At 73.9% G+C, this 56,642-nt stretch carries 54 protein-coding genes and 1 pseudogene (2 of these 55 cut by a window edge); 21 read left to right on the forward strand and 34 right to left on the reverse strand.

Annotated elements, in window-relative coordinates:
• Positions 1-835 carry the 3' portion of an FAD-dependent oxidoreductase gene (locus tag VFZ92_RS04255; RefSeq protein WP_330874348.1) on the forward strand. Its footprint begins 692 nt before the window's first position, so 835 of the gene's 1,527 nt are visible here — the last part of the coding sequence; its start codon lies off the left edge, out of view; it ends in the stop codon at positions 833-835.
• A 12-nt stretch (positions 836-847) separates the two neighbouring features.
• Here the strand turns inward: VFZ92_RS04255 and VFZ92_RS04260 are convergent, their stop codons facing one another.
• The 3 genes and pseudogenes from VFZ92_RS04260 to VFZ92_RS04265 all read right to left on the reverse strand — a co-directional run bounded on the left by VFZ92_RS04260 (position 848) and on the right by VFZ92_RS04265 (position 2,260).
• Positions 848-1,222: a hypothetical protein gene (locus VFZ92_RS04260; RefSeq protein WP_330874349.1), complete on the reverse strand. Its 375-nt coding sequence runs from the start codon at positions 1,220-1,222 to the stop codon at positions 848-850.
• Between the two features lie 44 nt (positions 1,223-1,266).
• Positions 1,267-1,569: pseudogene (locus tag VFZ92_RS42390) on the reverse strand (hypothetical protein); the annotation flags it as partial.
• Between the two features lie 79 nt (positions 1,570-1,648).
• Entirely contained in the window at positions 1,649-2,260 is a 612-nt protein-coding gene (locus VFZ92_RS04265) for a MarR family winged helix-turn-helix transcriptional regulator (RefSeq protein WP_330874350.1), read from the reverse strand.
• Between the two features lie 245 nt (positions 2,261-2,505).
• Between VFZ92_RS04265 and VFZ92_RS04270 the strand changes: the two genes are divergently transcribed.
• Entirely contained in the window at positions 2,506-3,048 is a 543-nt protein-coding gene (locus VFZ92_RS04270; RefSeq protein WP_330874351.1) for a carboxymuconolactone decarboxylase family protein, read from the forward strand.
• Between the two features lie 73 nt (positions 3,049-3,121).
• Complete coding sequence (locus VFZ92_RS04275; protein WP_330874352.1) at positions 3,122-3,928, forward strand: hypothetical protein; 807 nt, start codon at positions 3,122-3,124, stop codon at positions 3,926-3,928.
• Between the two features lie 6 nt (positions 3,929-3,934).
• Here VFZ92_RS04275 and VFZ92_RS04280 read toward each other — a convergent pair whose 3' ends face one another.
• On the reverse strand, positions 3,935-4,540 hold the full coding sequence (locus VFZ92_RS04280) for a MarR family winged helix-turn-helix transcriptional regulator (RefSeq protein WP_330874353.1): 606 nt from the start codon (positions 4,538-4,540) through the stop codon (positions 3,935-3,937).
• Between the two features lie 465 nt (positions 4,541-5,005).
• On the opposite strand from VFZ92_RS04280, the gene VFZ92_RS04285 reads away from it, so the two are divergent.
• Both VFZ92_RS04285 and VFZ92_RS04290 read left to right on the forward strand, forming a co-directional pair.
• Positions 5,006-6,721, forward strand: coding sequence for a glycosyltransferase (locus VFZ92_RS04285; protein WP_330874354.1), 1,716 nt, complete (start codon positions 5,006-5,008; stop codon positions 6,719-6,721).
• A gap of 254 nt (positions 6,722-6,975) precedes the next feature.
• On the forward strand, positions 6,976-7,731 hold the full coding sequence (locus tag VFZ92_RS04290; RefSeq protein WP_330874355.1) for a ZIP family zinc transporter: 756 nt from the start codon (positions 6,976-6,978) through the stop codon (positions 7,729-7,731).
• Positions 7,732-7,741: 10 nt separating this feature from the next.
• On the opposite strand, the gene VFZ92_RS04295 is transcribed toward VFZ92_RS04290, so the two are convergent.
• Both VFZ92_RS04295 and VFZ92_RS04300 read right to left on the reverse strand, forming a co-directional pair.
• The gene (locus tag VFZ92_RS04295; RefSeq protein ID WP_330874356.1) at positions 7,742-9,154 is read right to left on the reverse strand and encodes a SpoIIE family protein phosphatase; all 1,413 of its coding nucleotides are present in this window, start codon (positions 9,152-9,154) and stop codon (positions 7,742-7,744) included.
• Positions 9,141-9,890, reverse strand: coding sequence for a GAF and ANTAR domain-containing protein (locus VFZ92_RS04300; RefSeq protein ID WP_330874357.1), 750 nt, complete (start codon positions 9,888-9,890; stop codon positions 9,141-9,143). The genes VFZ92_RS04295 and VFZ92_RS04300 overlap by 14 nt, the downstream gene beginning before the upstream one ends.
• Positions 9,891-10,283: 393 nt before the next feature.
• Between VFZ92_RS04300 and VFZ92_RS04305 the strand changes: the two genes are divergently transcribed.
• Both VFZ92_RS04305 and VFZ92_RS04310 read left to right on the forward strand, forming a co-directional pair.
• The gene (locus VFZ92_RS04305; RefSeq protein WP_330874358.1) at positions 10,284-11,096 is read left to right on the forward strand and encodes a glycosyltransferase family 2 protein; all 813 of its coding nucleotides are present in this window, start codon (positions 10,284-10,286) and stop codon (positions 11,094-11,096) included.
• Between the two features lie 16 nt (positions 11,097-11,112).
• Entirely contained in the window at positions 11,113-12,237 is a 1,125-nt protein-coding gene (locus VFZ92_RS04310) for a glycosyltransferase family 4 protein (RefSeq protein WP_330874359.1), read from the forward strand.
• Between the two features lie 12 nt (positions 12,238-12,249).
• On the opposite strand, the gene VFZ92_RS04315 is transcribed toward VFZ92_RS04310, so the two are convergent.
• A complete protein-coding gene (locus tag VFZ92_RS04315; RefSeq protein ID WP_414719806.1) occupies positions 12,250-12,837 on the reverse strand; it encodes a helix-turn-helix domain-containing protein in 588 nt (195 codons plus the stop codon).
• Between the two features lie 71 nt (positions 12,838-12,908).
• Between VFZ92_RS04315 and VFZ92_RS04320 the strand changes: the two genes are divergently transcribed.
• Both VFZ92_RS04320 and VFZ92_RS04325 read left to right on the forward strand, forming a co-directional pair.
• On the forward strand, positions 12,909-13,931 hold the full coding sequence (locus tag VFZ92_RS04320) for an alpha/beta hydrolase (protein WP_330874361.1): 1,023 nt from the start codon (positions 12,909-12,911) through the stop codon (positions 13,929-13,931).
• Positions 13,932-13,978: 47 nt separating this feature from the next.
• Entirely contained in the window at positions 13,979-14,881 is a 903-nt protein-coding gene (locus VFZ92_RS04325) for a hypothetical protein (RefSeq protein ID WP_330874362.1), read from the forward strand.
• Here VFZ92_RS04325 and VFZ92_RS04330 read toward each other — a convergent pair.
• Entirely contained in the window at positions 14,835-16,091 is a 1,257-nt protein-coding gene (locus VFZ92_RS04330; RefSeq protein WP_330874363.1) for an MFS transporter, read from the reverse strand. The genes VFZ92_RS04325 and VFZ92_RS04330 overlap by 47 nt on opposite strands.
• 62 nt (positions 16,092-16,153) lie before the next feature.
• Between VFZ92_RS04330 and VFZ92_RS04335 the strand changes: the two genes are divergently transcribed.
• Entirely contained in the window at positions 16,154-16,921 is a 768-nt protein-coding gene (locus tag VFZ92_RS04335; RefSeq protein WP_330874364.1) for a DeoR/GlpR family DNA-binding transcription regulator, read from the forward strand.
• A gap of 9 nt (positions 16,922-16,930) precedes the next feature.
• On the opposite strand, the gene VFZ92_RS04340 is transcribed toward VFZ92_RS04335, so the two are convergent.
• Entirely contained in the window at positions 16,931-17,917 is a 987-nt protein-coding gene (locus VFZ92_RS04340; protein ID WP_330874365.1) for a bacteriocin fulvocin C-related protein, read from the reverse strand.
• A gap of 328 nt (positions 17,918-18,245) precedes the next feature.
• On the opposite strand from VFZ92_RS04340, the gene VFZ92_RS04345 reads away from it, so the two are divergent.
• Positions 18,246-19,352 (forward strand): aldose epimerase family protein, encoded by a 1,107-nt coding sequence (locus VFZ92_RS04345; protein ID WP_330874366.1) that lies wholly within the window; start codon positions 18,246-18,248, stop codon positions 19,350-19,352.
• 42 nt (positions 19,353-19,394) lie between these two features.
• On the opposite strand, the gene VFZ92_RS04350 is transcribed toward VFZ92_RS04345, so the two are convergent.
• Positions 19,395-20,342 (reverse strand): EamA family transporter, encoded by a 948-nt coding sequence (locus VFZ92_RS04350; protein ID WP_330874367.1) that lies wholly within the window; start codon positions 20,340-20,342, stop codon positions 19,395-19,397.
• Between the two features lie 82 nt (positions 20,343-20,424).
• Here VFZ92_RS04350 and VFZ92_RS04355 point away from each other — a divergent pair, with 82 nt between their 5' ends.
• Positions 20,425-20,979: a CGNR zinc finger domain-containing protein gene (locus tag VFZ92_RS04355; protein ID WP_330874368.1), complete on the forward strand. Its 555-nt coding sequence runs from the start codon at positions 20,425-20,427 to the stop codon at positions 20,977-20,979.
• Positions 20,980-21,039: 60 nt separating this feature from the next.
• On the opposite strand, the gene VFZ92_RS04360 is transcribed toward VFZ92_RS04355, so the two are convergent.
• Entirely contained in the window at positions 21,040-23,049 is a 2,010-nt protein-coding gene (locus VFZ92_RS04360) for an alpha/beta hydrolase (RefSeq protein WP_330874369.1), read from the reverse strand.
• Between the two features lie 478 nt (positions 23,050-23,527).
• Here VFZ92_RS04360 and VFZ92_RS04365 point away from each other — a divergent pair, with 478 nt between their 5' ends.
• The 3 genes from VFZ92_RS04365 to VFZ92_RS04375 are packed head-to-tail and all read left to right on the forward strand — an operon-like array spanning position 23,528 to position 30,958.
• Positions 23,528-29,557 carry an RHS repeat-associated core domain-containing protein gene (locus VFZ92_RS04365; protein WP_330874370.1) on the forward strand — a complete coding sequence of 2,010 codons (6,030 nt, stop codon included), beginning with the start codon at positions 23,528-23,530 and terminating at the stop codon, positions 29,555-29,557.
• Entirely contained in the window at positions 29,554-29,862 is a 309-nt protein-coding gene (locus tag VFZ92_RS04370; protein ID WP_330874371.1) for a hypothetical protein, read from the forward strand. The genes VFZ92_RS04365 and VFZ92_RS04370 overlap by 4 nt, the downstream gene beginning before the upstream one ends.
• Before the next feature lie 52 nt (positions 29,863-29,914).
• Entirely contained in the window at positions 29,915-30,958 is a 1,044-nt protein-coding gene (locus tag VFZ92_RS04375) for a hypothetical protein (RefSeq protein ID WP_330874372.1), read from the forward strand.
• Positions 30,959-31,236: 278 nt separating this feature from the next.
• Here the strand turns inward: VFZ92_RS04375 and VFZ92_RS04380 are convergent, their stop codons facing one another.
• Complete coding sequence (locus VFZ92_RS04380; protein ID WP_330874373.1) at positions 31,237-32,217, reverse strand: NAD(P)/FAD-dependent oxidoreductase; 981 nt, start codon at positions 32,215-32,217, stop codon at positions 31,237-31,239.
• An 88-nt stretch (positions 32,218-32,305) separates the two neighbouring features.
• Here VFZ92_RS04380 and VFZ92_RS04385 point away from each other — a divergent pair, with 88 nt between their 5' ends.
• Complete coding sequence (locus tag VFZ92_RS04385; protein ID WP_330874374.1) at positions 32,306-32,875, forward strand: helix-turn-helix transcriptional regulator; 570 nt, start codon at positions 32,306-32,308, stop codon at positions 32,873-32,875.
• Positions 32,876-32,973: 98 nt separating this feature from the next.
• Entirely contained in the window at positions 32,974-33,822 is an 849-nt protein-coding gene (locus tag VFZ92_RS04390; protein WP_330874375.1) for a class I SAM-dependent methyltransferase, read from the forward strand.
• A gap of 15 nt (positions 33,823-33,837) precedes the next feature.
• Here the strand turns inward: VFZ92_RS04390 and VFZ92_RS04395 are convergent, their stop codons facing one another.
• A complete protein-coding gene (locus VFZ92_RS04395) occupies positions 33,838-34,410 on the reverse strand; it encodes a TetR-like C-terminal domain-containing protein (RefSeq protein ID WP_330874376.1) in 573 nt (190 codons plus the stop codon).
• A 76-nt stretch (positions 34,411-34,486) separates the two neighbouring features.
• Here VFZ92_RS04395 and VFZ92_RS04400 point away from each other — a divergent pair, with 76 nt between their 5' ends.
• The gene (locus VFZ92_RS04400; protein WP_330874377.1) at positions 34,487-35,875 is read left to right on the forward strand and encodes an amidohydrolase family protein; all 1,389 of its coding nucleotides are present in this window, start codon (positions 34,487-34,489) and stop codon (positions 35,873-35,875) included.
• Between the two features lie 17 nt (positions 35,876-35,892).
• Here VFZ92_RS04400 and VFZ92_RS04405 read toward each other — a convergent pair whose 3' ends face one another.
• Together VFZ92_RS04405 and VFZ92_RS04410 are read right to left on the reverse strand one after the other, a co-directional pair.
• The gene (locus tag VFZ92_RS04405; RefSeq protein WP_330874412.1) at positions 35,893-37,086 is read right to left on the reverse strand and encodes an RNA polymerase sigma factor; all 1,194 of its coding nucleotides are present in this window, start codon (positions 37,084-37,086) and stop codon (positions 35,893-35,895) included.
• A gap of 5 nt (positions 37,087-37,091) precedes the next feature.
• On the reverse strand, positions 37,092-37,499 hold the full coding sequence (locus tag VFZ92_RS04410) for a YciI family protein (protein WP_330874378.1): 408 nt from the start codon (positions 37,497-37,499) through the stop codon (positions 37,092-37,094).
• Between the two features lie 169 nt (positions 37,500-37,668).
• Between VFZ92_RS04410 and VFZ92_RS04415 the strand changes: the two genes are divergently transcribed.
• The 3 genes from VFZ92_RS04415 to VFZ92_RS04425 all read left to right on the forward strand — a co-directional run bounded on the left by VFZ92_RS04415 (position 37,669) and on the right by VFZ92_RS04425 (position 39,376).
• Positions 37,669-38,112: a MarR family winged helix-turn-helix transcriptional regulator gene (locus VFZ92_RS04415; protein ID WP_330874379.1), complete on the forward strand. Its 444-nt coding sequence runs from the start codon at positions 37,669-37,671 to the stop codon at positions 38,110-38,112.
• 509 nt (positions 38,113-38,621) lie between these two features.
• Complete coding sequence (locus VFZ92_RS04420; protein WP_330874380.1) at positions 38,622-39,095, forward strand: DUF2269 family protein; 474 nt, start codon at positions 38,622-38,624, stop codon at positions 39,093-39,095.
• Positions 39,096-39,097: 2 nt separating this feature from the next.
• Positions 39,098-39,376 (forward strand): DUF3817 domain-containing protein, encoded by a 279-nt coding sequence (locus VFZ92_RS04425; RefSeq protein WP_330874381.1) that lies wholly within the window; start codon positions 39,098-39,100, stop codon positions 39,374-39,376.
• 30 nt (positions 39,377-39,406) lie between these two features.
• Here VFZ92_RS04425 and VFZ92_RS04430 read toward each other — a convergent pair whose 3' ends face one another.
• The 19 genes from VFZ92_RS04430 to VFZ92_RS04520 all read right to left on the reverse strand — a co-directional run.
• Positions 39,407-40,999 (reverse strand): FAD-dependent monooxygenase, encoded by a 1,593-nt coding sequence (locus VFZ92_RS04430; RefSeq protein ID WP_330874382.1) that lies wholly within the window; start codon positions 40,997-40,999, stop codon positions 39,407-39,409.
• A complete protein-coding gene (locus tag VFZ92_RS04435) occupies positions 40,992-41,321 on the reverse strand; it encodes a TcmI family type II polyketide cyclase (protein WP_330874383.1) in 330 nt (109 codons plus the stop codon). Before VFZ92_RS04435 ends, VFZ92_RS04430 begins: the two co-directional genes overlap by 8 nt.
• Complete coding sequence (locus VFZ92_RS04440; RefSeq protein ID WP_330874384.1) at positions 41,306-41,764, reverse strand: SRPBCC family protein; 459 nt, start codon at positions 41,762-41,764, stop codon at positions 41,306-41,308. The genes VFZ92_RS04435 and VFZ92_RS04440 overlap by 16 nt, the downstream gene beginning before the upstream one ends.
• Position 41,765: 1 nt before the next feature.
• Positions 41,766-42,008 carry an acyl carrier protein gene (locus tag VFZ92_RS04445; RefSeq protein WP_330874385.1) on the reverse strand — a complete coding sequence of 81 codons (243 nt, stop codon included), beginning with the start codon at positions 42,006-42,008 and terminating at the stop codon, positions 41,766-41,768.
• Positions 42,009-42,010: 2 nt separating this feature from the next.
• Entirely contained in the window at positions 42,011-43,249 is a 1,239-nt protein-coding gene (locus tag VFZ92_RS04450) for a beta-ketoacyl synthase N-terminal-like domain-containing protein (protein ID WP_330874386.1), read from the reverse strand.
• Complete coding sequence (locus VFZ92_RS04455; protein ID WP_330874387.1) at positions 43,246-44,502, reverse strand: beta-ketoacyl-[acyl-carrier-protein] synthase family protein; 1,257 nt, start codon at positions 44,500-44,502, stop codon at positions 43,246-43,248. The genes VFZ92_RS04450 and VFZ92_RS04455 overlap by 4 nt, the downstream gene beginning before the upstream one ends.
• Entirely contained in the window at positions 44,499-44,888 is a 390-nt protein-coding gene (locus VFZ92_RS04460) for a cupin domain-containing protein (protein WP_330874388.1), read from the reverse strand. Before VFZ92_RS04460 ends, VFZ92_RS04455 begins: the two co-directional genes overlap by 4 nt.
• A complete protein-coding gene (locus VFZ92_RS04465) occupies positions 44,885-45,478 on the reverse strand; it encodes a SchA/CurD-like domain-containing protein (protein ID WP_330874389.1) in 594 nt (197 codons plus the stop codon). The genes VFZ92_RS04460 and VFZ92_RS04465 overlap by 4 nt, the downstream gene beginning before the upstream one ends.
• On the reverse strand, positions 45,475-45,867 hold the full coding sequence (locus VFZ92_RS04470) for an antibiotic biosynthesis monooxygenase family protein (protein ID WP_330874390.1): 393 nt from the start codon (positions 45,865-45,867) through the stop codon (positions 45,475-45,477). Before VFZ92_RS04470 ends, VFZ92_RS04465 begins: the two co-directional genes overlap by 4 nt.
• A 149-nt stretch (positions 45,868-46,016) precedes the next feature.
• Positions 46,017-46,313, reverse strand: coding sequence for a hypothetical protein (locus VFZ92_RS04475; RefSeq protein ID WP_330874391.1), 297 nt, complete (start codon positions 46,311-46,313; stop codon positions 46,017-46,019).
• Positions 46,314-46,593: 280 nt separating this feature from the next.
• Entirely contained in the window at positions 46,594-47,445 is an 852-nt protein-coding gene (locus tag VFZ92_RS04480) for a sugar phosphate isomerase/epimerase (protein WP_330874392.1), read from the reverse strand.
• Positions 47,446-47,459: 14 nt separating this feature from the next.
• A complete protein-coding gene (locus VFZ92_RS04485; protein WP_330874393.1) occupies positions 47,460-48,470 on the reverse strand; it encodes a sugar phosphate isomerase/epimerase family protein in 1,011 nt (336 codons plus the stop codon).
• Positions 48,470-49,864, reverse strand: coding sequence for a nucleotide pyrophosphatase/phosphodiesterase family protein (locus VFZ92_RS04490; protein ID WP_330874394.1), 1,395 nt, complete (start codon positions 49,862-49,864; stop codon positions 48,470-48,472). The genes VFZ92_RS04485 and VFZ92_RS04490 overlap by 1 nt, the downstream gene beginning before the upstream one ends.
• Positions 49,861-51,033 carry a metabolite traffic protein EboE gene (eboE, locus tag VFZ92_RS04495; protein ID WP_330874395.1) on the reverse strand — a complete coding sequence of 391 codons (1,173 nt, stop codon included), beginning with the start codon at positions 51,031-51,033 and terminating at the stop codon, positions 49,861-49,863. Before eboE ends, VFZ92_RS04490 begins: the two co-directional genes overlap by 4 nt.
• A complete protein-coding gene (locus VFZ92_RS04500) occupies positions 51,033-51,899 on the reverse strand; it encodes a TatD family hydrolase (protein WP_330874396.1) in 867 nt (288 codons plus the stop codon). The genes eboE and VFZ92_RS04500 overlap by 1 nt, the downstream gene beginning before the upstream one ends.
• 2 nt (positions 51,900-51,901) lie before the next feature.
• Entirely contained in the window at positions 51,902-53,335 is a 1,434-nt protein-coding gene (locus VFZ92_RS04505; protein ID WP_330874397.1) for an EboA domain-containing protein, read from the reverse strand.
• The gene (locus tag VFZ92_RS04510; protein ID WP_330874398.1) at positions 53,332-54,186 is read right to left on the reverse strand and encodes an SCO3242 family prenyltransferase; all 855 of its coding nucleotides are present in this window, start codon (positions 54,184-54,186) and stop codon (positions 53,332-53,334) included. Before VFZ92_RS04510 ends, VFZ92_RS04505 begins: the two co-directional genes overlap by 4 nt.
• Entirely contained in the window at positions 54,183-55,352 is a 1,170-nt protein-coding gene (locus VFZ92_RS04515; protein ID WP_330874399.1) for an inositol-3-phosphate synthase, read from the reverse strand. Before VFZ92_RS04515 ends, VFZ92_RS04510 begins: the two co-directional genes overlap by 4 nt.
• Before the next feature lie 86 nt (positions 55,353-55,438).
• Positions 55,439-56,642: the final stretch of a ThuA domain-containing protein gene (locus tag VFZ92_RS04520; RefSeq protein WP_414719807.1), read on the reverse strand. The gene runs 3,548 nt beyond the window's last position; 1,204 of the gene's 4,752 nt are visible here — the last part of the coding sequence; the start codon falls outside the window, past its right edge — the gene reads right to left on this strand; its stop codon occupies positions 55,439-55,441.

Genomic DNA, 56,642 nt, shown 5'->3' on the forward strand with positions numbered 1-56,642 from the left:
CACCGACCTGTTCCAGTACCAGAGCCCGATCCCCTTCGACGCCGAGGTCGACCTGTCCGCGGAGGGGCTCACCGCGCTGCTGCGCGCACGCACCGGGCGGGACGACCTCGTGGTCAGGGCCGTGGACTGGGCGTCCGCGTTCGCGATGAACGCGCGGCTGGCGGACAGCTACCGGGTCGGGCGGGTGGTGCTGGCAGGGGACGCCGCCCACTGCCACCCGCCGACCGGCGGGCAGGGCCTCAACACGGGTGTCCAGGACGCCTACAACCTCGGCTGGAAGCTCGCCGCCGTGCTCGACGGCGCCCCGGACCCGCTGCTGGACACCTACGAGGAGGAGCGCAGGCCCGTCGCCGAAGCGGTGCTCGGCCTGTCCGTGCGGCTGCTCGACGCGGCCAGGGACGGCGAGGTGCGCCGGGGCCGCGAGGTGGCCCAGCTCGACCTGGGCTACCCGACCACCTCCCTGGCCGTGCCCGGCCCGGAGCGCGACCGGGGCGTCCGACCGGGCGACCGCGCCCCCGACGCGCCCCTGACCGGGGCGGGAGGGCTCGCCACCCGGCTGTTCACCCTGTTCCGCGGACCGCACTGGACCCTCGTCGGCCACGACGTGGACGCCGCGTCGGCACCGGCTCCGCGCGCGGGCCTGCACGTCCACACGACGGGCCACCGCGGTGACGTCGTGGACACCGGAGGGCACCTGCGCACGGCGTACGGCCTCGTGGCCGGGCAGTGGGTCCTGGTCCGCCCGGACGGCTACGTGGCCGCGGTGGTCGACACCGCCGGGCTGGGTGCCGTCGAGACCTTCCTGGACGGCGTGGGGGTCCGCGCGCCGCGGTGACCGCGTCCGGGCTCAGCCGCGGGACACGGCCGCGACGTGCGCCGCCCAGCGCGCGAGCACCCGCGCCCCCTCGGCCGCCACCGAGTCGATCTCGTCGGGGGTGATGGTGGTGCCCGGTGGCAGGTGGGGCGCGGCCCCGCTGAGCACGTCGGCGTCGAACTCGACGTGGAACTGGAGGCCGTAGGAGTCGCCGAACCGGAACGCCTGGTGCTGGTACCGCTCGGACGCCGCCAGCCGCACACCGCGCTCCGGCAGGTCGAAGGTGTCGTGGTGCCAGTGCACGACGGGCAGCCGCGGCCCGGAGGGACCGAGGACCGGGTCAGCGAGCCCGGCGGGCGTGAGCGTGACGCCGCCAGCCCCGACCTCGAACTCCGGGCCGCGCCGCACCCGTGCCCCAGCGCCGCGGCGAGGAGCTGCGAGCCGAGGCAGACGCCGAGGACCGGTCGGCCGAGGCGGACGCACTCCGCGATGAGGTCCCGTTCGGCCGCCAGGTGCGGGTGGGCCTCGTCGTCCAGCGCCCCCATCGCCCCGCCCAGGACGACGAGCACGTCCACCGGTTCCGCGTCCGGCAGCGCCTCCTCCCGGTCGACGCGCACCACCCGCACGTCCGCCCCGACGGCGGACAGCGCGGGGGCGATCAGCCCTGGTCCTTCGAACGGGACGTGCTGCACCACCACCGCGCGCACACGGCCTCCTCTGCGGGCTCGGTCCGGGTTCCTCGTGCCCGGTCTCACCAGCGTGCCACAATTCAGGTAGGAGTCCTACCTACTTTTCGACGAGGAGGTTCACCGGGTGCGCACCGGGGCGCGAGGGCTAGCCCGCGGCCGGTTCGTGCTCGGGGCAGTCGGTCCGCAGGTCCGTGAGCGGCAGCGGCATCGCGAGCAGGTCGCAGTGGTGCGGCGCCACCGGGTCGACGTGGGCGTCCGGGTTGAAGAAGCGGCACGTGGTGCACATCCGCGCCACGCTCACCACGCCCCGGCGGTGCAGGTCCGCGATGACGTGGAGCAGCGAGTCCAACGTGGTCGCCCGGTCCACCACGGACAGCCGCGCGAACGCCGCCAGCAGCGGTTCGTCCCACGTGGACAGTTCCGCGGCGACCTCCTCGCCGCGGCCGGTCAGGGCGAGCAGGCGCCGACGGCCGTCGGCGCCCGGCGACCGCGTCAGCAACCCCTTGCGCTCCAACGCCCCGATCGCGTCGGACATGGTCGGCGTCGTCACGTCGAACTCGGCGGCCAGGGCGTTGACCTCCCGACGGCCCACCGGCCGGTGCACCAGCGCGAGCACGGCCCGCTGCTGCAACGGCGACAGGCCCTGCGCGCGGGCGGTCCGCTGGGCCAGCGAGCGCAGGCCTTGGCCGAGCCGTTCGACAGCGCTCGCCAGCCGCGCGTCCAGGTCGCCCGCGCCGCCGGCCCCGTTCCCCGTCATCCGAACCGCCTCGAAGGTAGGACTCCTCACCAGTAGCTGATGGTACGCACCGCCGACGCGGTCGCGGATCGTTCCCGCACACCGCGGCGCACGGCACGGGACACCCCGTTCGTGGTCGCGGGATTCGTTGTGCGCCAGGGAAGAACGCCCGGCGGGTGAACTCTGTGACCTACCGCACGAGGCCTTGCTTCCTCCCCGTCGCGCAATACAGTTGGCACTGCCAAACAAACGAGAGGACAGGTTCCATGCCCCGTTTCAGCACCGTCGACCCCGCCACCGCCGACCCCAGGGCCCGCGCGCTGCTCGGCAAGGTCGAACGCGCCCTCGGCGTGACGCCGAACATGATGCGCGCGATGGCCAACTCCCCCGCGGTCCTCGACGCGTACCTCTCGTTCAGCGGCGCGCTGTCGAAGGGACGGCTCCCCGCCGCCGTGCAGGAGCAGATCGCCCTCGTCGCCGCCACCGAGAACGAGTGCGGCTACTGCCTGGCGGCCCACACCGTCCTGGGCGCCAGGGCCGGGCTCAGCGAGACCGACCTCGTGTCGGGGCGGCACGCCCGCGCCTCCGACCCGAAGGTCGAGGCCGCGCTGCGGTTCGCCCGCGCCGTCATCACCACCAAGGGCTTCGTCAGCGACGACGACCTCGCCGAGGTCCGCGGCGCGGGCTACGACGACGGCGAGATCGGCGAGATCGTCGCCGCGGTCGCCCTCAACACCTTCACCAACTACTTCAACTCCGTCGGCGAGACCCAGCTCGACTTCCCGGCCGTCGACCTCGCGGTCGGCTGACCCCGAACCCCGATCCGCCGTCCTCCGCGCGGGCGGCTCGTCCGCGCGGAGGACGGCACGAGAGAGGAAGACCATGGCGCGATCCAGCACATCCGGTTCGACCCGCCGCCGAGCCGCGCTCACCGCGGTGGCCGTCTGCCTGGCCGCGGCGGTCGTGCCCGCCGTCGGCTCGGCGGCGGGCGGCGACCACGACCACGGGGCGGACCACCACGGCGGTGGGATCCCCTCGGCGGGCGGCGACGTCCACCCCGCCGCCTTCGACCTGGTGAGGACTACCGTGCGCCGCCAGGGCGACCGGCTGGTCTTCACCGAACAGGTCCGGGGCGCGGCGGGCTCGGTGAAGCCGAGGCCCACCGGGGCGTTCGCGGGCAGCTCGGTGCTCAGCTACGTGTGGCCCGTGTCGCTCAACCCGTCCACGATCGGCTTCACCAGGGACAGCGGCGTCCTCGCGCTGGCGGCGACCAGCCACCCGGACTTCGACGACACCCCGCTCTACGACGAGAACCACAACGGGGTGAAGAACGACGACGGGCACCTGTGGCACTCCCACTGGGTGGTGCTCGTGCCCGACACCACGCGTCCCGACGGGGCGCTCAAGGTGCGGGACGTCCTGCCCGGCGAGAAGCCGGACCTCCCGAGGACCTGGCCGGGGGTCCCGCTCTACCTCGACAGCCCGCCCTACCCCACGCGGTTCGCCGGGCGCACCGTCCGGATCGAGGTGCCCGCGCGCGACCTCGGGTTCCCGTCGACCTTCTCCTACGACGGGGTGACCGCGGCCCTCAGGGTCAACGGCGACCTGCACGACCCGCTGCTGCGGGTCGAGAACGTCTTCGACGTGGCCTCGGGGACCCTGTCCCTGCCCGGCACCGCGGGGCGCTGACCGGGATCAGGGTTCGAGCGGCTGGTGGTCGGGGCAGGTCACGCGCAGCTCCGCGTCGCCGAAGGGCGCGTCCACGAAGTGGCAGTGGTGGGGGCGGGCGGTGTCCTCCGGGTGGGCGTCCGGTCCGAAGAACCGGCACGTCAGGCACATGCGGGACACCGGGATCGCCTGGCGGTCCTGCAACGCCTTCATGACGGCGGCGGTGCCGCGGAGCATCGCGGCGAGGTCGGACTCCGACAGCACGGAGATCGCCTCGCTCATCGTCCGCGACACGGCGGCCAGCCTGCGGGCCTCCGCCTCCCCCTCGGCCGTCAGCCGCACGACGACCGCCCTCGCGTCCGCCGGGTCGCGGGCGCCGTCCAGGAGCTTCTTGGCCCTCAGCACCTTCACCGCGTCGGACACGGTGGGCGGGGTGGACGCGAGGGCCCCGACGATGTCGCCCTGGCGACGCGGACGGGCTTCCCCGTCCAGGAAGGTGATGATGTCGGCCTGCAACGGGGAGAGGTTGTGCGGACCGCTGTTGCGCCAGGCGTCGATCCGCACGGCCTGGCCGAGGCGCGCGAGCCCGGTCAGGAGTTGGTGCGTCGGCGGCAGACCCGGCACCTCCGGCATGGAGCCCCTCCCCGCGCGAATCCGTACCGCCCCATCCTACAAGCACCCCCCGACGACTCCGTTGTGGACGCGGAGGCGCGGTCGCGCGCCCACCGGACCGCTGACGTCCGTGCGCGTGCGCGCGGGGACCGTCCACAAGGGAGGGATGGTGGGGGCGAAGGCCGTCGCGAGCGCCGACCGGGACGTCGCGCACGCCCGTCGTCGGGCCGCGATCCGCGCCGGGATTCCGGGTGGACCGGTGGACCCGCGCCCGAGCCGGCTCCGACCGGGCGGACCGCCTCGGTCGGGGTGGCCCGCCCGCGGAGAAGAGGCCACGCGCATCCGAACGGGTGAAACATGCCCTCGCACGGAGTAGAACCGGTACCTACCGGGGTACCACGAGGAGAAGGAAGGGCGGTTGAGCAGACAGCCGTCGGAAGACCGCACGTGGTACCGAACCACGGGTCGTGACGACAGGATGTCCTGATGGAGCACTGGCTCGACGTCCGCGAATCGACCACCTCCGGTGCCGTGGTGGTCACCGTGACCGGCGAGGTCGACACGGCCACCGCCCCCCTCCTCGCCGACCGCGTCGCCCGCGTCCGCGACGCCCGCGCCGTGATCGTCGACCTCAGCGGGGTGAGGCTGCTGGCCGCCGCGGGGGTGACCGTCCTGGTGACCGCCCACCGGGCGTGCGGCGGGCGCGGCACCCCGATGTGGGTGGTGGCTCCGAACCGGAGCGCGCGGCGGGCCCTGGAGGCCTGCGACCTCGTCTCCGTGCTGCACGTCGTCGCCGAATCGCCCGCGACGACGGCCGCGAAGCTGACCGACGCGCTGGAGACCCGCGCGAGCGTGGACGCCGCGGTCGGGGTGCTGATCGCGCGGGACGGCCTCGACGAGTCCGGTGCCCGCGCGGCGCTGGTCGACCAGGCGCGCCGCGCCAAGGTCAGCGTGCGCCGCCACGCCGCGGCGATCGTGTCCAGGGTGTCCGGCCGGACGCCGGGCGGGGCGCGGGACCCCGCGCGCCGGGAGGCGTCGAGCCTCTACGTCGACCTGGTGTCGGCGGCGTGGGAGTCCGAGTCGCCGGAGCACAGGGCGCACATCGTCGACCTCGCGAGCGCGTTGCACCGCCTGGGCCACCGGGTCGTGCTCCACGTCCGCCGGACGTCCCCGGACGGTCCGGACTCCGAAACCGCACTGGCCGGGTTCGAGGTCGTCCGCGTGCCCGCCGGACCCGCGACCCCCCTGTCCAGGGCGGACCTGCTCCCCCACCTCGACGAGTTCGCGTCCGCGCTCGACCACGAGTGGACCGGACGCGCGCCCGACGTCGCGCACCTGCACTCCTGGCCGTCCGGACTGGGACTGGCCACGAGGGGGACCACCGTCCCGCTCGTGCAGTCGTTCCACGGGCTGGAGCCCTCCACCGGGTCGAGCAAGGTCGTGGAACTGGAGAGGCTGACCGCGCTCGCCGCGGACCGCGTCATCGCGGCGAGCAGCGACGAGGTGCTCCGACTGACGCGGATCGGGGTGCCGAGGGCGAGGACGTCCTTCGTGCCCCGGGGCGTGGACACCGACCTGTTCACCCCGGACGGTCCCGTCGCACCGCGCGGCACCCGACCCCTCGTGCTCGCGCTCGGGGACGTGGCGCCGCACAGCGGTGTCGACACCGCGATCGAGGCGATGGCCGCCGTCCCCGACGCCGAACTGCTGGTCGTGGGGCCGATCCGGTCCGCGGTCCCCCGCGAGGACCCCGAGGTGGCCAGGCTCGTCCGGCTGGCCCGCGGTCACGACGTCGCCCGCAGGCTGAAGTTCACCGGCCACGTGGCCCGCCGGAACCTGCCCGCGCTGCTGCGCTCCGCGGACGTCGTCGTCCGCGTGCCCTCGCACGACCCGTCCGGCACCGGTGCGGCGCAGGCCATGGCGTGCGGGGTCCCGGTGGTGACCACCGCCGTGGGCGCCCTCGCCGACCTCGGCCTCGACGACCTGACCGGCCTGCTGGTGCAGCCGGACGACCCCGCCGCGCTCGGCCAGGCGCTGCGCGAACTCCTCGCCGATCCCTTCCGGCGGCAGATCTGCGCGATCACGAGCGCCGACCGCGCCCGCACCCGCTACTCGTGGGACCGGGTGGCGGCGGAGGTCGAGACCGCCTACCGGAAGGTCGCCAGGACCGCGCACGCCGACACCACGGCCAAGCGGACCTGAGCGCGTGCCCGTGCCAGGACGGGCGTGCGCGGGCCGGCGCGCGGCGACCGGGAGGAAGGACGAGGATGATCGCCGTCGACACCGAGGACCCGTGACGACCGCTCGCCCCCGACCGACCCCGCACCGCGCCGGTGCCCGCGGAGGTCGTGGCGGCTGACGACCGCGGTCCGGTGTGGACGGACCGGGGCGGTCGTGGACGGCCGCCGGGTGCTCGACGGGAGGACGGCACCGCCGTCGTCGGAGGAGGTGCGGTGATGCCGCAGTGGCTGGAGGCCGGGCTGTGGGGCCTGGTCGGTGGTGGCGCGCTGCTGCTCGGCGCCGCCGTGGCGTGGCGGGTCCCGGTGTCGAGGGGCGTCGTGGCCGCGATCATGGCGTTCGGCGCGGGCGTGCTCATCTCGGCACTGGCGTTCGACCTGGTCGACGAGGCGGAGCGGTCGGGTGGCCTAGTGCCCGCGGTCGTGGGTTTCCTGGGCGGTGCCGGTGCGTACGTCCTGGCCAACGTCGTGCTCGCCCGCCGGGGCGCCCGGCACCGCAAGCGCTCCGGCGACCAGCAGTCGTCGGAGGCGGACGTGCGGGGCAGCGGTGCGGCCATCGCGATCGGAGCGCTGCTGGACGGCGTGCCGGAGTCCGTGGTCCTGGGCCTGTCCCTGCTGGGCGGCAACGGGATCGGCGTCTCGGTGCTGGTCGCGGTGTTCATCTCGAACGTCCCCGAGGGGCTGTCCAGCGTCGCGGGCATGAAGCGCGCGGGCCGCGGCGCGCGCTACGTGTTCGGCGTCTGGGGCGGTATCGCCCTCGCCAGCGGACTGGCGGCCCTGCTCGGGAACCTGCTGCTGCGCGACGCCCCGCCCGCGACCGTCGCGGTCATCACCGCCGTCGCCGCCGGAGCGATCCTCACCATGGTCGCCGACACCATGATCCCCGAGGCCTTCGAGCGCAGCGGCGTCTACACGGGCCTCATCGCCGCGATCGGGTTCCTCACCGCGTTCACCGTCGGGCACCTCGGCGGCTGAGGGAACCCGATCACGGCTCAAGGCGGACGCGAGGACCACCCGGACCCGACCACACCGCCAACAGCACCGTCACGTCACCACGCGGCTCACCACCGTCGTGGTCCAGCACGGCGCGCAGCAGCAGGCGGGCCGCCTCCGGCGGTGGCTCGACCTCGGTGCGCAACCGCCCCAGCAGGTCAGCGAGGCGGTCCGCCCCGAAGCCCCCGCCCACCACACCGCCGGTGTGCAGCAGCAGCCAGTCACCCGGCTCGACGACCGCTTCGGCGGCCTCACCCCCGAAGCCCGCGCCGCGCCTCCCCGCGTCCAGGGCGGTCACCCCACCGTCCCGCACCACCAGGAGCCGCGCGGTGCCCGCCGTGAGGAAGCGCGTCCGCCCGGTGCGCAGGTCGAGTTCGGCGAGCGCACCGCCTGCGTGCCGACCCGACCCGAACGCCGTGGTCAGCTCCTGCTCGACGGCGTGCGCCTGCCCGGTCAGCGGCAGTCCCCCGCGCCGGGCCGTGCGGTAGGCGGCGAGCGCGGCGGCCGTGACGAGCGCCGGGTCCGGGGTCCCGCTGCCGGCGTCGAAGATCGCCAGGTGGGCCGTCGTCTCCGACAGGGCGTAGTCGAACGCGCCGGTGCCGGGCTCGCCCGAGCCCGCCACCGCGACGGTGTCGGTGCCCGCGGTCAACGGCGGGCGCACGTCCCGCAGCAGTTCGACCGCGGGGGTGCTCGACCGCCGCCGGGGCAGGTCCAGCCCGTCGCCGTACTTGCCCGTGGTGACGACCAGGTGCCCGAGCAGGCGGCACAGCCACCGGCACTGCTCGCGCAGGTTCGGGTCGCGCGCCTCGGCCGGGTCGGCGAAGGTCACCTCGACGACACCGAGGCGGTCGGTCCCGTCCAGCAGCACCGACCACAGCCGGGGCACCCCGTCGCGGGTCTCGACCACCTCGTCCACCGCTCGGAACGCCCGGCCCGCGGTGGTGCCGTCGACGGCCAGGGCGTCCCGCCCCTCCTCGGAGAGCACGGGGACCAGCAGGCGCTGCGCGTGGTCGACGAGGTAGACCTCCAGCCGCACGCCCAGTTCCCGGCCCGCGGCCAGCGCCACGGCGGGCAGGCGCTCCGGCGGGGCGCGGTGCGCGCCGTCGAGCAGGTCCACCAGCGCGGCCAGCGGCCCGGTGGCGGGTTTCGCCTGGCGGACCGCCCTGCTGTAGGGCACCCGGCGCAGCCAGTCCAGCTCGTCGAGCCGTTCGTTGATCGCGTGCGCGAGCACGTCGCGCTGGAAGGCGGGCAGCGGAAGCAGGCCGTACAGGTAGGCCTCGACCTCCACCGGGCCCGCGTCCCCGCCGAGGGCGAAGTACCGCAGCCACAGCTCGTCCGTGCTCAGGCCGGTCCGCTCGGCGCACGTCGCCAGCAGACGCCGCTGGTCACCCTCATCGGTCGACAACGTCGACTCCCCGGTCGTGGTGGTCGTCCCACGTCGACCGCACCACCGCGCGCGCGACGTCCCGCAGCGGCGCGCGGTCGCGGTGGGACAGGGACACCAGCTGCGCGAACGCGGTGTCCGGGTCGACGTGCCCGCGTTCGGCCAGGACGCCCTTGGCGGTGGCGACCGCGTCGCGGTCGCGCAGCGCGGCGGTCAGGCGGTCGCCGAACCACCGGGCGTCGTCGCGGGAGCTGACCTCGGCCAGCAGCACGGCGGCCTGCTCGGCGAACAGCCCGACCAGGTGCTCCTCCCGCTCGCCGAACGCGCCCGGCTCGACGGCGTAGACCTTGACGGCTCCCAGGCAGCGCCCCGCCGTCAGGAGCGGGACGCTCAGAGAGGCCCGCACCCCCAGGTGCGCCGCCCGCTCGCACCACCGCCGCCACCGCGGCTCGGTGGCGATGTCGTCGACCCGGCACACCACGCGGTCCAGCGCCGCGACCAGGCACGGCCCCTCGTCCAGGTCGTACTGGAGCTGGTCGGCCTCCCACACCAGCGGATCGGAGGCCGCGGCGGTGAGCCTGCGCCCCGAGTCGTCCACCAGGCTGACCCCGGCGCCCACCGAGTCGGGGACGATCCCGGCGGCCAGGGCGACGACGAGTTCCACCGCCGTGTCCACGGTCTGCCTCGTCATCAGGTGGCCGGACACCCTCGCGACCAGCACGGCAGGCTCGTCCGCCTGCGGCGACTCCCGTTCCACGACCACGTCCTCACCACGTCGACAGGACCTCGATGCGTGATCTACCCGTTTCTCGGGCCTTCACACCACCTCCCCGGACGACGTGAGCGAAATCCCAGGTCGCGGGAGTACGAACCTCCCGTGCGACCGTCGGCCGAACGGGACACCGGGGCAGCCCTCGACGTCGCCGCGCCACCTCCCCCACGACGGGGGGACCCTGGTGGACGCGGGTGCCGGGGCGTGACCGGCGGCGGCCCGGCCGACCCGTTCGCGGGCCTGCGCCCACCGCTGGGAACACCCGCGGCGGCGTGAGCAGGCGGGTTAGCGGGCGGGCACGGGCTGTGCCATCCTGGCCCGGACGTGGTGGCGGGCGAGGGCCCCACGGTCGGGCCCCGTGCGCGGGAAGGGTGGGCGTTGCCGACAGTCTCGATCATCACCGCCGCGTACGCACCGAAGGCGGACTTCCTTCGGGCCACCGCGGACAGCGTCTCGGCACAGGTCCTGCCCGCGGGCTGGGACGTCGAGTGGGTCGTCCAGGAGGACGGGGCCGACCCGTCGCTCGCGGGCTTCTTCGAGGGTGTTCCCGAGGCCCGGTACGGCGCCAACGGCGTGCGGCTCGGGATCAGCGCCACCCGGAACCTGGCGCTGTCACGCGCTTCCGGCGAACTGGTGCAGGTCCTCGACCACGACGACGTCCTGCTCCCCGGCGCCGTGGCGACGCTGCTGACCGCGTTCGAGCACCACGACGTCCACTGGGCCGTCGGCGCGGCGGACGACCTGCTCCCCGACGGCACGCGCAAGGCGTGGGACTCGGCGCTGCCCTTCGGGCTGGTCGAGGCGGGCGCGGTGAACGCGTGGGCCGAGGCCCACGGCGGCAACTGGCCCGTGCACTGCGCCGGGCTGCTCATGCGGACGGATTCCCTGCGGGCCGTGGGGGGCTGGGCGTCGAGCCCGGCGGACGACGACCTCATCGCCTTCGCCGCGCTGTCCGAACTGGGCGCGGGCTGGAACGAGGAGAGGGTCACCTGGCTGTACCGGCAGCACGCCGGGCAGACGACCCGGTCGGACGCCCTCGCCGCCCTGCGCGACGTGGGACGGCTCATGGCGCTGCAACGCGTCGCGGCCCTGCGCACCGCGGGCCTGACGCTCGCCCCGCCCGGTCCCGCGGCGCGGAGCGCGGACGTGCGGCTGCTGGCCAACAGCAAACCACCGGCGAGCCTGGGCTAGTCCACAGTGGACTGACGTGTCCGCGATCACGGTGGTGGCCGCGTGGAACACTGCGGTCATGCGGATCACGTTCATCCTCCCGGTCTTCTCCAGGCTGCCGAGCGGCGGCTTCCGGGTGGTCTACGAGTACGCGAACCGGCTCACCGCGCGCGGCCACCGGGTGACCGTGGTGCACGAGCAGTGGTACGAGGGCTGGCACCGTCCGCTGAAGCACCTGCGCGAGATCGCGCGGGACCGGTGGCACGACCGGCGGCCGGGTGGGCTCGCCGACTGGCTGCGCTGGATGCCGATCGACCCCGCCGTGCGGATGACCATGGTCACGAAGCTCGACGCCCGCGAACTGCCCGAGGGCGACGTCGTCGTGGCGACGTACTGGACGACCGCGCGCCTGCTCCCGCTGCTCGCCCCGGAGCAGGGCAGGCCGCTGCACCTCGTCCAGGGGTACGAGGTCTGGGGCGTCGACGACCCCACCGAGGTGGACGCCGTCCTGCGCTCCGACGTGCCGAAGGTCGCCGTGTCGGGCTACCTCGCGTGCCTGCTGGAGGACCTGGGGGTGCCGCGCGGGAGGGTGTCGGTCGTCCGCAACGGACTGGACCACTCGGTGTACCGGCCGCCGACGCCCGACGGGCCGCGCGGCACGAGCGTGAGCGTGCTGGCGGGTTCGGGGCCGCAGAAGGGGACGGCCACCGTCGTCGCCGCCCTCGAACGGGTGCGCGAGCAGCTCCCGGACCTCCGGGTGAACGCGTTCGGAGCCGAGAAGCGGCCCTCGGTGCTGCCCGGCTGGATGGGCTACTCCCGTGCGCGCAACGGCCGGGAGCAGGCGAGTCGGGCGTACCGGGCCAGCGCGGTCCACCTGTGCGGGTCCGTGCAGGAGGGGTGGGGGTTCCCGGTCGCCGAGGCGATGGCCTGCGGCACGGCGGTGGTGACCACGCGCAACGGTGGCGTGGAGGACTTCTGCGCGGACGGGCGGAACTCGCTGCTCGTGGACGTCGGCGACGCCGACGGCATGGCGGGGGCCGTGCTGCGGCTCCTGCGCGACGGGGAGTCGCGCCGTCGACTGGTCGAATCGGGTCTGCGCACCGCGGCGTCGATGGACTGGGAGGAGTCGGCGGACTCGTTCCTCGCGGCGCTGCGGCCCTGATCCGGCGGGACGTCACCCCGGCGCGACGGTCAGGTGCGCCTTCTCGCCCTGCGGGCCGATCAGGATGAGGAGTTCGGCCGACCGCTCGTCGGCGCTGCCGATCCAGTGGGGGACGCGCGCGTCGAACTCCGCCGCCTCGCCCGCCCGCAGCAGGAAGTCCCGTTCGCCCAGCAGGAACCGGACGCTCCCGTTCATCACGTAGAACCACTCGTAGCCCCCGTGGGTGCGCGGCGCGGGCTCGCCCCAGCGCGACGCGGGCGGGTACACGACCTTGAACGCCTGGATGCCGCCCGCGCGCCGGGTCAGGGGGACGAAGACCATGCCGTCCCGCGTCACCGGGGTCAGGTGGACGCGCGGGTCGCCCGTGCGGGTCGAGCCGACGAGGTCGTCGAGCGGGACGCCGTGCACCCGTGCGAGCGGCAGCAGCTGCACCAGCGTCGGGTGCAGCTTCCCGGTCTCCAGGCGGGACAGGGTGCCCGCCGTCAGCCCGGTCTGCTCGGCCAGCTCCGCCAGGGTCGAGCCGCGGGCCCGGCGCAGCGCGCGCAACCGGGGCCCGAAGGCCGCCACCACGGAGTCCTCGAAGTCGTCCACCCTCACCATTTTGCCGATCCGCAACAGAAGTTGCCAGCTCGAATTCCGACGGCGCAGGCTCGTCGCGGAGGTGAGACCTGATGGTCAGGTACACGACGTTCCGCTTGACGCTCGTCGGCGCGGTCGCCGTGCTGCTGTGCACGCTCGGCTGCACCGCGGCGGGGCAGTCCCCCGGTGCGGGCGACCCGACGTCGAGCGCACCGGCGTTCGACGCGGCGACCCGCGGGGACGAGGAGTTCAACCGGCTGTTCACGCACCGGTTCGCCGAGGTCGACGGGGTGCGCCTGCACTACGTCGCGGGCGGCACCGGTGACCCGCTCGTCCTGCTGCACGGCTGGCCGCAGACCTGGTACGCGTGGCGCGGCGTCATGCCCGCCCTGGCGGAGAGGTACACGGTCTACGCGCTGGACCTGCCCGGCCTCGGCGACAGCACCGGATCGCCCACCGGCTACGACAAGGCCACCCTGGCCCGCTACGTCCACGGGCTGCTCGCGGACGAACTCGGCCTGCGCGACGTCCGGCTCGTGGGGCACGACCTGGGCGCGGGCGTCGGGGCGCGGTACGCCTCGCAGTACCCCGACGAGGTGGTCAGGTACGCCCACCTCGACTACCCCCTGCCCGGACCGGCGCTCAGCGCTGCGACCTACCGGACGTTCAGCTGGCACATGGCGTTCCACGACCAGGAGGGGATCCCGGAGATGCTGGTCGACGACGACGTGCGCGAGTACCTGGCGTCGTTCTACCCGCTGGTCGCCCACGGGGGCGTGAGCTTCGGCGGCGCGGGAGCGGCGTCGCCGTTCAGCGAGGAGCAGGTCGACGAGTTCGCCAGGACCTACCGGCGCCCGGAGGTGCTCAGCGGCGGGTTCGACCTCTACCGGACCCTCGACCAGGACGAGCGGGACAACGCCGCGGCACGACCGGTCGCCGTCCCGACGATGGTCATGGCGGCCGAGGGCACCCTCGCGTCGGCCCGGCCCACCGTGGAGCCGCTGTTCTCGGCCGTCGAACGGGCCGTCGAGGTGCCGGGTTCGGGGCACTGGCTGCCCGAGGAGAACCCGGAGTTCGTGACGCGGGAACTCCTCGACTTCCTGGCGGGCCCGTGAACGGGGCGAGCGCGCAACCCGTCGGCGGGCCGGGACGTCCACCGTGCATGAGATCAACTGCCGCACGTCCCACCGCGACGCTCGCGATCCTCGGCCTCGCGCTGGCGGTGACGCCCGCGCCCGCCACGGCGGCCGACGGCGACGTGGTGACGAGGGTGGGCGAGGCGGACCGGGCCGCCGCCGTGTCCTACTGGACGCCGGAGAGGGTGGCGGCCCTCGGCGCGGACGACCGGCTGGCACCGGCCGAGACCACCGCCCGCCCGTGGGACGGTCCCGCGCCCGGTGTCGGACGGCTGTTCTACACGCAGGTGCCCCGTGGTGACGGGTCGTGCAGCGCGACGGTGGTCCCCAGCTCCAGCGGGGACGTCGCGTTCACCGCCGGGCACTGCGTCAACGCGGGCCTCGACCGGCACGACCGGCCGATCCAGGTCGTCAACGTCGTGTTCGTGCCCGGTTACGACCGCGGCGCTCGGCCGCACGGGACGTTCCCGGTCCGGGCGTTCGCCTGGCCCGACACCTACCGGGGCCCGTCCAGCTCCCGCGACGACGACGCCGTGGTCGCCGTGGACCCGGTCGACGGCAGGCACGTCGCCGACGTGGCGGGGACGCAGGGCATCTCGTTCGACCCGGTGCCGTCCCCCGTGGACACCACGATCCTCGGCTACCCGGTGTCCCGGCTGGCCAGGGGTGAGGCCCTGGTGTCCTGCGTGCTGCCCTCGACCTCCAGGACGAACTCGGTCCACTCGGCCTGGGACTCGGACTGCGACATGGCGGGCGGGTCGAGCGGCGGTCCGTGGCTGCGGGACTTCGACCCGGCCACCGGCACGGGGACGATCTTCTCCGTCACCAGCAAGGGCACCGTGAACCTCGACGGCACCACCGAGGAGCTCAGCGGCGCGGCCTTCACCGACGAGGTGCGGGACCTGTACCAGCGGGCGGGCGACCTCTGACCGGTCGGTCCTCCGCGCCCCCGAGCCCGACCGCCACGCCTGCGGTCGGGCTCGGCCGTCCGGCCCGGAGCAGGCGGGTCGAGAACGCGACGGCGGCGGTCAGCAGCGCCAGTCCGCTGAGCGCCCACGGCACCGACCCGACACCGGTCTCGCGGGTGAGCAGGCCGATCAGCGGCGAGGCGACCAGCGGACCGGCCAGCGCGGCGGCGAAGAGGCGCGTCGCGCCGCGGCCGGTCGGCACCCGAGCGGCGTGCCACGCGACGACGGCGGGGAACACCGGCGCGATGGCCAGCCCGGTGAGGCCGTAGGCCACCACCGCCGCCGGGGCGTGCGCGGCGAGGGCCGCGGTGCCGATCGCGGCGGTGGCGCAGGCGACGACCACGGCGCCGGGGTCGTACCGCAGCAGCAGGGGCGCGGCGGCGAGCCGTCCGGCCGCCAGGCCAAGCCAGAACACCGCCACGGCCCCGGACGCCTGGCCGCCGGTCAGCGACGACGTGGCGACCAGGTGCGTGGTCGCCCAGCCCGCGGTCCCCGCCTCCAGGGCGACGTAGCAGAACAGGACGAGCGCGAGGGACAGCACGACGGCGAGGGTCCGGTCCGGTCGGGCCCGATCGGGCTCGGACGCGGCGGCTGGCGTGAGCCGGAGCCCCGCGGTGAGGCACAGCAGCGCCACCGCCACGGCGGCGCAGCCCCAGTAGGGCACGCGCGGGTCCGCGGGCGTCCACCCGACGACCAGGGGCGTGACGACGGCGCCGAGCCCGAAGGCCGCGCTGAGGGCGGTCAGCACCGCGCCACCGCGCGTGCCGAACGACCTGGCCAGCGTCAGGTTGAGGACGATGTCGACCACGCCGAAACCGATCCCGGCGACCAGCAGCGCTCCCCCGGCCGCCACCCCGTCCGGCACCAGTGGCAGCGCCGCGCACCCCGCGGCCATCAGCGCCGCGCCCGCGGTGAGCAGGGGCCCGGCCGCCGGGCGACGGCGGCGCAGCAGGCCCGCGGCGACGACGCCGAGCGCCGAGCCCGCCGAGAACGCGGCCAGCAGCCACCCGCCCTCGGAGGTGTCCAGGCCGAACCGGGCGCGCATCCCCGGCGTGGTCGGCCCGATGACGCTGGCGAGCGCGCCCAGCGCGAGGAACCCCACCACACCCGCGACCGCCAGCCGAAGGCGCGACGACTGACCGGCAATGCCGACTTCGGCAGCTTCTCGCATGTTTCGCATCTAATCGTGCATACTTCGGCATGGTCAAGCAGAAGTCGACAGGAGGTAGTGCGGTGCAGGTCTTCGCACCCGAGCGCCAGGCGCGGATCTTGAGCGAGTTGCGGCGGAACGGTCGGGTGGAGGTGGCCGCGCTGGCCGTCCTGTTCGAGGTCTCCGAGGACACCGTGCGCCGCGACCTGCGTGCGCTGTCCGCCGCGGGCCACCTGCACAAGACCCACGGCGGCGCGGTGCTGCTGGACACCGCCAGGATGGACTGGACGGCCAGGGCCGACGTGGCCGCGGCGACGAAGAGGGCCATCGGGGAGACGGCAGCGACCGTCGTGCGCCCCGGCGACGTGCTGCTGCTGGACGCCGGGTCGACGGTGCTGGCGTTCGCCAGGGCGCTGGCGGTCCGCCCGCTGACGGTGGTGACGAACTCCCTCGACGTCGCGCTGGTCTTCGACGCCGACCCGGAGGTCGACCTCGCGCTGACCGGGGGCCGGTGGGACCGCGGCTCCCGCGGCCTGACCGGCTCGGCCGCGGTCCTGTCCACCGCCCGCTACCGCGCCGACTGGGCCTTCCTCGGCGCGTGCGCCCTGCACCCGTCCGTGGGCGCCACCGCGGTCGACCCGGCCGACGCCGACGTCAAGATCGCCATGGCGGACGCCGCCCTGCGCACCGCGGTGCTGGCCGACGTCACCAAGCACGGCCACGTCGAGCCCCACCTCGTGCTGCCGCCCGACCGGATCTCCCTCATCGTCACCGACGCCGCCGAGGTGTCCGCCCCGTGGCTGGAGCGGCACGTGGAGGTGCTGACCCCACCAGCCGAACGCGACCGGTGACCCGTGCCGCTACCCGCACATCCCGTCGCAGTCGTACGCCCAGAGGGTTCCGCACGCCTCCCCGTAGTACACGCAGCGCTGCGGGCAGCAGAGGCCGTAGACGCACGGTCTGCCGTCGCACCACGGGTCCTCGCTGGCGCACTCGCAGCGCGGCGGGTAGGGCCCGGCCGCGTCGCGCTCGTGCCCCGGGAGGGCCAGCACGCCCACGAGCGCGTACGCGGTGTCCGCGCCGAAGGCGTCGGTGACGGCCTCCCGGAGGCCGTCGAGCTCCGGGACCTCACCCCGGCGCAGCCCCCGCTCGCGGGCGAAGAGCTCGTCGCGGGAGGCGATCTCCGCCGCGCGGTCCAGCGCCCCGGCCCGCGCCTCCGTGAGCCGATCGCCGAACACCGCGCGGTACCGGTCGAACTGGTCCCGCCAGAGGCGTGCGCGCACGGTGGGCGACGACGCGCGGTAGACCTCGCGCCGGTAGGCCATCGGCATCGCCGCCACGTCGTCGTACGCCTGCGGCAGGGTCCCCCTGTTGGCCTCGACCCACGCCCGCGCCTCGTCCGCCGCCGACTCCTCCGCGACCGCGGGCGCGCCGCCCTTCCCGAGCACTCCCACCGCCACCACGGCTCCGGCCGCCAGCCGCAGGAGCTGGGCCCGGCTGAGCAGCCGCCCGGTCGGGGGCTCCTGCGGGGCGGTCCCCCGCCGCGCCTCGCCCAGGGCGCCGAGCACCCGTGCGGTCGACCGCGGTCCCAGGCGCAGGCACAGCGCGAGCCCCAGGCCGAGCCCCGTCCAGGTCCGGGCCGCGTCGCCGTCGACGCGCAGCAGCGCGGGACGGTCCGTCGCCGCCGACCCGGTGCCGCGAGCCCGCCACCGCCGCACGTCGGGATGGCTCAGCGGCATGATCTCCAGCTTCCCGCCCGCCGCCCGGTCGACGGAGGCCGACACCTCCCGGCACGTCCGGCACGACGCGTCGAAGGCGAGGATCCAGCGCGCTCCAGCACGTTCCACGTTCGACTCCTCCTGAGACGTCCGCCGTCCGACCGGCGGCCGTCTCCACTAGGTTGGAAGTCCGGCCACCCGGCCGGTGCGGTCCGTTCCTAGTGCGTTCGGGTTGTGCACGATCGGAGGGCGGACGGTGAACGAACAATTCGCGGACAACGGCGCGGTCCCGTCGGACCCGGTCACCACCCGCTATCGCCAAGGAATGCTGTGAGCGTTAACAGGCATTCATTTAGCTAATTCATTAGCCCTTGACGATCATCATGTTAGCGATAACAATCATTGTTCGTGACGCCTTGCTCCCCTCGGCGTCCGCTCCGCGACACCGAGGAGATCGATGCCCCAGCGCGCGCCCGAGGTCAGCCGGGAGTTGTTCGGCAGGCTCGGCGACACCGACGTCCACCGGTACGTCCTGGCCTGGCCGGGCGGGCTGACCGTGCGGGTGCTCGACTACGGCGGCGTGGTCCAGTCGCTGGAGGCGCCGGACCGCCGGGGTGAGCGGGCCAACGTGGTGCTCGGGTTCCGCACGCTCGACGACTACGCGGCGAACAGCGAGCCGGGAGCGTCGAGGGCGTTCTTCGGCGCCGCCGTCGGCCGCTACGCCAACCGGATCGCCCACGGCACGTTCACCCTCGACGGCGTCGTCCACCGGCTCCCGGTCAACGACCACGGGCACACCCTGCACGGCGGGCCCGCCGGGTTCGACACGAAGGTCTGGGCGGCCACCGAGGTGGAGGACGCCGACAGCGTGGGGGTGCGGCTCGACCTGGTGAGCCCGGAAGCCGACCAGGGCTTCCCGGCGACGGTGGCCGCCGAGGTGACCTACCGCCTCGACCGGCTCAACCGGCTGACCATCACCTACCGGGCGACCGCGGACGCGCCGACCGTGCTGAACCTGACCAACCACACCTACTGGAACCTGGCGGGTGAGGGCAGCGGCGACGTGCACGGGCAGTCGCTGCGCCTCAACGCGAGCCGCTTCTGCGCCGTGGACGAGACGCTGATCCCGGACGGCGACCCGGTCCCGGTCGAGGGCACGCCCTTCGACTTCCGGACGGCGACGCCGATCGGCGCTCGCGTCGACGGCGCCGACCCGCAGTTGCGCGCCGGGCACGGCTACGACCACAACTGGGTCCTCGACCGCACCGGCGGCTCGGCACCCTCGCCGGCCGCGCAGGCCCACGACCCGGTGTCCGGGCGGCGGCTGACGATGTGGACGACCGAGCCCGGTCTCCAGTTCTACTCGGGCAACCACCTCAGCTCGGACCTGATCGGCACCAGCGGTCGGCCGTACCACCGCCGAGCGGGCTTCGCGCTGGAGGCGCAGCACTTCCCGAACTCGCCGAACCGCCCGGACTTCCCCAGCACGGTGCTCCGGCCGGGGCAGGTCTACCACCAGGAGACGGTGTTCCAGCTGTCGGCGGAGGCCGGGGAGCCCGCCTGAGCGCCGGGGCGGGCGCCCACCCGTGCCCCCACGGCGGTCCCCTCAGGAGTGGGGCGCGCTGAGCACCGGCACGGCGGCCGGTTCGACCGGGCGCTCGGCCCGGACCGCGGCGATGCCGCCGAGGATCAGCGCGCCGCCTGCGAACTGGAGCGGGGTGAGGGCCTCGCCGAGCAGGAGCCAGGCGAAGAGGGACGCGGAGACGACCTCCAGCAGCGCGATGAACGACGCGAGCCTCGACCCGAGGATGCCCGACGCGGTGATGCCGGACGCGTAGGCCAGCGCCGTGCCGACGACCGCGACGACGAGCAGCGGGACCCACCAGGGAGCGGAGCCGCCGAACAGCGGGACGTCGCCGAACTCGGCCGTGAACGGCAGCAGGCCGGTCACCCCGACGAGCGCCAGCACGGGCGCGGCCAGCAGCAGCCCGGCGCCCGCGAGGGCGACCGGCGGCAGGCCGTCGTTGGGGCGGGCGGCGATCAGGAAGTACGCGGCGCACCCGATGGCGGCGCCGAACGCCGCGGCCAGGCCGATCGGGTCCACGGCGCGGATCGCGCCGGGGCCGATCACGAGCACCAGGCCCGCGACCGCGAGCACCGAGCCGACCAGGACGACGGGGGCAGGCGTCCGCCTGCTGACGGCCCAGGTGAAGCCGACCAGGATGAGGGGGGCGAGGAACTCGATGAGCAGCGCGGTCGCCACCGGGATGCGCTGGATGGCGGCGAAGTAGAGGACCTGGGTGATCGCCACGCCGACGACGCCCATGCCCACCACCGGCCACCTCGCCTGCCGGAGCACTCCCCACCGGCCGCGCAGCGAGACGACGACGAACGGGAGGAGCACGAGCCCGGCGGTGAGGGCGCGGACCGTGACGGCGGCGGCCGGGGACCAGCCCGCCTCCAGCAGCGGTTTGATGAACGCCCCGGACGTCCCGAAGGCGATGAACGAGACCGCTGCCGCGACCAGACCCGTTGACGTCGGCGGAACCCTCATGCCGTTACCCCGTTCCGTGCGCCGTCATGACCTAACCTGGTGGACGTCCCTGACGCTAGGCCGGTCTCGGTAAGGAGTCAATTTGCATTTCGCCCCTGACACGGAGGAGTCGCTCGGTGTCATCGTGGAGCTGTGCAACACCGACCCGTCGTCGTCGCGCAGCGGCACCGACGAACTGGCCACGGTGGAGCAGCTGGCGGCCCTGCTGGCCCGCTACCCCTACACCGGGCGAATCGACCACGACGAGGCCGAGCTGCGCGACGTCCAGCGCACCCGCGCCCTGCTCCGGCACGTGTGGACCCTCGACCGCGACGACGCCGTGGAGGCGGTCAACAAGATGCTGCGCGACGCCAGGGCGCTCCCCCACCTCGTGCGGCACGACTCGCTGGACTGGCACATGCACGCGACCGAGCCGGACGCCCCGCTCGCCGAACGGCTCCGGGTGGAGGCCGCGCTGGCGTTCATCGACGTGATCAGGATGAACGAGATGGGCCGCCTGCGGATCTGCGCGGCGGACGACTGCTCCGGGCTCCTGCTCGACCTGTCCCGCAACGGGCTCAAGCGGTTCTGCGGCGTGCGGTGCGGCAACCGGATGAACATGATCGCCTTCCGGGAGCGCAGGGCCGACGGCGGGTGACCCCGGTCCCGACGCGCCTCGACGCCCGGTCGCGGTGGACCGGGCGTCGGGACGGGGGCGCTAGGCCACGGCGACCGCGGGCTGAGCACCGGCACCGGTGACCGGTCCACCGCGGAACGCCGGGGAGGCGGCCAGCAGCACCAGCACCAGGTTGGCCGCCGCTGCCGCTCCGACGACGGCCACGAGCGGTGCCACGAGACCGGGGAGCGCCCAGGTGCCCAGGACCGCGCCGAGGAGCGCGGCCCCGATCGCCGCGGCCAGCGCCGTCCGCCGGGTCCGCGGCGGCAGGTCGCGCCGGACCCCGGCCAGGTAGGCACCGGTGCCGATCATCAGGCCCACGCCGGGCGCGACGGCCGTCGTGCTGACCACGAAGTCGTCCGGGTTGACCGTCCACACGAGCAGCACGCCCAGGAACCAGCCGCCCAGTCCCAGCGGGAGCACCGTCAGGACCCCCAGCCAGACGCCCGCCCTCGGGCTGAAGCCGCCGCGGCGGCGCCGGGCGCGGGCCATGCCGCCGAGGACCAGCAGGGCCAGGACCGCGCCGGTGGTGGTGACGCCGGCCAGGAGCCGGGCGATCGTGGACATGCTCAGCGGCACGGTGTCGAAGCCGACGGGCCGCGGGTCGAACCCCGACCGGTCGACCTCGCCGGTGGCGAAGAAGGTGTTCAGCAGGCGCTCGCTCGCCTCGGGGCGGTGCTCCCAGAAGTCGGCCGTGTGCCCGAGTCCGGACAGGACCACCTGCTGCCCCCGCGACAGCGACGGCAGGAGTTCCCCGGTGGCGAGCTGCGCCGGGGTGGAGAAGTCGACCTCGCCGCTGACGAGGAGGGTCTCCACGTCGCTCGGGCGCGTCGTGCGGTACTCGGCGTTGTCCGGGCTGTCCGGCCACACCGCGGACACGCCGGACGGCCCGCTCCAGAGGAAGTCGACCGACGCGCTGCCCAGGATCGAGCCGGGGTCGCCGCCCGCCTCGTAGTAGCTGCGCGCCGCCGGGGCGTCGAGCATCGCGAACGAGGCGAACTCGCCCCAGACGATCGACTCGGGCAGCACCACGTCACCGAGGACGGACATCGCCCACAGGGCACCGGTGTCGCCGCCGAGGTAGGCGTCCAGCAGGGTGGGCGCGTTGTTCGGCGCCGAGCCGGGACCGTTGTGGTGCATGGCGTACTGGCTCAGGACGCGGACGTTGGTGTCCTTGACGCGGAACGGGCCCCAGCGCTCGGGCAGGTCGGTGGCGACGTCCCGCACCGAGGCGGCGAGGTCCGGCGTGCGCGCGGCGCAGGAGGCGTTCGCCCGGCACAGCTCGGCGTACTGGCCGAACTGCGAGTCGGTGATGCGCGGGTCCCAGACGAAGTGGCCGGGCGGGTTGACCGAGATCATCGCGGACCGGTGCAGCGCGTCGGGGTGGCGCCAGGAGTAGACCATCGCGGTGCGGGTCCCGGCGCTGGAGCTGACCAGGTTGATCCGCGAGTAGCCCAGCGCGGTGCGGGCCGACTCCATGTCCTCCACCCGGTCGACCACCGAGTAGGCGGTGACGTCGACGCCGTCGCGCGCCAGCCGGTCCGCGCACAGCTCGAACGCCCGCGTGGTGGCGGGCAGCGCCTCGGCTCCGGCGAGGCCGTCCGACGCCCGCATCGCCCCGACGACCTCGGGGCAGTCCAGTCGGCGCGACCCGTCGACGCCCCGGTAGCCGACCAGGACCACGTCGTGGTCGTCGGTGAGCCTGCTCGCCTGGGGGAAGACCATGTTCGTACCACCCGGTCCGCCCGCCAGCCGGAAGACCGGCTCGCCCGCGCCCGCCGAGGTGGCGCGGATCCGGACGACGGGCAGCGCGATCAGCTCGGACGCCGGGTCGCGCCGGTTCTCCGGGACCACGAGCGTGCCGCAGTCGGCCGCGGCGGCCCCGGCCTCGGTGTCGTAGTCGCACGGTTCCAGGGCGAGCGATCCCGCGGCGGCGCCGTCGGGCACGGCGAGGGTGCTCCCCGGCCACGCGCCGAGGACCACGAGGGACAGCAGGAGACCGCCGGTGATCGCGAGTGCGACGACGCGGGAGCGGGGTTTGACCGGTGACATGGCTGGAACACTAGGAATCCCACCGGTTTCGATCTTCCCCTGGCGGGTTGAGGACGTCTCCCCCGCGGGGGTGATGCGCGGGCTCCCCCGCTCTGCCTCCGGGGTGGACGGCCGTCCCCCACCCCCGACCCTCCCATCCGGACGGCCACCTGATTCCACACTGGGACGAATCATTTCGATTCACCCTTTCGGTTCATACCGCGTCGATGATCGGCCGGTATGGTCACGACGACGGACAACCGAGGGGGTTGGGCAATCCTTCACAAGTCGTTGGGGAACGACTTGATCCAAGCGCGATGGGGAGAGCGCTTCGACGGCAGCTGATCGCGTTTGGTCGCGTCGTCACGGTTCCACGGTGTTGGGCGACCGCGAGTCGCCGCTCTCCCACGCGCGCAGACCACGCCGGTCGCGTTCCGCCGTGCGGCTTGACGCCATGCCCGCACAGCGGTGTCCGGTTCATTCGGAGGGGCACGGGGGAATGGCGAAGACGAGAACTCTGTTCAGCGCGCTCGCGATATCGGCGCTGGCGCTGGGCCTGGCCGAACCGGGGGTTGCCGCACCGCGGCACGCACCCGCGCTGCGGCAGGCCGCGGCACCGGAGTCCACGCGCTGCGACACCGCGGCGTGGCCCGCGGCGCCGAGGGCCACCGCGGGCAGGGCCGCACCGCCACCGAGGCAGGTCGCGCAGGCCCAGCAGGCCGCGGACCCGACGTACTCGGCACCGGGCACGCCGCTGCGGATGATCCCCGGCGACGAGCACCCGGTGAAGGTCGAGCTGCGCAACACCACGGCGGCGACGTGGCCGAAGGCGACGCACGTCCTGTCCTACCACTGGGTCCTGCCCAACGGGGACGACGAGACCGGCCCGTCGAACCGGCTGGAGACCGCGCTGCCCGCCGACCTCGCGCCGGGCCAGGTCGTGACGCTGGACGCGCGGGTGAAGGCCCCGCCCACGGCCGACGTCGGCAACAAGCGGGAGCAGTGGGTCCTGAAGTGGGACGTCCTCGACACCAGGACGCGCAAGTGGCTGTCGGAGACCGCGGGCGTGCCGACCCTGGACCAGGCCACGACGGTCGAGGACCCCACGTCCGACCAGCTCGGACTGGAGAAGTTCTACCAGTACCGCGGCATCCCGACCGGCGCGGGCACGAGCCTGGCGGTCAACCAGTTCTCCGGCAACGCGGTGTTCGGCCACAACGTGTTCACCAACCCCGGCCGGGGCCTGGCCACGTTCACCAGGCTCACCTACAACAGCCTCGACACCTCGAACTCCTACGCGGGTCGCGGCTGGTCGGTGTCCACGTCGAGCCTCGCGCGGCTGGGCACGCCGTTGCAGTTCGACGGTCTGCTGGGCTCCGTCCTCACCGGACACCCGGACCGGATCACGCTGGTCGACGGCGACGGCACCGGCCACGAGTTCGAGCTGAACAAGCACGACTCGAACGACACCGGCCGCTGGACCTACGACAGCCCGGCCGGTGTGCACCTGCTGCTGCGCCGCGATCCCGGCGGTGACGACGCGCGCCGCTGGGTGTTCACCGCCCCGGACCGCACCCGCACCTACTTCGACGCCGACGGCTACCAGACCGCGACCGTCGACAAGAACGGCAACGAGCTGCTCTTCGGCTACGAGCGCGGTGTCATCGGCAACCGCGCCACCAAGCTGCTGACCCACCTCACCGACGCCACCGGCCGCCGCACGCTGACCCTGGACTACTACCAGCCCGGTGACGACTACTCGGTCTTCCGCGGCAACACGAAGGTGCGGGAGAAGGGCCTGGCGATCTCCGCGATCGTCAACCAGCTCCGGTCGGTCACCGACGTCTCCGGCCGCACGGTCACCTTCACCTACGGCGACGACGGCCTGCTCCAGGAGGTCGTGGACGGCGCGGGCACACCGGACGCCAAGCCGTTCACGTTCTTCTACGAGGACTCGCTGCGCACGCAGAACCCGAAGCTCACCAGGGTCGTCGACCCCAACGGCGGCGCGAGCGAGGTCCAGTACTACACCGACGGCGCCGAGGAGCTGCGCGAGTGGCACGTCCGCACCCTGCTGGACCGGCAGGACGGCGGCACCGGCTTCGACTACGCCGACGCCGACGGCGACAGCGGCTCGAAGATCACCTCGAAGGTCACCGACGCCAACGGCAACGCCACCGACCACGTGGTCGACGGCTACGGCCGCGTGGAGAAGCTGACCAACGCCAAGGGCGAGACCACGGACCTGACGTGGGACGCGGACAACAACGTCGTGGCGCTGCGCGAGGACAACGGCGCCACCACGACGTGGTCCTACGACCAGAAGACCGGGTTCCCGCTGGAGGTCCGCGACGCCGAGGGCAACGCGCGGGGCTACCCCGGCACGCGGCTGGCCTACCGCACCGACCTGGACGGCCACGTCGCCGACCTGGTGGAGAAGACCTCCCCCGAGGGCCGGAAGTGGCGGTTCACCTACGACGACCGCGGCAACCTGGTGGCGGTCACCGACCCGAAGGGCACGGCGACCCCGGACGACTCGGACTACACGGCGCGCTACGTCTACGACGACCTGGGCCACCTGACGAGCACGACCGACGCCAACGGCCACACCACGACGTACGCCGACTACGACGTCAACGGCTACCCGCAGCGGATCACCGACCCGCTGAACTGCTCCAGCTTCTTCCGCTACGACGACGTCGGCAACGTCGTGTCCACGGTGGACGCCAAGGGCAGCACGAGCACGTTCACCTACGACGTCTTCAAGCGCCCGCTGGACTCCCGCGTCCCGAAGGACGCCGCGGCGAACGTCTTCATCACGACGCCGGGCCCGGTCTACGACCGCAACGACAACGTGGTGAAGGTGACCGCGGCCAACGGCGCGGTGACGACGACGGCGTACGACGAGCTGGACCGGCAGGTGGCGGTGACGTCGCCGAAGGACGACACGCCGGGCGCGCCGGAGAAGACGTCCACGTTCGCCTACGACCGCGTGGGCAACCTGCTCCGGCAGACGCTGCCGAAGGGCACGCTGACCCCGGAACCCGACGACTTCACCGTCACCTTCCGCTACGACGAACTCGGTCAGGCCGTCGAGGCCACGAACGCCGAGGGCAAGCGCGCGGTCATGACCTACGACCGGGTCGGCAACGTCCTCACCGAGGCCGATCCGCGCAAGACCGCGACGAGCGACCCGAACGACGTCACGGCTCGCTACCGCTACGACCTGAACCACCGCGTGGTCGAGACGTTCGACGCGTCGGGCGAGAGCGTGACGTCGACGTACGACCGGGACGGCAACGTCGTCGAGAAGACCGACGAGGACGGGAACGCCACGTCCACCACCTACGACGAGCGGTCCATGCCGGTGGAGGTCCGGTCGCCGCACGACGGCGGTGGCGGGTCGATCACCTACTTCACCACGCGCTACGAGTACGACCAGGTCGGCAACACGACGCGGACGATCACGCCGCGCGGTGTGCAGACCGGTGACGACCCGGACGACTTCGCGCGGGGCGCGGTCTACGACGAGCTGAACCGGGTGAAGGAGGAACTGCTCCCGTTCGACCGCGACGACTCCTCGGTCACCGCGGCGGACCGGATCTTCCACTCCTACGACGAGGTGGGGAACCCGAAGGAGATCAGCGCTCCCCCGTCGAACGGCCAGTCCGTCCGCAACACCACGAGGTACACCTACTTCGACAACGGCTGGACCAGGTCGAGCACCGACGCGTGGGGCATCAGCACCGAGTACGACTACAACGCGATCGGGCAGCAGACCAACCGCACGCACCTGAGCGAGGGCGGCGGGGCCAGCCGGGTGCAGACGTGGACCTACCACCCGGACGGCAAGAAGAAGACGCGCTCCGACGGCGGCGTCCCGGTCGGGCGGCACGTCGTGGTGGTCGACAACTCCGACCCGGACGACACGGAGGTCTCGGGCACCTGGGCCACGGTGTCCGACCGGGGCGAGTACGAGGGCTTCGACTACCGCACGCACCAGACCGGCGGCGGTGCCGACAGCTTCACCTGGAAGGCGGACATCCCGGCGGGCGGGCGCTACGAGGTGGCGGTCCGCTACACCGAGGCGACCGCGACCGACGCGAGCTACACCGTCGAGCACGACGGCGGCGTGGCCACCGTGAAGGTCGACCAGACCACCCGCCAGGGCGAGTGGGTGCCGCTGGGCACGTGGGACTTCACCGAGGACACCGAGCGGAAGGTCGTGCTGTCCGGCGCGGCGGGCGGTTCCGTCACCGCGGACGCCGTGCGCCTGGCCCGCGACAACAGCGGTGACGTCGACACCGAGGAGAAGAGGTTCGAGTACGTCTACGACGCGAACGACAACCAGACGCTGCTGAAGGACCTCAGCTCCGGTGCGCTCGTCGACGAGTACTCGATCACCTACGACGGGCTCGACCGCGCGGACGTCGTGGAGGAGCGCGAGTCCGGTGCCGTGAAGAAGCGCACGTCGTTCGACTACGACGAGAACGGCAACGTGCTGGACTGGGAGCACGACGACCAGTCGGCGTCCTACTCCTACGACGTGCGCGACCTCGTCTCGAAGGTCGTGAACCGCGGGACCGGCGGCGAGAAGGTCACGACCTTCGAGTACACCTCCCGCGCTCACCTGGCGAAGCAGACCAAGCACAACGGCAACACCGTCGAGTTCGAGTACTACCTGGACGGTCTGTCGAAGCGCCAGGTCGAGCGCAAGTCGTCCGGCGCGGTGATCAACGAGCACCGCCTGGAGTACGACCACAACGGCAACCGCACCCGCGACCAGGCGACCAAGCAGAACGCCGACGACAAGGGCGACACCCAGGACAACGTCTTCGCCTACACCTTCGACCCGCGCGACCGGGTCAGGAAGGTGGAGAAGACCGGCGACGACACGGCGACCGAGACCTACGACCACGACGCCAACAACAACGTCGTGAAGCAGACGATCGACGACACCACGACGACGTTCTCGCACGACCGCAACCGCCTGGTGTCGGCCACCGCGAACGACGTCACGTCGTCCTACGCCTACGACCCGTGGGGTCGGCTCAGCCGGGTCACCGCGGCGGGCCAGCAGGTGGAGAAGTACGTCTACGACGGCTTCGACCACACCGCCGAGCACCGCGCCGGTTCCGGCGAGGCCACGCGCACCACGAAGTACGTCTACGACCCGCTGGACCGCACGGTCTCCCAGAACTCCACCGGCGGTGGCGCGGAGGCCAAGAAGGTCGAGATGTTCTACCTCGGCCTGTCCGAGCAGGTGCTGACGGAGAACCTGAACGGGGAGCTGAACAAGTCCTACCAGTACTCCCCGCACGGCGAGCTGCTGTCGCAGGTGTCGGTGGAGGACGACGGGACCGAGAAGGACTCGTACTTCGCGTTCAACCCGCACTCCGACGTCGAGTCGGTGACCGACGAGTCGGGCGACGCGACGTCGACCTACGGCTACACCGCCTACGGGCAGGACGACGAGGCGTCGTTCACCGGCGAGGACAAGCCGGGGCAGCAGCAGCCCGCCGAGGAACCGCTGAACTCCTACCGCTTCAACACCAAGCGGTTCGACTCGGCGTCCGGCAACTACGACATGGGCTTCCGCGACTACAACCCGTCGCAGAACCGGTTCCTGTCGCTGGACCTCTACAACGGCGCGCTGTCGGACCTCGGTCTCGCGACGAACCCGTTCACCATGAACCGCTACGCCTTCGGCGGCGGCAACCCGATCACGGCCGTGGAGATCGACGGCCACCTGTTCGGGCTGTCGTGGAGCGACATCGGCCACGCCGCGCTCGACGTGGTCGGCCTGGTCCCCGTCGTCGGCGAGGCGGCCGACCTGGCGAACGCGGCCTGGTACGCCGCGGAGGGCAACTACGTCGACGCGGCGCTGTCGGCGGCGTCCGCGATCCCGTTCGCCGGGTACGGGGCGACGGCGGTCAAGGCAGGCAAGTACGCGGACAAGGCCGTGGACGCCGTGCAGACGGCGGACAACGTCGGCGACGCGGCGAAGACGGCGGCCAAGGTGGACCCGCCCGCGGCACCGAAGGCGGACCCCGCCCCGGCACCGGCCCCGAAGGCCGACCCGGCCCCGGCTCCCAAGGCCGAGGCTCCTGCCCCGAAGGCCGACGCGCCCGCGCCGAAGCGAGACCCGATCTTCGCGGACACCGACCTCATGGTGAAGGCGAACAAGGGCCACGCGGGCGCGCTGGCCGAGATCCGCGGGGGCAAGACCTACGTGACGCCCAACCAGCACCGCGAGTTCCTGGCAGGCGGCGCCGGTCGACGGGAGTTCATGGAACGCGAGGGCATCGAGCTGTTCGGCGGTCCCCAGGCCGGGCAGGTCGCGGGCACGGAGCGGTTCCAGTCGACGTTCGCCTCGGTCAACCCGGCGCAGGGACGGGGTGACGCGGCGCTGTGCGCCTTCGCCTGCGCCACCGGCTACCAGGCCGTGACGATGGAGAGGAGGCTGTTCAACTTCGTGACGAAGACGCTGAAGAACTCGCCCATCCCGATCCGTAGGGTCATGCCGTGAGCATCTACAACCACCTGGAGATCGAGGCCCGCTGCCCCCGGTGCGGCGTCGTCTCGACCTCGGACGCGGAGTTCAGGTTCGGGCTCCGGGAACTGGTCCGCTACCGCCGGGGGGACGTCCTGCGCTGGGAGGGCAAGGGCGTTCGCACACCCGCTCACCGCCCGGAGGGCGGCGACTACCGGGGCGAGGCGTACGCGGAGTGCCCCGCGTGCGGCCGCGACTTCTGGTTGGTGGTCCACGTGGAGCACGACGTGATCACGTCGTACGAGGTGGACGCGGAACGTCCGGGCTACGTGAACCCGTGACGGCCGGGAACCGCAGACCGCGGCCCGGAACACACGAGTGGAGAGGCTGAGGATGAAGTTCACCAGGGGGACGGCCGCGGGGGCGGTCGGGTTGGCGGTGGCGGCGGTGCTGGTCGGTGCGACCGGCGCGGCGGCCTCGGAGGACGCGTTGCCGCTGCCGAACTACGGGGACGTCGCGGTGGACCAGGTCCACCAGCGGGTGTTCGTCAGCGGCGGGCCGACGGCGAACGGGATCGTGGTCACCGACTTCCGGGGGCGGGTGACCAAGCGGATCGACGGGCAGCCCGGTGCCACGGGGCTGGAGTTGAGCGCGGACGGGAGCAGCCTGTACGTGGCGCTGGCGGCCGGGGACGCGGTGTCGGTGATCAGCACCGAGACGCTGACCGAGACCGCGCGGCACGCCACGGGCGCGCAGACGTGCCCGACGCACCTGGCGCGCACGGGGTCGCTGGTGTGGTTCGGGTACGGGTGCGCGGCGGACTGGAACGCGAAGATCGGCAAGCTCGACCCGGCCGCGGCGGCTCCGGTCGACGTGAGCAGGCCGTTCGGCGGGGCGACGTTCCAGCGGGCCCCGCTGCTCGCCTCCAGCGGCGCCGAGGCCGGGCCGGTGGTGGCGGGGCAGCTGTCGCTGAGCCAGTCCACGGTGCGGGTGTTCAGCCAGGCGGGCGGGGACCTCGCCGCCGGGGCGTCGGGCGACGTGGTGGGGGCGTCGCTCAACGACCTGTCGGTGAGCCCGGACGGGGCGACGCTCTACAGCGCGTCCGGTTCACGCGGCAACGTGGAGGCGTTCGCACCGGCCGACCTGGCGCGGCGCGGCTCGTACGCGACCGGTGTGCGGCCCAACTCCGTCGCCTCGTCGCCGAACAACGCGTTCGTCGCCACCGCGATCACCACGAGCGGCGCGGACGACGTGAAGGTCTACGCGGTCGGCGGCACGCTGCCGGTGCGCACGGTGCAGGTCGACCGCACCGAGACCGCCGCGACGCGCGGGCTGGCGTGGAGCGCTGACCTCAAGCGCCTGTTCGTGATCACCCAGCAGGCGAACGACCCGGCGCCGCGGCTGTCGGTGGTCACCTCACCCACCGACGACGACTGAGGCCCGTCCTCGGCATCCGCCGTGGACGCGCGGTGGCAGCGCCCGCGCCACCACCGCGGCGGTGGCAGGTGGGATCGTGCCGGAGCCCCCGTCCGAACGGGATCGTCGGTGTCGACGCGGCGTCGGCACCGACGATCCGAGGGGAACCACGTCCCTGCGCGGGACCGCGCTTCCGCCGGCGTCGAGCGTCGGCACCGGACGGCCTCCGACGTCCGGTGCCGGGAACGACGTGGTCCTACGGCGGCACCGCCGGGACCCGTGCCCGCGGGGTGTTCCCGTCAGACGCCGACGAGGCCGTGCCGCGCGGCGGCCAGGGCCGCCTCGGTGTCGGCGGTGACGAGGTCGGCGTTCAGCCGTGCGCCCGCCAGCGCGCCCGCCGCCGCGGAGGCGCCGACCTGGGCGCTGGGGTCGGTGGCGTTGCCCGCCACGCACACCCCCGGCACGTCGGTGGTGCCCGCCGCGCCCGCGACGAAGCGGCGACCCATCCCGCCCGGCAGGTCCTCCAGCGGCAGTCCCAGGCCCTCCAGCCCCTCGGTGCGGGCCCACATCGACGTGGCGACGGCCAGAGCGCGCCGGGGCACGAACGTCCCGTCGGTCAGGCGCACGCCCGCGACGCCACCGCCGTCGGCGGCCACGACCTCGGCCACGTCGGTGTCGACGACGCGGATGCCGCGCGCCGCGAAGCGGGCACGGGTGTCGTCGTCGAGGTCGGTGCCGCGGGTGAAGTAGACGAGGTCGTCGCTCAGCTGGCGGAACAGCAGCGCGTGGTGGACGGAGGCCTGCCCCGTGGCGAGGACGCCGATGGGCTCGTCGCGCACCTCCCAGCCGTGGCAGTACGGGCAGTGCACCACGCCGCGCCCCCAGTGCTCGGCCAGCCCGCGGACGTCGGGCAGCACGTCACGCAGCCCGGTGGCCACGAGCAGCCTGCGGGCCGACAGGACGCGGCCGTCGGCGAGGGTCACCGTGAAGCGCACCTCGTCCCCGGCGGCGGGCACGGCGGAGGCCACCTCGCCGGTCACGACCAGGCCGCCGTAGCGGCGCACCTCCTCGCGCCCCGTGCGCAGCAGGTCCGCGGGCGGGACGCCGTCCAGGCCGAGCAGGCCGTGCACGCCGTCGGCGGGCGCGTTGCGCGGCGTGCCGCTGTCGACCACGACGACCGAGCGGCGGGACCGGGCGAGCATCAGCGCACCGTTCAGCCCGGCCGCTCCTCCCCCGATCACCACGGCGTCAACGGTTCCCACCGGGAGTCGGTCGGACATGGCGTCACCCCTCTCGTCACGCGGCCCCGAGTGGAGCCGACACCACGACGATAGGCACGCCTTGCACTAATGGCATAAGATTATGCGCATGACGCAAGAAAATGGCGAGATGGACAGCCTCGTGCGCAAGCGGATCAGGGCACTGCGGGTGGCCCAGGGCTGGTCGCTGGAGGAGCTGGCGACCCGCGCCAACCTCAGCCAGTCCACGCTCAGCCGCATCGAGAACGGCCAGCGGCGCCTGGCCCTCGACCAGCTCGTCACCCTGGCCCGAGCCCTGGACACCTCCCTGGACCAGCTCGTCGAGACCGCGACCGAGGACGTCGTCACCAGCCCGGTGATCGACCGCGCGCACGGGCTGATGCGCTGGCCGATCAGGGCCTACCCCGACATGAGCATCGTGCGCCAGCGGATGACGAACCCGCCACCGGACAACCCGGCGCGCATGCGCGCCCACCCCGGCCACGAGTGGCTCGTCGTCCTGTCCGGCACGGCGATCCTGCAACTGGGCAACCGGCGCATCCGCGTGGAGAAGAACCAGGCGGCGGAGTTCCCCACGATGCTGCCGCACGACATCGGGGCGGAGGGCGGGCCGTGCGAGATCCTGGGCATCTTCGACCGCGACGCCCGCCGCGGCCACCAGCGCGGCGACGACGGCTGACGCGGCGGTTTGCGCGTTCGGCACCGCGATCGACCATCGTCTTGCGCACTCCGGGATTCGTCCGGTCGCCGCGGTGCGGTCGTCCTAGCGTGGCGGCCATGAACCACACCGCACACGCCGCCACCACCCCGCACACCCACGACTCCGGGGGCCAGGCGGAGATCCTCGACCTGGACGAGGAGGTGCTCGCCGAGCACACCGCGTCCATCACCGCCTGGCTGCCCGTCACGGAGGACCCGCGGCACGTCGTCGACCTCGGGTGCGGCACCGGCGCCGGCACCTTCGCCCTGCTCGCGCGCTTCCCCGAGGCCGAGGTGACGGCCGTCGACGCGTCGGAGGGCCACCTGCACCGCCTGCGGGCGAGGGCCGAGGCGCTCGGGCTGGCCGACCGGGTGCGCACGGTCCTGACCGACCTCGACGCGGAGTGGCCCGACCTCGGTCGTCCCGACCTGGTGTGGGCGTCGGCGTCGATGCACCACCTGGCGGACCCCGACCGCGCCCTGCGCGCGGTCCACGAGCGGCTCGCGCCCGGCGGCCTGTTCGCCGTGGTCGAACTGGCGGGCTTCCCGCGCTTCCTGCCGCCCGACGCCCCGGCGGAACGTCCCGGTGTCGAGGAGCGCTGCCACGACGCCCTCGCCCACCTCTACGCCCAGCACGTGCCGCACCGCGGTGCCGACTGGGGCCCCAAGCTGACCTCGGCCGGGTTCACCGTCGAGGGCGAGCGCACGATCACCGTGAACGTCGAGGGCGCCCGCGGCGAGACCGTCGGCCGCTACGCGGTCAGCGGCCTGAGCCGCCTGCGCGACAAGGCGGCCCCCTCGCTCGCAGCCGAGGACCTCGCTGCCCTGGACCGGCTGCTCGACACCGACGGCCCGTTCAGCATCCTGCGCCGCGACGACCTCGCCGTGCGCACGGAGCGCACCGTCTGGGCCGCGCGCCGCGCCTGACCCGGTGCGGCCTGGTCACACCGACAGCAGCGGCACCAGGACCTCGTCGACCACGGCGGCCACCTCGTCCTCGCCGACGGCGTCGGAGCGCCACACCTCCACCAGCAGCATCCGGGGCCCGACCTCGGCGCTGCGCCCGGTGACCCGCGCCGGGTCGGCCTCGCCACGGTCGGCCGCCTCGCCCATCACCCCGAGCAGCACCTCCCGTGCGGGGCGGATCACCGATTCCCACACCTGGTCGAACAGCTCGGGGTGGTGGTGGCGGTGGGCGAGCAGCGGTCGCAGCGCCCGCCCGCGCGGCTCGCCGAGGACGTGCACGAAGTGGCTGAGCAGCAGGACGAGGTCGGAGCGCAGGGAGCCCGTGCGCGGCGGGGTCGGGGGGTGCCCGAAGCCGGTGGCGGGGTCGGTGAGCGCGGCGATCACCAGTTCGCCGGGGCTGGACCAGCGGCGGTACAGCGCCGCCTTGCCGGTGCCCGCCGCCGTGGCGACCTTGTCGAAGGACAGCTCGGCGAAGCTGGTGCGGGCCAGCTCCTCCAGGGTGGCGAGGTAGATCGCCTCGGTCAGCGCGCTGCCTCGGCGACGGGTCACGGGTCGCGGGGTCACCACCCCATCATGACGGCACCCGTATAGTGAACAAAACTGTTCACTAAAATCGGAGGCCACGATGTACCGCATCGCCGACGTCCAGGTCGTCGACCCACGGGACGGCTCGGTCACCGCCCACCAGGACGTCCGGGTCGCCGACGGGCGGATCGCCGGGATCAGCGCCACGACCGGGCCGGACGGGGACCCGACGACCGCCGACGGGCGGGGCCGCTTCGCCGTGCCCGGATTCGTGGACATGCACGCCCACCCGCTCAACCTCGGCGACCCCGGCCCCGAGCTGGGGCTCATGCTCGCCTTCGGCATCACCGGGTACCGGCAGATGAGCGGCACCGCCGACCTGCTGCGCCGCCGCGGGGGCAGCGCGTCCACCGACCGGGTGCCCGCGCTGCTCGCCACGCCCGGCGCGGTGCTCACGCCGCTCAACGCGGGCAAGCCGGACACGGCCGTCGCGGAGGTGCGGCGGCAGGCCCGCGACGGCGCGGACTTCATCAAGGCGGCCCTCATCACCCCCGAGGTCTACTTCGCCGTCCAGGCCGAGGCCGACCGGCTGGGCATCCCGGTCGTGGGCCACCTGCCCGCGGGCGTGGACGTGCGCGCCGCGTCCGACGCGGGCTTCCGGTCGATCGAGCACGTCGGCCCCGGACTCGGCGTGCTGACGGGCTGCTCGTGCCACGAGGAGCACCTGCGCGCCGCGACCCCGTCCAGCCCGATCAAGGCACCTCCGTTCCGGATCCCGTTCGCGGACAGGGTCGCCGAGAAGGTGCTCGCGAAGATCGTCGTCAACCCGGCCCAGCTGACCGGCCCCGCCACCCTGCGCGCCGTCCGGGACGCGATCGACAGCTTCGACGAGGACAAGGCCCGCGAGCTGGCCCGGCGGTTCGCCGCGAACGGCACGTGGAACTGCCCGACGCTGATCCGGGTGAAGGCCCAGCAGCTCTGCGACGCCCCGGAGTTCGCGGCCGACCCCGACCTGCGCTACGCCACCGCGAAGGAGCGAGCGGCCTGGACCGCCGCGGCCACCGCGTTCCGCCGCAAGTTCGACGGGAGCGAACGGGCCGTCTTCGCCGAGCAGTTCGCGCTCCAGTCGCGGGTGGTGAGGATCCTCGACGAGGAGGGCGCGCCGCTGCTGGCGGGCAGCGACGCGGTCGGCGCGGCCTGGGTCGTCGCGGGCGCCTCGCTGCACGACGAGTTCGACCTGCTCGCCGACGCGGGCCTGAGCCCGCTGCGGGTGCTCCAGACCGCCACCACCAACCCGGCCCGCTTCCTCGGCCGCGAGGACGACGCGGGCACCGTCGAGGCGGGCAAGGAGGCCGACCTCGTGCTGCTCGACGACGACCCCACGGCGTCGGTGGCCAACCTGCGCGCGGTCAGCGCCGTCGTCCGCGGCGGCCGGTTCCACGACACCGCGGCGCTGACCGCGCTGAAGGAGCGGGCCACCGGCCGCTAGTGCGGTGACCGCACTCCTCACCGGGTTTCGCGCGGCTCAGCGGCAAGGGCCACCGCGCCAGGCTCCCGCCCGCGCAGCAGCGCGTTGAGCCGAGCGGCCTGCCTGGTGAGGTGCTCGCGTTCGGGGAGGTTGGGCGCCGACCGGGCGGCGTCGGCGTAGAGCCGGGCCGCGGTCGCCGGGTCGCCGTCGCGTTCGTGCAGGTACGCCGCCACGGCGGTGTGGCGGGGCAGGGCGGGGTCGAGCCGCGCCAGTGCCGCGAGGCCCGCGCGGGGGCCGTCCGCCTCGCCTACCGCGACCGCCCGGTTGAGCCGGGCCACCGGGCTGTCGGTGACGCGCACCAGTTCGTCGTACCACTCGACGATCTGCACCCAGTCGGTCTCCTCGGCCGTCGGGGCGTCGGCGTGCAGCGCGGCGACGGCGGCCTGGGCCTGGAACTCACCGAGGCGGTCGCGGGCGAGGGCCGCCTGGAGGACGTCGACCCCCTCGGCGATCAGACGGGTGTCCCACAGCCCGCGGTCCTGTTCGGCCAGCGGCACGAGCCTCCCGTCGGGGGCGGTGCGCGCCGGGCGCCGGGCGTGGTGGAGCAGCATGAGCGCGAGCAGGCCCGCGACCTCCTCGTGGTCGATCCCCGCCGCGAGCTGGCGGGTGAGCCGGATCGCCTCCGCCGCGAGGTCGACGTCACCGGAGTAGCCCTCGTTGAACACCAGGTAGAGCACGCGCAGCACCGTGGCGACGTCACCGGGCCGGGTGAACCGGACGCCCGAGACGGTCCGCTTGGCGCGGCTGATCCGCTGGGCGATGGTCGCCTCGGGCACCAGGTAGGCCTGCGCGATCTGCCGCGTGGTCAGGCCGCCGACCGCGCGCAGCGTGAGCGCGACCGCCGACGCCGGGGTCAGGGACGGGTGCGCGCACAGGAAGTAGAGCTGGAGCGTGTCGTCGGCGACCTCACCGGGGCCCGGCACGGGCTCGTTCTCGACGAGTTCCTCGCGGCGCCGCCGGGAGGTGTCGGCACGGGTGACGTCGAGGAACTTGCGCCAGGCCACCGTGACCAGCCAGCCCTTGGGGTCGCGCGGCGGGTCGGCCCGCCACGCGCGCACCGACTCGACCAGCGCGTCCTGGACGGCGTCCTCGGCCGCCGCGAAGTCGGCTCCGCGGCGGACGAGGATCGCGATCACGGCGGGGGTGAGGTCCCTCAGCAGGGTCTCGTCCACCGTCGTCACTCGGTGATGGTCGGGGGCTCCGACAGGAACGGACGCAGCTCGATCCACTCGTGGATCGGCTTGCCGCCCGCGCCGGGAGCCGCGGACAGCTCGCCCGCCAGGTCGAGCGCCCGCTGGTGGGACTCGACGTCGATCACCATCCACCCGGCGATCAGGTCCTTGGTCTCGGCGAACGGGCCGTCGGTCACCGGCGGGCGGCCCTCGCCGTCGTAGCGGACGAACGTGCCCTCCGGCGAGAGCGCCTGGGCGTCGACGAACTCCCCCGTGGTCTCCAGCCGGGCGGCGAAGTCCTGCATGTACCGCACGTGCGCGGTGACCTCCTCCGGTGCCCACTGGTCCATCGACACGTCGTTGGCCGGTGCGGGCGCGCCCCGGTAGTGCTTGAGCAACAGGTACTTGGCCATCGTGAACTCCTCGGTGCGGTCCGGCCCATTGTGGCCGTGTTCGACGCTGGGACGGAGCCCGCCACGGCTTCTCGACATCCGCCGACAAGATTTTTTCGGCGACGTGGGTTACAGTCTGCCTGAAACTCAGTTTCAGGCAGACTGCAACTCGATCGGAGGGAGCACGAACGTGACCGGGAACGAGGACGGCGCCCCACCGCCGGCGAGCGTGGCGTTCCTGGCGATGGCGCTCGGCCGCCGGATCAGGGAGCACGTCGAGGGCCGACTGCGCGAGCACGGCATCGGCCTGCGCCACCTCTCGGCGCTCGGGCACCTGCACCGGCAGCCCGGCATCTCCTACAGCGAACTCGCCCGCCGGGCGGGCGTGACGCCGCAGAGCATGCAGGACACGCTGCGGCTGCTGGAGAAGCTCGGGGCGGTCGAGCGCTCGACGGTGCCGGGGCGGGGACGCACGGCGGTGCTGCGCGTGACCGACGAGGGCCACCGGCTCCGGCTGGAGGGGCAGTCCGCGATCACCGCCGCCGACGCCGTGATCGGGGAGACGAGCGCCGAGTTCGCCGCCGCGCTGGGCGCGGCACTGGCGCGGTTCAGCGAGGCGGAGGACGAGGGGTGATGCCCACGCACGACCCGCTCACGGTCCCGCTCACCACGAGGCTGCCCCAGCGCCCGCGCGGCTGGCGTGGCGGCGTGGCGGCGTGGTGGCGGACGAGGAGTAACGCCCGTCCACGCTCCCACCCAACCCGCTGCCAACCAGACCTGGCGGAGGCCAGGTAGGTGCGCCACTCCACCGACACAGCCACAGCCACCACCGCCACCAGCGCCACGGCCACGGCCACGGCCAGCTACCACGGGCCGCTCACCGCGCGCCCGCCGCGGCCACCCGCACGACCCAGCGACGTGACGCACGAACCGTGACACCCCACCCGCGACCTACGACGACCCAGCCACCGCACCACCACGAACCCACCCACCACGAACCCACCCGCCACGAGCCCACCGCGGCGACCCACGCGGTCGGCGAACCGGAGACCGGGCCGTGACGCACTGCCCGCACAACCACCTACGACCGAATCCCGAGGAGAAGCACGTGCACCACCCACGTCGCGGCGAGCGAGTCGTCGCATGACCAAGTTCCTGCTCGCCGTCCACGTGCTGGCGGCGATCATCGCGATCGGGCCGGTGACGGTCGCCGCCAGCATGTTCCCCGCCGCCGTCCGCCGGGCCCAGGCCGAGCCCGGCGACGGGCACCACGTCGCCACCGTGCGGACCCTGCACCGGATCTGCCGGGTCTACGCGGCGGTCGGGGTCGTGGTGCCGGTCTTCGGGCTGGCCACCGCGAGCAGTCTCGGGGTGCTGGGCGACGCGTGGCTGATCGTGTCGATCGTGCTGACCGGGATCGCGGCCGGGGTGCTGGGGCTGCTGGTGCTGCCCCAGCAGGATCGTGTGCTCGCCGATCTCGCACGCACCGAGTCCGCGGGTGTGCGGACCCGTGCCGTGGGCGCGCGGTTGGCGATGCACACGGGTGTGTTCAACCTGCTGTGGGCCACGGTCACCGTGCTGATGATCATCCGGCCCGGCTCGACGACGGGGGTGTGAGGGTGCGACCGCCCTGGCAGCCGCTCCCGGTCGCGGCGGGCGTCGAGCTGATCAGCCTGACCGTCCTGCTGCTCAACCTCGCGACCGTGCACTGGCCCGCCGTGGCGTCGCTCATGGGCCCCACGCACGGCTGCGCCTACCTGTTCGTCGTCATCGCCACCGCCCGCCACCCTCGGCGCACCGGGCGACTGGTCCTCACCGCGCTGGTGCCCGCCATCGGCGGCCTGCTCGTCCTGCGCCACCTCTCCCCCGCGCACGACGCCCAGCCGGGGAGGCGGTGACCGGGCGCCCGCACCCGGCCACCGCGAGGCTCAGCGGAACAGCACCCGGTCGACCACCTCCGCCAGGGTCGCCACCCGGTCGGCGGCCGCCCCCGTGGTGCGCCACGCGACGAAACCGTCCGGACGCACCAGAACCGCGCCGTCCTCGGCGATCCCGTACACCTCGGTGAACCGGCCCGTCACGTCCACCACGTCACGACCGACGTGGTGGCACCGGACCGGCACGCCCGACGCGCGGGCGACCTCGGCCGCCGCCTCGGCCCACCCGGCGCCCGCCGGACCGGCGAACAGCACGGGGACCACGTCCAGCAGGTCCACCGTGGACAGCGGGGTGCCGTCGCGTTCCAGCGGCACGTGCGGCGCGCGGCTCCCCGGTGCGCCCGACGGGTGGTCGGGGTCCTCCAGGGCTCCCGGCACGACGGCGGCCTCGGGCACGAACGCGCCCTCGGGGTAGGTGTGGCCGAACATCATCATCCGCTGCCGCGCCGCGCTCTCGCGGGGGTTGCCGGGTTTGCCGTTCACCAGCTCGTACCGGTCGACGGTCAGCCGCGTGGTCTCCTGGGCCACGGGCAGCCGCTCGGTCTCGTAGGTGTCGAGCAGTCCGGGACCGGCCAGCCCGCCGTGGTGCAGGCCGATCTTCCACGCGAGGTTGAACGCGTCCTGCACGCCCGTGGCCACGCCGAAGGTCCCCACGGGCGGCATGGTGTGCGCCGCGTCGCCCGCGACGAGCACCCGGCCGACCCTCATGCGCCGGGCCGACTGGCCGCGGATCTCCCACGGCGACCCGGAGATCCGGTCGACCACCACCGGCACGTCGACGCCGATGGCGGCCTTGAGCAGCTCGACGCACCGCGCCTCGGTGAACTCGGCCGCGCCCTCCTCGGGGCGCAGCGAGATCGCGAACCGCCAGCGCCGCACACCGTCGATCGAGGTGAGGAACCCGTGCACGGCGGCGTTGCGCAGGGTCAGGGCGACGATCTTGCGGCCTGCCAGCGGTTCGTCGAGGTCGGCCTCGAAGTAGACGTTGATCTTGCGGGCGATCGTGCCGGGCCCGTCGTGCGGGATGCCGAGCATCGCCCGGACCGGGCTGTGCGCGCCGTCCGCGGCGACGAGGTGCTCGGCGACCACCCGGTGCTCGGTGCCGGTGTCGTGGTCGCGCACCGTCACCTCGACCCCGGCGGGCCCGTCGACCACGGCGACGACCTCGGTGTGGTCGCGCACGTCCGCGCCCGCCGCGACGGCGTCGGCGCGGAGCAGCGGTTCCAGCTGGTTCTGGTCGATGGCCGCCCAGCCGCACGGGCTGAGGCCCTCGGTGTCCGGCCCCAGCCGGTTCGGCAGGCGCATCAGCTCCGGTCCGACCAGGGTCTCGGCGTGCGCGACCACGGTGTGCTCGGCCACCGGCGACCGGGTGGCCAGGACCGCCTCCTCCAGGCCCACCATCCGGTACAGCTCGACGGTGCGCGGGTTGAGCGCCCGCGCCCTGGGGTCGGTGGCGGGCACGGCGCGCCGCTCCACCACCAGCGGGGGAACGCCGAACCGGGCCAGGAACACCGCGGCGGACAGGCCGGTCACACCGCCGCCCGCGACCAGGACCGGAACGGTGGCCGGGAAGTGGTCAGTCATGTCGCTCCCAGCGGTAGAACTCGTGTGCCATGGCGTCCTGGGGTCCGCGCCACGTCTCGGGGTCGTACGGCAAGACGTGCGGACGCAGCTCGTCGCTGATCCGGCGGAACTGCGGGTGGTCGTGGTGCTCGGCGACCGCCTGCCCGATCGGCCGCTCCCCCTCGATCAGGTGCAGGTACAGGCCGCCGAACCGGAACAGGCTGCGCCCGCGCACCCCGATCACGGCGGGCAGGTCGGTGGTGCGGTCGGACTCGCCGAACACCTGGGCGATGTCCTCCATGGAATCGGGCGCCATCCGGGCCACGATCAGGGAGCGGTGCACGCGAACTCCTCCACCTTCCGCTTGATCAACGCCATCTGCGTGCGGCTGTTGGCGTTGATGCGCCTGGTCATCGCGGCGTCGTCGACCGGGGCGGTCGGCTTCATCGCGAAGTCCTGCACCCACCGCATCCGCACGCCGCCCTCGACCTCCTCGTAGGTCCACCGGATGTCCATGTGCTCGAACGGACCCGTCTCGACGCGGCGGGCGATGACCGTGCGGGTCGCGGGATCGGCGACGCGCTCGGAGACCCAGCTCCACACCGTGCCGTTGTCGTCGGGGTGCATGGTGAGCCGGAACAGCACCCGGTCGCCGTCGCGCTCCAGCACCTGCGCCGACGCGTACTCGCTGAACAGGTCAGGCCAGCTCTCGACGTCGTTCGTGCGCTCCCACAGCAGGTCCATCGGCGCGTCGACGACGATCTCGTTCTCCGTGTGGCCGGTCACCTCACGCCCTCCCGGTGAGCAGGGACAGCAGTTCGCGCGGCGACTGGTCGGGCGCCACGTCGACCTCGCGGGACATGCCGTGGTTGCGCTGCAACTCGGCCACGACGCCCATCAGGCCGAGGGAGTCGACGCCGAGTTCGTCGAAGCTCTGCTGGGAGAAGCAGACCTGGTCGCCGGTCACCGCGACCCCGGTGCACCGGTTGATCAACGCCGCCAGGTCGGTCGGGGAAAGTGTGGTGTCCATGGTCAGCTGCCTCCTCTGTTGGCTTCCGGACGTTGCAGGACCAGCGCCGAGTTCCCGCCGTACAGGCCTCGCGAGAGGACGAGCGCGGTGCGGAGGTCGGCTTCGCGGGCGGGCCCGGTGACGAGGTCGAGGTCGAACCGGCACTCGTCGACACCGGGGGTGGGCGGGATGACGCCGTGGTCGAGGGCCAGGACCGCCGCCGCCACGTCGAGGGCGGCGGCCCCCGCGTAGCAGCGCCCGTACCCGGTCTTCGGCGCCGTGACGGGCACCCGGTCGGCCGCGGGCCCGAACAGCGACCGCAGCGCCTCGAACTCGGCGCGGTCGGCCAGGGGGTCGCCCAGCGCGTCGAGGAAGACGACGTCGACCTCCGAGACGTCGAGCCCGGCCTCGGCCAGCGCGCACCGAGCCGCCCGCGCCAGCCCTTCGGCGGACCGCTCGAACCGCTGGGGGCCGGTGAAGGTGGCGCCGTACCCGGCGACGACGGCACGGGCCCGCGCGCCCCGGTCGCGCGCCGCGTCGGCGTCCTCCACCACGAGCATCGCGCCTCCCTCGCCCGGCGCGAAACCGGCGGCGCGGGAGGTGAAGGGCAGGTACGCGGTGGCCGGGTCGGTGCCCGTGCTGAGCAGCCCGTTGCCGAGCTGGCAGCAGATCGCGTACGGGCAGAACGGGGCCTCGGTGCCGCCGACCAGCATGGCCGTGGCCCCCCGCCGGAGTTCGGAGCACGCCCCCGCCACGGCGTCCAGCCCGCCCGCCTCGTCGGCGACCAGCACGCCGGACGGGCCGCGCAGGCCGTTGCCGATCGAGATCTGGCCGGTGCAGGCCGCGTAGAACCAGGCGATCGACTGGTACGGGCCGACGTGCTCGGGACCGCTGTGCCACAGCCGTTCGATCTCCCGCTGGCCGAACTCGACCCCGCCCGAGTAGCCCGCGGTGATCACGCCGAACTCGAACGAGGGCACCTCGGCCGGGACGAGGGCGGCCTCCCGCAGCGCCATCGTGGCCGCCGCGAGCGCGAAGTGGGTGAACCGGTCGGTCTGCACCGCGATGCGCCCGTCGACCCACTCCTCCTGCTCGAACCCCCGCACCTCACCGCCGACGACCACCGGGTACGGGTTGGGCTCGAACCGGCTCAGCGTGCCGAGCGCGCGGTGCCCGTCGCGGATCGAGGGCCAGAACCGCTCGACCCCGAGCCCGCCCGGCGCCACCACGCCGAGCCCGGTGACGACGGCCGCCGGGCTCACGACCGCTCCGGGTGGGTGAGCACCACGGCGGACTGGAACCCGCCGAACCCGCTGCCCACCGACAGCACCGCCCGCAGGTCGCACTCCCGCGCGGTGTGCGGCACGTAGTCCAGGTCGCACTCGGGGTCGGGGGTGTCGAGGTTCGCCGTCGGCGGGACGACGCCGTGGGTGAGGGCCAGCACGCACGCCGCCAGTTCGATGGCGCCGATCGCGCCCAGCGAGTGGCCGATCATCGACTTGATGGAGCTGATCGGCACGGTGTGTGCCCGCTGCCCGAGCACCCGCTTGAACGCCGCCGTCTCGTGCCGGTCGTTCTGCCGGGTGCCCGAGCCGTGGGCGTTGACGTAGTCGACGTCGGCGGGCGCCACCCCGGCCTGGTGCAGGGCGAGGCGCGCGGCCTCGGCCATCTCCACGCCCTCGGTGGTCAGCCCGGTCATGTGGTGGGCGTTGCTGCGGGTGGCGAACCCCGGCACCTCGGCCAGCACGAGCGCGCCGCGCCTGCGGGCGTGCTCCCGGTCCTCCAGCACCAGCACGGCCGCGCCCTCGCCGAGCACGAACCCGTCCCGGTCGCGGTCGAACGGGCGCGCGGCGCGCCCGGCGTCGTCGTTGCGCACCGAGGTGGCCCGGATGGCGTCGAAGCAGGCCACCGTGATCGGCGAGATCGGCGACTCGGCCCCGCCCGCGACCACCACGTCGGCCCGGCCCTCCTCGATCAGGCGGGCGCCGTGGCCCACCGCGTCCAGCCCCGCCGTGCAGCCGGTGGACACCGTGCGCACCGGCCCTCGGGCGCCCACGGCGTCGGCCACCTCCGCGGCCAGACCCGCCGGCGACAGGGCGCGGTGCAGGAACCGGGAGGCGAGGCCCGCGTCGACCAGCCACCGCTCACCGGAGCCCGAGGTGGTCACGTAGTCGTGCTCCAGCAGCGTCGTGCCGCCGACCGCGGACCCCATGCTCACCCCGACCCGCCACGGGTCCGCCGCGTCGATCTCGGCCTGGGCCCACGCCTCGCGCGCGGCGACCACGGCGAACTGGACGTAGCGGTCCATCCGGTCGACCTCGGCCGCCACCAGCCCGGCGGCCTCCGGGTCGAAGTCGCACTCCGCCGCGATCCTGGACCGGAAGCCCCGCGCGGGGAACAGGGTGATCGGCCGGGTGGCGGTGCGCCCGGAGGTCATCAGCTCCCAGAAGGCCTTCACCCCGAGGCCTCCCGGTGCGACGACCCCCAGGCCGGTGACGGCCACCCGGCGCGTCACGGCGACCGCTCCGTGTCCACGTGGCCCAGGTCGGGCCGGGGCGCGAGCGGGCTGAGGTGGAACACCAGCCGCGCCGGGACCGCCCCGGTGTTGCGGACCCGGTGCCGCACCCCGATGGGCACCATCAGCGCCTGGTCCACCCCCAGCGGGTGCGGCGCGCCGTCGAGGTCGACCACCACCTCGCCCTCGATCCCGAACAGGAACTCCTCGGAGTACGGGTGGTAGTGCTCGTTGACCTGCTCCCCCGGCTCCAGCGCGACGACGCCGAGGAACCCGCTGGTCGCGCCGACGGTCGCCGGGCCGAGCAGCACCCGGATGTCGCCGCCCCTCGCCCGCATGGCCCCCACGTCCTCCGGGCGGACGATCCGGTGCAGCTGGCTGGTCATGCGACCGGCTCCACGACGCGGTCGGTCACCAGCGTCATCGGCCGTGCCAGCCGGACCAGCCCCGGTGGCGGGGCGGGCCAGTCGGCGGCGCCCTCCACCAGGTGCACGACCAGGTCGCGGCGGCGGAACACGGTGGCGCCGTGCGCGTCCGCCCTGCCCTGCTCGGCGAGCGCCCGCGCCACGTCGGCCCCCGTGCCGGGGGAGGCCCGGTACAGCACCGCGGACCTGGTCGCGTGCCGGGCGGGACCGCCGTGCGCGGCCACGACCCGCATCACCGACGTGGCGAGGAAGCGCCGCCTGCTGTCCTCATCGGACAGATCGCGGTCCTCGACGAGGTGCGGGCGCAGCCGCTCCTCCACCGCGCGGATCTGCGGCTGGCCCGCGAGGTGCCGGATCGCCTCGTGCGGCGGGCAGGTGATGTCGACGACCCGCACCACCGTGGGCCCCACCATGAACACCGAGGTGCGGTCCAGCAGCGGCCTGGCGGACCGGGGACGCCCCGGCGGCGGGCCGCTGTAGCCGCCCAGGATCTCGGCCACCGCGGCCTCGGAACCCGGTCGCACGGCGAACGTCAACGCGTAGCGGTTCACGACTCTCCTCCCACGAGCACCTGGTCGGCGTCCGGGCGGCATCCCGCCTGCGTGGTGAACCGGACGTGGTAGCGCAGCGATTCCCGCGCGGTCACGCACTCCATCAGCGGCGCGGCGAGGGCGCGGTGGTCCGCGCCGGCCTCCCACCGCAGGAAGTGCGCGTGGCTCGCCCACTCGCTGGTGATGACCCAGTCGCGGGGATCGGTGGCCGACTGGCACAGCTGGTCGCCCAGGTAACCGTCCACTTCGGCCACGTCGTGCCGGATTTTGGCGTAGGAGTCCAGGAATCGGGCCTCGGAACCGTCCCGGATCCGCAGCTTGAAGATCACTCGCAGGTGGCGTGGACCTCGCTCGACCCGAGTCGTGCGGTGCTCGTCCATCACTGCCATGGCGCCTCCTCGGTGGTCACGGGAACCAGGGCCGGACATCAGCTCAAGCACCGATGGTCGAGTCGCGGCAGCGGATCCGCAACCGGTGGAGGGCACGACGGCCGTTGTTCACCTGAAGGAGAGACCCTTGGGGCGAGCCGACCCGCGGGCTAGTCCGGGTAGGACGCGATCCGGCACGCCTTCCTGGCGACCGCGTGGGCCACGCCCTCGGCCACGAGGGAGTCGCGGCACGCGCGGGCGTCCGCGGCGGTGCCCGTCTTGGCGACCTTGCACGCCTTGAGCACCGCGGCGGTCGCGGGGTAGCCGTTCTCCATGACGTGGTCGATGCAGATGCCGGGATCCGCGTGCGCGGGGGTGGCGGTGAGCGAGGAGAGCGCTGCGGTGGCGAACACGGCGCTGGTCAGCACGGCGGCGCGCGACAGGGCGCGGAGGACCTCACGAGACATCGGATCGTCCCTTCCTGGACGCGCCGGGCGCGGTGCCGGTCGTCCGGCACGCCCCACCCCCGGCGCCGGTCCAGTGGACTCCCCGCGCCGCCACCGTCGCGCCGTTCCGGGACGTGAATCCTCCGACGGGGACGAAAACCACCCGACCGGGAGATGCTGATCACTGCGCTCCGTGGCGCCCGGATCTCCATCACTCCACAGTGGAGGAGAGATCCGCGGCCGACCGCCGACGCGCGTTCGCGCGCCCCGCGACCGGGGCGCGCGAACGGGTCGAACCGGGTCAGAACCTCAGGTCTCGCAGGTACTTGTAGCCGACCTCGGCCGTCACCAGGGCGTCCGCGGGCTGGTCGTTCTCCACGATGTACTCGTCAACGCGGTGGTGCCAGGTCTCGCGGAAGACGCGGGCGAAGTCGATCGTGCCCTTGCCGAGGTCGGCGAAACCACCGTCCGGCTTGCGGTCCTTCACGTGGTACTGGCGCACGCGCGGGAAGTTCTGCCGGAACACCTCCACCGGGTCGACCCCCGCCGTCACGACCCAGTACAGGTCGACCTCCAGGTGCACGTCCCTGCGCGACGTGCCCTTCGCGATCACGTCGATCGGGCGCCTGCCCTCCAGCACCTGGAACTCGTGCGCGTGGTTGTGGTAGCCCATCTTGAGCCCGGCCTTGCGCAGCACCTTCGACGCCGCGTCCAGGCGCTCGGTGAACGACACCCACTCGGCCAGCGTCGGGTAGTTCACGTACGGCACGTTGACGTAGGTGTTGCGCAGCGCCTTGGCGTCCGCCACCACCTTGTCCAGGTCGCCGTCGATGCCCACGTGCGCGGACGTCGCGGAGAGGCGGTACTTGCGCAGCAGCTTCGCGAACTCCTCCGCGGTGCGGCCGTACGTGCCCGCCAGCTCGACCTTGCGGTAGCCGATGTCGGCCAGCGCCTCCAGCACGGGCGCGGGGTCGTCGCCGATCACGCCGCGCAGCGTGTAGAGCTGGATGCTGATCGACTCGCGGGGCACGCGGCGGCCGTGCCACGCCCCGCCGGTGGCGGACGCGGTACCGGGCAGCGCCGCGGCGGCACCCACGGCCGCGGCCGCGCCGAGGGCGCCGAGAACTGCTCTTCTGGACGGGCTGTGCGTCATGGCGCGCTGTCCTCTCAGGATTCTTCTCGGGTGGAGAACGCGGCGTCGAAGGCCGCGGCGGGCGGGTCGAACACGAGCCCCCTGATGAACTTCACGGCCTCCTCGGCGCCGCGCAGCCGGTCCATCCCGGCGTCCTCCCACTCGACGGAGATGGGCCCGGTGTAGCCGATGGCGTTGAGCGCGCGGAACGACTGCTCCCACGGCACGTCGCCGTGGCCGGTGGACACGAAGTCCCAGCCGCGCCGGGGGTCGGCCCAGGCGAGGTGGGATCCGAGGCGGCCGTTGCGGCCGTCGAACCGCTTCTTCGTGTCCTTGCAGTCGACGTGGTAGATCCGGTCGGCGAAGTCGAGGATGAAGCCGACCGGGTCGAGGTCCTGCCACACGAAGTGCGACGGGTCCCAGTTCAGGCCGAACGCCGGGCGGTTGTCCAGCGCGTCGAGGGTCTTGCGGGTGGTCCAGTAGTCGTAGGCGATCTCGGACGGGTGGACCTCGTGGGCGAAGCGCACGCCGACCTCGTCGAACACGTCGAGGATCGGGTTCCACCGGTTCGCGAAGTCGGTGTAGCCGTCGTCGATGACGGCCTGCGACACCGGCGGGAACATCGCCACGTACTTCCAGATCTTCGACCCGGTGAAGCCGACGACGGTGTCCACGCCCAGCTTCGCCGCCGCGCGCGCGGTGTCGGCGATCTCGGCGGCGGCGCGCTGCCGCACGCCCTCGGGTTCGCCGTCGCCCCAGATGCGGGCGGGCAGGATGTTGCGGTGCCGCTCGTCGATCGGGTCGTCGCACACGGCCTGGCCGACGAGGTGGTTGGAGATCGCGAACACCGCGAGCCCGTGCGACTCCAGCTGCGCGAGCTTCGCGGGGACGTAGTCCGGTTCGGCCAGTGCCCGGTCGACCTCGAAGTGGTCGCCGGAGCAGGCGATCTCCAGCCCGTCGTAGCCCCACCCGGCGGCGAGCTTGCAGACCTCCTCGAACGGCAGGTCGGCCCACTGGCCCGTGAACAGGGTGACGGGTCGGCTCATCACAGCTCTCCTCTCGTGTGCGCCGCGGGTGTCCGCAGCCCCTGCAGTTCCAGCAGGAAGTCCTTGACCTCGGTCGCGGCGATCCGCTCGCGCGGTGCGACGCTCGTGTCCGAGCACAGCAGCACAGGTCCGTCCTCGGCGCTGTCCGGGAGGCGGCCGTGGCTGCCGCGCACGGGGGACGGGTCGAGCGGCACGACGCTCATCGCGTACCGCAGGCCCGCCTTCTTGCGCACGAGGTTCAGCCCGGCCTTGGCCTTCGCGAGCGGGTCGGCGGGGTTGAAGAACAGCTCGGCCGGGTCGTAGCCGGGTTTGCGGTGGATCTCCACGCCGCGCGCGAAGTCCGGCGCGCGGTCGTCGTCGAGCCAGTAGTAGTAGGTGAACCACGCGTCGGGCTCGGCGACGGCGACGAGTTCGCCGGAGCGCTCGTGGTCGAGGCCGAACCCGGCCTGCTCGGCGCGGTCCAGGACGCGGTCCACGCCGGGCAGCGCCTCGACGACGGCCCGCGCGCGCTCCAGGTCGGCGGGGTCGTCGACGTAGACGTGGGCGACCTGGTGGTCCGCGACGGCGAACGCCCGCGACGTCCACGGGTCCAGGTACTCCATGCCCGCCTGGGTGTAGACCTCCAGCAGGCCCTCGGCGCGCAGCGCCCGGTTCACGTCGACCGCGCGGCGGGCCTCGGTGATGCCGTACTCCGACAGGGCCACGACGGTGGCGCCCGCGCCGAGCGCGTCGACCAGCAGCGGCGCGATCTCCGCGTCCACCGCCCGCGCCGCTTCCCGCGCCTGCGGCGAGTTCGGGCCGAAGCGCTGGAGGTCGTAGTCCAGGTGCGGCACGTAGACCAGGAGCAGGTCCGGGCGCTGCTCGACCAGGATCTTGCGTGCGGCGCCGACGATCCAGCGGCTGGACGCGATGGACGCCGTGGGCCCCCAGTACTGGAAGAGCGGGAACTCCCCCAGCGCGGCCACGAGGTCGTCGTGCAGCTCGGGCGGCCGGACGTAGGCGTCGGGCGACTTGCGTCCGTCGGCGTGGTAGATCGGCCGGGGTGTGATCGTCACGTCGGTGGTCGCGCCCATCGCGTACCACCAGCAGACGTTGGCCGCGGTGTAGCCGGGGTGGGCGCGGCGCGCGGTCTCCCACAGCTTCTCCCCGCCCACCAGGCGGTTGTGCTGCCGCCACAGGTGGACCTCGCCGAGGTCGCGGAAGTACCAGCCGTTGCCGACGACCCCGTGCTCCGCCGGGGTGAGGCCGGTGAGGAACGTGGACTGGGCGCTGCACGTGACGGCGGGCAGCACGGTGCCCAGCTCCGCCCGCCACCCCAGGCGCGCGAGGTTCGGCATGTGGGGCAGCAGCGCCGGGGTCATCCCGACGACGTCGATCACGACGAGCGGCTTCACGGGCGGGCTCCTTCCTCGACGGCCAGGTCCCGAGGCGCGCTCTGCTCCGGGACCGCGGTGTCCAGCACCCCCAGGTGTTCGCGCGCCCAGCGCAGCTCGGCGGCGATGCCGCGCACCAGCCCGGTGTCGTCCTGGCCGACGGCGCCGGGCAGCACGCTCCACGTGTAGGTCTCGACCTCCACGTGCGGCAGCGGGCCGTGCGCGGCGAGCGCCCCCACGGCGTCGCGCAGCACCTCGGTGGTCGCCGACAGCGGCGCGGCGGGCCGCGCGTGCAGCGGGACGTGGAAGTGCACGCGCCACGGGTCGCGGCCGGGCAGCTCGTGGTGGGCCTGCGGCAGGTCGTCGGAGGCGAGCACCACTCCCCCGCTCAGCTCGCGGACCTGGTGCAGGTAGCGGGGTTCGGTGAACGCGGCCAGCGCGCGGCGGCCCTCGGGCGTGCCGGGGGCGGTGACCTCCAGCGCCGCCGACGCCTGCACCTTGACCACGCGCAGACCGGCGGCGTGGACCTCGGCGACGGCGGCGGCCGGGTCGGCGAAGGACACCGCGAGGTGGCAGGTGTCCAGGCAGATCCCGACGTGGTCGGGGTCGACCCGCCCGGCGAGCCGGGTCACCGCGTCGTGCACGGTGTCCAGGACGCAGCCGGGTTCGGGTTCGACGGCCAGCGCGATCGGCTTGCCGGTCCACGCGGCCTGCGCGCGCAGCACCCGCGCCAGGTCGTCGAGGGCGGCGAACGCGGCGGAGTCGTCGTCGGGCGTCCACGGGGTGCGCCAGCCCAGCGGCAGCGTGGAGATGGAGCCGCTCGCGGCGGCGTCGGGCAGCAGGTCGGCCAGCACGGTGGCGCAGTCGGTGGTGTAGCGCAGCCGCTCCGGGTCGGTCCAGCGCGGCCGGTACACCGAGTGCTTCACCACGGCGTCGTGGAAACCGCCGTAGGGGAAGGCGTTGAGGGTGCGGACCTCCAGGCCGCGCGCGTCGAGCTCGGCGCGCAGCCGCCGCCGGGACGCCTCGTCCTCGGCGAGGCCGCGGGCGACGTCGGCGGACAGCCACAGGCCGAGGCCGAGGTGGTCGGTGCCGAGCAGGCGGCGCACGGGCAGGGCGAAGCGGTCGAGCTGGGCCAGCACGCCGCGCAGGTCCTCGGCGGGGTGGACGTTGGTGCAGTAGGACAGGTCCATCACCGGTCACCGCCGCCGCGCAGCACGGAGTTGCCGGAGAACGTGTCCGGCGCGGCGCTGAAGCCGGGCAGGTCGTCGAGCAGCAGGCGTCCGCTCTGGCCGTAGAACTCGACCGGGTTGCGCCACAGCACGGTGTCCACGTCGGACTCGCTGAAGCCCGCCTCCAGCATCGCCAGGCCGGTCTTGTGCGTCTTGAGCGGGTCGGAGCGGCCCCAGTCGGCCGCGGAGTTCACCAGCACCCGCGCGGTGCCGTACTCCTTGAGGATCGCGACCATCCGGTGCTCGTCCATCTTGGTGTCCGGGTAGATGGAGAAGCCCATCCACGCGCCGGAGTCGGCGACCGCGCGCACGGTCGTCTCGTTCAGGTGGTCCACGGCGACCCGCTCCACCGGGAGGCCGGACTCCTTGACCAGGTCGAGGGTGCGGCGCGTGCCCGCGGCCTTGTCGCGGTGCGGGGTGTGCACCAGCGCGGGCAGCTCGTGCTCGACCGCGAGCTGGAGCTGGCGGGCGAACGCCTCGTCCTCCTCCGGCGTCATCGAGTCGAAGCCGATCTCGCCGACCGCGACGACGCCGTCCTTCTCCAGGTAGCGCGGCAGCACGTCCAGCACGGCCGTGCAGCGGGGGTCGTTGGCCTCCTTGGGGTTCAGCGCGATCGTGCAGTGGTGGCGGATGCCGAACTGGGCGGCGCGGAAGCGCTCCCAGCCGATGAGCGCGTCGAAGTAGTCGGTGAACGAGCCGACCGACGTGCGGGGCTGGCCCAGCCAGAACGCCGGTTCGACCAGCGCGCGCACCCCGGCGGCGTGCATGGCCTCGTAGTCGTCGGTCGTGCGGGACGTCATGTGGACGTGCGGGTCGAAGATGCGCACCCTCACTCACCCTTCCCGAGCAGTCGTGCGGCGTCGGCGGGCACGTCGCGGCCCGCGGCGGTGCGTTCGGCGGCGTAGTCGGCGACCATGCGCAGCAGCTCGTCGTCGGTGCGCCGCTCCAGCCCCGCCACCGCGGCCAGCGGCACGCCGGTGAACAGGCACTTGAGGACGCCGTGCCGCCACCCGTGGTCGTCGAGGTGGTCGGCGGCGAAAGGGCCGAGCGCGGCGGCGACGAGCCGGACGTCGTTGGTGCGCAACGCGTCGCGGACGATCTCCAGGCCCGCCGCGGGCGCCCGGTCGCCGACCAGGGCGAGGCCGCGCAGCACGCCGCGCCTCTCCGCGTCGTCGCCGTGCCGGTAGAGCGCGAGCAGTTCGGCGGACAGGGCGTCGTCGTCCAGGACGGTCGCGAGCGCGCCGAGGAGTTCGGCGCGGGCGGCGTCGTCGACGCCGCCGTGCACCAGTCCCCGCGGATCGTCGTCCGGCCGGGCTAGGTCGCGGCCGACCCGGCGGCCCACGGCCGGGAACAGCCTGCCCACCGCGGCGGGGTCGCGGCGCACCGCGCGCTGGGCGTCGGCGAGCCACGGGTGCCGGGGCTTCGCGGGCTCGTCCGGCATGGCCGCCGTGAGCGCCTCCAGCGCCCGGCGGGCCACGTCCGGGGCGGCGTGGCCGTGCCGCGGCAGTTCGACGGCCGCGACGCCGACGTAGCCGACCGCGGCCAGCGCGGCGAGGGTGCCGCGCAGGTCCAGGTCGCCCTCGCCGAACTCCAGGTGCTCGTGCACGCCGGGGAGCATGTCGTCGAGCTGCACGTTGACCAGCAGCGAACCCGCGCGGCGCACGCACGTGGCGGCGTCGTCGGGTTCCACGGCCACGCAGTGCCCCACGTCGAGCGTGACGCCGAACAGCGGCGGCGAGCCCAGTTCCTCGCGCAGCCGCAGCGCCTGGGTGAGGTGCTGCACGAACATCCCCGGCTCGGGTTCGAGGCCGAGGGTGACGCCCAGCGGTTCGGCGCCCTCCAGGACGGCGGCGACACCGGAGCGCATCCGCGCCCACGCCTGCTCCGCGGGCACGTCGTCCGGCTTGATGCCGGACCAGAACGACACGCAGTCGGCGTTCAGCTCCGCGGCGACGCGCACCGCCCGGAGCAGGAAGTCGACCCGGACCTCCTGCGACTCGCTGACCAGCGTCGGGTGGTGCTTGCGCCGCGGGTCGAGCAGGAACCGGGCGCCGGTCTCCACGACGCAGCGCAGACCCAGCCGGTCGAGCTTCGCGGCGACCTGGGAGACCCGCGCGGGCAGGTCGTCGGCGAACGGGTCGAGGTGGTGGTGGTCCAGGGTCAGCGCAACGGACGTGTACCCGAGGTCGGCGATGACGTCGAGCGCGTCGTCGAGGCGGTGGTTGGCGAAGCCGTTGGTGCCGTAGCCGAGGTGGAAGGTCATGTCGGGCTCACCCTCCGGCTCAGCAGGCGGGCCAGCGGCAGCGCCAGCGCGACGGCGGCGGCGCCCGCGACCGACCCGGCCCGCGCGGCGAGAGCCGACTGGAGCGGGACCATGCCGTGGATGCCCGCCTTGGTCGCGGTCCGCACGGACGCCGCGTCGGGCGTCCTCACGGCGTTGAGCTGGGCTCGGCCGACGGTGGCGGCGTAGCCCGCCGCGGCGGCGAGCCCGGCGAGGCGGTGCCGCCAGGACGCCGACGGTCCGGCGACGGCGGCCAGGGCGCTGAGCGCCGTGCCGCCGAGGACCGCGCGGGCCACCGGGGCCGACGTGCCGTGCACCTCGCCGCGCGACAGCGCCGTCACGCCGAGGGTGTGCCCGGCCACGGCCGCCGCGGCGGGCAGCGCGCCCCTCGCCCCGGCGGCACCGGCGCCGAGCAGGACGTCCAGCGCCCGGCAGGCGGCCATGCCGACCGGGCCGGCCGGGGTCGACTTCAGCACGGTGTCGTAGGACCAGACGGCCAGCGCGAGCGGCACGGCGACGCGCAGCGAGTCCCGGCCGCCCGCCCACGCCGCGATCCCGAGACCGGTGGCGCTGAGCCCGGCGGCGACGGCGAGCGCGCGGTTCGGCGAGATCCGGCCCGACGGCACCGGCCGCTCCGGGCGTTCCACGGCGTCGAGGTCGCGGTCGGCCCAGTCGTTGAGCGCCATGCCGGACCAGTACAGCGCCACCGACGCGAGCGGCAGCAGCGCGCGACGGCCGCGCAGCGGGTTCCCGGACGCCGCCGCCCCGGCGACCGCGTCCCCCAGGACGGTGAGCGCGGCGGGCGCGCGCACGAGTTCGACGTAGGCCCTCACGCGCCGTGCCTCCCCAGCTCGCGGGCCCACGCGTGGAGTTCGCGGGTCTGCTCGGCGAAGCGGTGCTCGTCGTGGCCGAGCGGGTCCTTGAAGAAGAACGCCAGCGCTCCCAGCGCACCCGACTGGCCGTCCGCGTGCGCGGCGGCCACGAGGCGGGCCAGGTCGAGCACGAGCGGCGCGGCCAGCGAGGAGTCCAGGCCGGTCCAGGTGAACTGGAGGCTCATCCGCGCGCCGAGGAAGCCCTCGAACGACACGTGGTCCCACGCGGTCTTCTGCTCCCCCAGGTCGGGGACGTTGTCGATGTGCAGCGGCGAGGTCACGGGCTCGCCGAGCAGCGCGGCCAGGCCGCGGGCCTTGGTCTCCAGCTTGCTGGCGGCGTGCTCGGCGTCCTCCAGGGTCGCCCCGTCGCCGCCGCCGAGCAGGTTGGTGCCCGACCAGGAGCGCACGCGCAGGCCCCGCGCGGTGAACATCGGCGCGAGGACGGTGCGCAGCAGCGTCTCGCCGGTCTTGCCGTCGCGGCCCGCGTAGGGCAGGCCGAGGTCCACGGCGAGCTGGTGCAGCGCGGGCAGCGCGACGCCCGCGGACGGGGTGAAGTCGACGAACGGGCAGCCCGCGCGCAGCGCCGCGTACGCGGCCAGCGAGCTGGGCGGCAGGACGGCGCGCTCCGGGTCGGCCAGCGCGGCCTCCAGCAGCGCGAGGTCGTCGTGCTCGGGCAGGTGCGGCACGGGCGGTTCGGTGGAGGACACGTTGACCACGACGACGCGCGCCAGGTCGTGCCGCTCCCGGAACGACACCAGGTCCGCGGTGAGGCGCTCGGCCGCGTCGGCCTGCGCGCCGCGGTGGGTGGCCGGGTGGTAGCCCTCGCGGACCTCCGCGTCGGTCGCGCGCAGGCCGTCGGCCAGCGACGGCAGCAGGTGGTGCGGCAGCACACCCGCGTGGGCGAGCTGCTCGGCGCGCTTCTCCAGGGACGTCGTCACCACGTCGTGGCCGCCGACGACCAGGTCGTCCCACGACGGCAGGTCGACCTCCGCCAGTTCCGGTCTCGCGGTGACGCACCCGGTGGGCGGCGCGAGTCCGGCCCGCAGCGCGAGCAGCCCGCTCACGGCGGTGGTCGCCACCGATCCGCGTGCCCCGATCAGCCACAGCCCGGTCCGCTGGTCCGTCATCACGACCGCCCTTCTCGCAGGGGAAAGCTGGGTGGTGCCGGGTCGGGCGGGCGCGGGTCACCGCGCCCGCCCGACCCGTGTGGGAACTACTCCCGGCGCAGCGGCGCCGGAGCGCCGTCGAGCTGGGCGATCACCGCGTCGGTGTCGCGGACGAGCACGGCGCGCACGCCCGCGTCCGGGACACCGGCGGCCAGGGTGCGGAACGCCTTCAGCTCCTTGACCGCCTTGGCGTCCTTGCCCTCCGCCTCCAACTTGCGCGCCTTGGCCAGCTGCTTGGTCAGCTGGTCGTAGGACGCCTTCGAGAGCCGGTTGGTCGCCTTGAACCGGTCGAGGAGCTGGGACACGTCCCGCAGCGACGTGCTGACCGCGAACGGCACCGTCCTGGTGGTGGCGTTGCCCGCGACGTCGGTCGCGACGACCTTCAGCTCGTGCACGCCGAGCGCCAGCTCGTGCAGCGGCAGCGCCGTGCCCGAGGTCAGCGCCCGCTGGCCGACGGTCGCGGAGACCGCGCGGACGCCGGAGGTGGCGTCACCGGCCTCCCACGACACGACCACGTCGGTCGCGTCGCCGTAGACCCGGCCGTTCGCCACGCCCGCGACGAGCAGCGTGGGTGCCGTGCCGTCGATCTCGATCGTCGCCGCGCGGTCGACCTCGGTGTTGCCCGCGGTGTCGACCGACCGGTGCAGCAGGGTGTGGGTGCCGTCGCCGGACACCGCCACCGGCCGCAGGTAGGCCGTCCACGGCCCGCCGTCGAGGCTCCACTCGGTGCGGGCCACCCCGGAGGCCGGGTCGGCCGCGGTCAGGACCACGGACACGGCTCCGCTGTGCCAGCCGCTCTCGCCGGGTGCGGCGAAGGTGGCGGTGGTGACCGGGGCGGTGCCGTCGATCTTGACGTCCAGCGCCTTGACCTGCTCGACGTTGCCCGAGGTGTCGGTGGAGCGGTACTCCACCCGGTGGGCGCCGTCGCCGGTCACGACGATCGGCTCGGTGTAGGCGGTCCAGTCACCGCCGTCGAGCCGGTACTCGGTGCGCGCGACACCACCCGCGTCGGTGGCCGCCAGCTCCACCGACACCGGGGCCGCCGTGTACCAACCCGACTCGCCGGGAGCGGTGCTGGTGCTGGCGGTGGTCTCCGGCGCCACCACGTCGAGGTCCTTGACGCGCACGTTGCGGAACCGCACGTCGTCGGAGTCGCCGTGGTTCTGGAGGCCGATGTAGCCGCGGGTGAGGTCGCGGGCGGGGTCGGTGCTGGTGTAGTCGTTGATCAGCACCCCGTTCAGCAGCACCTGG

It is taken from the genome of Umezawaea sp., from assembly GCF_036375055.1.
Taxonomy (GTDB): domain Bacteria; phylum Actinomycetota; class Actinomycetes; order Mycobacteriales; family Pseudonocardiaceae; genus Umezawaea.

Bases quoted from the DNA above. Each gene is read 5' to 3' on its own strand.
- VFZ92_RS04480 (WP_330874392.1), bottom strand. From the start codon at position 47,445: ATGACGCACAGCCCGTCCAGAAGAGCAGTTCTCGGCGCCCTCGGCGCG.
- VFZ92_RS04290 (WP_330874355.1), top strand. From the start codon at position 6,976: ATGCCGCAGTGGCTGGAGGCCGGGCTGTGGGGCCTGGTCGGTGGTGGC.
- VFZ92_RS04320 (WP_330874361.1), top strand. From the start codon at position 12,909: ATGGTCAGGTACACGACGTTCCGCTTGACGCTCGTCGGCGCGGTCGCC.
- VFZ92_RS04505 (WP_330874397.1), bottom strand. From the start codon at position 53,335: ATGACCTTCCACCTCGGCTACGGCACCAACGGCTTCGCCAACCACCGC.
- VFZ92_RS04375 (WP_330874372.1), top strand. From the start codon at position 29,915: ATGAAGTTCACCAGGGGGACGGCCGCGGGGGCGGTCGGGTTGGCGGTG.
- VFZ92_RS04380 (WP_330874373.1), bottom strand. From the start codon at position 32,217: ATGTCCGACCGACTCCCGGTGGGAACCGTTGACGCCGTGGTGATCGGG.
- VFZ92_RS04330 (WP_330874363.1), bottom strand. From the start codon at position 16,091: ATGCGAGAAGCTGCCGAAGTCGGCATTGCCGGTCAGTCGTCGCGCCTT.
- VFZ92_RS04270 (WP_330874351.1), top strand. From the start codon at position 2,506: ATGCCCCGTTTCAGCACCGTCGACCCCGCCACCGCCGACCCCAGGGCC.
- VFZ92_RS04515 (WP_330874399.1), bottom strand. From the start codon at position 55,352: ATGACGGACCAGCGGACCGGGCTGTGGCTGATCGGGGCACGCGGATCG.
- VFZ92_RS04265 (WP_330874350.1), bottom strand. From the start codon at position 2,260: ATGACGGGGAACGGGGCCGGCGGCGCGGGCGACCTGGACGCGCGGCTG.
- VFZ92_RS04470 (WP_330874390.1), bottom strand. From the start codon at position 45,867: ATGGCAGTGATGGACGAGCACCGCACGACTCGGGTCGAGCGAGGTCCA.
- VFZ92_RS04345 (WP_330874366.1), top strand. From the start codon at position 18,246: ATGCCCCAGCGCGCGCCCGAGGTCAGCCGGGAGTTGTTCGGCAGGCTC.
- VFZ92_RS04360 (WP_330874369.1), bottom strand. From the start codon at position 23,049: ATGTCACCGGTCAAACCCCGCTCCCGCGTCGTCGCACTCGCGATCACC.
- VFZ92_RS04350 (WP_330874367.1), bottom strand. From the start codon at position 20,342: ATGAGGGTTCCGCCGACGTCAACGGGTCTGGTCGCGGCAGCGGTCTCG.
- VFZ92_RS04475 (WP_330874391.1), bottom strand. From the start codon at position 46,313: ATGTCTCGTGAGGTCCTCCGCGCCCTGTCGCGCGCCGCCGTGCTGACC.
- VFZ92_RS04410 (WP_330874378.1), bottom strand. From the start codon at position 37,499: ATGGCCAAGTACCTGTTGCTCAAGCACTACCGGGGCGCGCCCGCACCG.
- VFZ92_RS04430 (WP_330874382.1), bottom strand. From the start codon at position 40,999: ATGACTGACCACTTCCCGGCCACCGTTCCGGTCCTGGTCGCGGGCGGC.
- VFZ92_RS04285 (WP_330874354.1), top strand. From the start codon at position 5,006: ATGGAGCACTGGCTCGACGTCCGCGAATCGACCACCTCCGGTGCCGTG.
- VFZ92_RS04400 (WP_330874377.1), top strand. From the start codon at position 34,487: ATGTACCGCATCGCCGACGTCCAGGTCGTCGACCCACGGGACGGCTCG.
- VFZ92_RS04485 (WP_330874393.1), bottom strand. From the start codon at position 48,470: ATGAGCCGACCCGTCACCCTGTTCACGGGCCAGTGGGCCGACCTGCCG.
- VFZ92_RS04420 (WP_330874380.1), top strand. From the start codon at position 38,622: ATGACCAAGTTCCTGCTCGCCGTCCACGTGCTGGCGGCGATCATCGCG.
- VFZ92_RS04275 (WP_330874352.1), top strand. From the start codon at position 3,122: ATGGCGCGATCCAGCACATCCGGTTCGACCCGCCGCCGAGCCGCGCTC.
- VFZ92_RS04315 (WP_414719806.1), bottom strand. From the start codon at position 12,837: ATGGTGAGGGTGGACGACTTCGAGGACTCCGTGGTGGCGGCCTTCGGG.
- VFZ92_RS04280 (WP_330874353.1), bottom strand. From the start codon at position 4,540: ATGCCGGAGGTGCCGGGTCTGCCGCCGACGCACCAACTCCTGACCGGG.
- VFZ92_RS04460 (WP_330874388.1), bottom strand. From the start codon at position 44,888: ATGACCAGCCAGCTGCACCGGATCGTCCGCCCGGAGGACGTGGGGGCC.
- VFZ92_RS04445 (WP_330874385.1), bottom strand. From the start codon at position 42,008: ATGGACACCACACTTTCCCCGACCGACCTGGCGGCGTTGATCAACCGG.
- VFZ92_RS04325 (WP_330874362.1), top strand. From the start codon at position 13,979: ATGAGATCAACTGCCGCACGTCCCACCGCGACGCTCGCGATCCTCGGC.
- eboE (WP_330874395.1), bottom strand. From the start codon at position 51,033: ATGGACCTGTCCTACTGCACCAACGTCCACCCCGCCGAGGACCTGCGC.
- VFZ92_RS04385 (WP_330874374.1), top strand. From the start codon at position 32,306: ATGACGCAAGAAAATGGCGAGATGGACAGCCTCGTGCGCAAGCGGATC.
- VFZ92_RS04390 (WP_330874375.1), top strand. From the start codon at position 32,974: ATGAACCACACCGCACACGCCGCCACCACCCCGCACACCCACGACTCC.
- VFZ92_RS04365 (WP_330874370.1), top strand. From the start codon at position 23,528: ATGGCGAAGACGAGAACTCTGTTCAGCGCGCTCGCGATATCGGCGCTG.